Origin of the sequence: Nocardia sp. NPDC058633 (genome assembly GCF_042717045.1) — a bacterium.
Taxonomy (GTDB): Bacteria; Actinomycetota; Actinomycetes; order Mycobacteriales; family Mycobacteriaceae; genus Nocardia.
This window is the reverse complement of the sequence record NZ_JBHXRA010000019.1, coordinates 85,471-142,424: the sequence shown is the minus strand read 5'-3', so window position 1 is coordinate 142,424 and position 56,954 is coordinate 85,471. Positions and strand designations below refer to the sequence as shown.

Below are 56,954 nucleotides of genomic sequence, written 5' to 3'. Positions count from 1 at the left end.
ACGTCGGGGTCCACGGTTGCCTCGGGGAACATCGTGGCGAGCTGGTCGACATAGCGCCAGTGGGTGGTGCACTTGCGGTTGTCGAGCAGGCCTGCCGCGCCGGCCAGGAAAGCGCCCGAACAGACGGTGAGCACGGTGGCGCCCGCATCGGCGGCCTCGCGCACCGCCTCGAGCACTCGATCGTCGTACCGGCCGATCGGGGAGGCCGGGATGGCGACCAGGTCGGCGTCGACGAGCTGGTCGAGGCCGTAGTCGGGGGTCACCGAGATACCGGGGGTGGTGGAGCGCAGTGGCTTGCCCGGCTCGGCGCCGCAGACCCGGAAATCGAAACCGGGCAGGCCGTCGGCGGTGCGGTCGAGACCGAAAACCTCACAGACGACACCGAATTCGAACATGGCGAGCCGGTCGTTGAGTACCACGGCGACCTTCGAGAGCATGACTCATCGTAACTGGCTGGATCTTTGCGCACAATGACATAACTGCCACTTTCGGCTGAAAATCGTCGAGCGCAAAATTACTGCCATGCTTACTTCTCTGATCGTCCTCGCCGTCATCATCGGACTCGCCGTACTGATCGGTCGCGGCACCGCGGGCTCCACCGGAATCATCGACCGCGACGCCCAGCGCATGGACACCGAACTGAAGGCCATCGCGGGCTACTCGAACTACATCCGCCCCAACCATCACTGAGAACACGAATGCTCAGCCGCGCTCACAGCAACCACCCTCGCGAGTGAATCACCGCGGCGAGTGAGTCACCGCGCCAGGCGTGCACACCACCTACGGGCTCCCAACCCAACCACCACGTTTTCGGCCGCCCCGGATCCGAGGGGCGAGACGTAACGCCGAAGGCGCAGTATCGCCCCTCGGATCCGGGGTTACGAGGCCGAAAACCCGCGGCGCCAGCCGCCAAAAATACCGCAAATTACACGGCGTCGCCGGGGCCGACTCGCGGCTTCGGGGCCCGCATCTTGCGGATCTGGGACGCGCGGACGAAGGCGTACCAGCCGAGCTTGAAGCCGGTATCGGTGGTGTCGGGGAAACGTTCGATCACGCGGTTGTTGACGATCTTGCCGAGGACGAAGCCCTCGATGATCATGAAGACCATCATCACCAGCATCGCCAGGGTGACGATGGTCTGCAGCCCGGGGGCCACGAACATCGACATGATCAGCACCAGCGCCATCGGCATGAACAGGCCGACCAGATTGCGACGGGCGTCCACCAGATCACGCACGTACGCGCGGACCGGGCCCTGATCGCGCGGCAGCAGATATTTGTCCTCGCCGGCGAGCATGCGGGCGCGACGCTCCTGCACGGCGGCGCGGCGGTCGGCAGCGGCGGCCTTGCGGTCCTGTTTGGTGCCCTTGACGGCCTTGCGACGCGCGCGAGCTTCCTTGGCGGTGAGCGGAGCGGGTGCGACCGGGCCGCGCCGCCTGCCTTCCGCCTCACGCCTTTTCGGCGTCGGCCTGCCCTTACCGGGGGTGGACGAAGTGGTGGCGGCGGCCTGTTCGGAGCCCGACACCGACGGGTCGACGGACTCGTCGATGGTGCTGGACTCGTCGCGACGAAACAATTTCACGTTCACCAGGCTATTCGATGACGTCGAGCATCGGGAAATGCGGTCCGTTCAACGGTGGGCCCGGTCTCATCGGTGACGGGCTGCGACACGGATCACGCCGTCACAGGGCGTAGTGTGGGCACGAGCACCCAGGTCGGGTCTACTGGCTGCGCCGAGGGTGGCAAAATAGGAATAGCAGTTGCTGCGACAGCGTTGAAATCAGTCGTGCGCTGTGCACCTGAGGTCCGTTGACGGGCTGAGTCGAACTAGGAGTGTCCATGACTGTGCAGAACGAGACCGCCACCGAGACCCACGGTGCGACGCTGACCGACGCTGCCGCCATCAAGGCGAAGGCGCTGCTCGACCAGGAGGGTCGCGACGACCTGGCCCTGCGGATCGCCGTGCAGCCCGGTGGCTGCGCCGGCCTGCGCTACCAGCTGTTCTTCGACGATCGCATCCTCGACGGTGACATCGTCGTCGAGTTCTCCGGCGTGAAGCTGGCCGTCGACCGCATGAGCGCCCCGTACATCGACGGCGCCTCGATCGACTTCGTCGACACCATCGAGAAGCAGGGCTTCACCATCGACAACCCGAACGCCACCGGTTCCTGCGCCTGCGGCGACAGTTTCAATTAGCGGCCGGCGCCGCGGGTTTTCGGCCGCTGTGTTTTTTGGCGGCTGGCGCCGCGGGTTTTCGGCCTCGTAACCCCGAATCCGAGGGGCGATACTGCGCCTTCGGCGTTCCGTCTCGCCCCTCGGATTCGGGGCGGCCGAAAACTTGGTGGTTGGGTTGGGAGCCCGTAGGTGGTTGCCGAGGGTGCGGTGATTCACTCGCGAGGGTGGTCATCGAGTCGTGGGTGTGTTGCGGACGAGTAGCGATCGACTCGCGCCGGTTTTCGCTTTCGACGCGGTTGCGCTGAGGTGAACCGCAGGGGTGTGGCACTTGCTACCGTTGAAGTCCGGGATCTGGTGGTCCCGGGCTTTTCTGTTTCCCACCTCTAGCGTCGAAGGGGCCCTGCCTCGTGCCTGTTGCCGTGTCCGCATCCATCGCCACCGACCACCTCATGCGCTTTCCCGGCCGGTTCGCCGATGCGCTGCTCGCCGATCAACTCGATCATGTGTCCCTGAGCTTTCTCGTCGACGATCTGCAGATCCGCCGCGGCGGCGTGGCGGGCAACATCGCCTACGCGATGGGGCTGCTGAAGCAGCGTCCGGTGCTCGTCGGTGCCGTCGGCGCCGATTTCGCGGAGTACCGCCAATGGCTCGAGGCCAGCGGCGTCGATTGCTCGGCGGTGCACGTCTCCACGACCTCGCACACCGCGCGGTTCGTGTGCACCACCGATGAGACGATGGCTCAGATCGCGTCCTTCTACCCGGGGGCGATGAGCGAGGCGCGCGATATCGACATCGCCGCGATCGCCGCCGCGCACGATGTCGACCTGGTGCTGGTCGGGGCGAACGATCCCGACGCGATGGTCGCCCATACCCGCCAGGCCAAGGCGCAGGGCATCGCCTACGCCGCCGACCCGTCCCAGCAGCTGGCCCGCCTCGACGGCGAGCAGGCGGCCGAACTGGTCGACGGCGCGGCCTACCTGTTCACCAACAAGTACGAATGGGCCCTTCTACAGCAGAAGACCGGCCTGAGCGAAGCCGACATCACCGCCAAGGTCGGCATCCGGGTCACCACGCTCGGCTCCGAAGGTGTGCTCGTCGTCGACGCCGACGGCACCGAGGTCCGCGTCGGCGTGGTACCCGAGGTGGCCAAGGTCGACCCGACCGGCGTCGGTGACGGTTTCCGTGCAGGCTTCCTCACCGCCCACCGCGCGGGCCTGAGCCTGGAGCGCGCCGCCCAGCTCGGCTCCCTGATCGCGGTGCTCATCCTGGAGACCACCGGCACCCAGGAGTGGACGCTCAACACCGAAGACGCCCTCGAGCGCCTCACCAAGGCCTACGGCTCCGACGCCGCCGACGAACTGGCCGTGCTGCTCTGACCTACGCAACACCAACGCCCCCCGGCTCTTTCGAACCGGGGGGCGTTGGTGTGTGCTCTACAGCGAGACCGGGTAGGCCGGTTCCTGGATGTCGGGCTTGATGCGGTCTTCGACGAAGATGCCGTGCCAGACCATGAAGACCAGGACCGTCCAGAGGCGGCGGCTGTGGTCGGACACCCCCGCTTTGTGATCGCGGAGCATCTGGAGGACGGCCGGCTTGTTCAGCAGGTGGTCGGTCTGGGACTCGGAGATCTGGGTCTCGGCCCAGTCGTAGAGCTCGGTGCCGCGCAGCCAGTGGCGCAGGGGGACCGGGAAGCCGAGCTTGGCGCGGTGCAGGACATGGTCGGGGACGATGCCGTCCAGCGCCCGGCGCAGCGCGTACTTCGAGGTTTCCTTGGTGATCTTCTGATCGAAGGGGATGCCTTCGGCCACCCGCATCACCTCGTTGTCCAGGAACGGCACACGCAGTTCCAACGAGTTGGCCATCGTCATCTTGTCGGCCTTGACCAGGATGTCGCCGCGCAGCCAGGTGAACAGGTCCAGGTGCTGCATGCGCGCGACCGGGTCCCAGCCCGCGGACTGGGCGTAGATGGGGGCGGTGACGTCCTGGTGGGTCCACTCGGGGCGGAAGTCACGCAGGACCGCGCGCAGCTGGGCGTCGTTGAAGCTGCGGGCATTGCCGTAGTAGCGGTCCTCGAGGCTGAGCGAGCCGCGCTGCAGCAGGGACTTGCCGCGCTTGCCGTCGGGCATCTTGTCGCCGAGCTTGCCGAGCAGCTTGCGCGCACCGGCGGGCAGGTACTCGAAAGGCTTGAGCGACAACGGTTCCTTGTAGATCGTGTAGCCGCCGAACAGCTCGTCGGCGCCCTCGCCGGAGAGCACCACCTTGACGTGCTTGCGGGCTTCCTTGGCCACGAAGTACAGCGGGACAAGGGCCGGGTCGGCGACCGGGTCGTCGAGGTACCAGACGATCTCGGGGATCGCGGCGGCGAACTCGGCGGGCGAGACCACCTTCACGATGTGGCGGGCGCCGATCAGCTCGGCGCTCTCGGCGGCCACGTCGACCTCGGAGTAGCCCTCGCGCTCGAACCCGGTGGTGAACGTGATCAGCTTCGGGTTGTGGCGCATGGCCAGCGCCGCGATGGCGGTGGAGTCGATGCCGCCGGACAGGAACGAACCGACGGTGACATCGGCGCGCATGTGCTTGGCGACCGAGTCCTCCAGCGCGGCGGCGATCTCGGCGTAGCGGGCGTTCTCCGATCCCTCGGCGAACGGGCGAACCCGGAAGTCGGGGCGGAAGTAGCGGGTGGCGACGGGCTCCTGACCGAGCTTCACCGTGGCGTAGTTGCCGGATTCGAGGCGGCGGATGTTGCGGTGCAGCGATTCGGGCTCGGGCACGTACTGCAGCACCGTGTAGTGCTCGAGCGCGCGCGGGTCGAGCTCGTCGGACACTCCGAGCGGGCTCAGCAGTTCGAGCAGGCTCTTCTTCTCGCTGGCGAAGGCGGTGCCGCCGGGGCCGGTCGCGATGAACAGCGGCTTGATGCCGAACGGATCGCGCGCGAGGAACAGCTCCTCGGTCTCGGTGTCCCAGATCGCGAAGGCGAACATGCCGCGCAGCTTGCGCACGGCCTCGGGGCCCCAGAAGTGGAAAGCGGCCACGATGGACTCGCCGTCACCGTCGGTGGCGAAGATCTTGCCGTCCGGGAACTCGGCGGCGTGCTCGGCGGCCAACTGCTCGCGCAGCTCGAGGTAGTTGTAGATCTCACCGTTGAAGGTCATCGCGTAGCGCTGCGGGTTGTCCGCGGGGCCCCAGCGCAGCGGCTGGTGCGAGTGCTCGATGTCGATGATGGACAGGCGGTTGAAGCCGAAGATCATGTGATCGTCGTGCCAGGTGCCCTTCTCGTCCGGGCCACGATGCCGCTGGCAGTGCAGCGCGTCGTACACCTGATCGACCACCGCGGTCGTCGCGGTATCAGCTGTCAGGAATCCGAGCAGTCCGCACACGGTGTCGCCCAACCTTCTCTCGATCGATGATGGTGGCCACGAACGGGCCGAAACGCTGTGTCCGAGTATGCCGCACCCGTGCCCGACACGCCGCGCTCGCCCGCTCACCCGAGGTGCGCGACGATCGGACGAGAGCCAAACCGCAGGTCGCGGTGATCGGGGCGGTCACTGCGGAGTGTCGAAAGTGACCCCGCGACAAGACAGTGCCCGCTTTGGTCTACGCTGCGTAGTACTCAGGTCCTTCTCAGGTGTGCAGGCGTCACAGCGGCAATACTTCGGGACGGCCTGAAAATCTGTGAAGAGGTGTCGGTACGGGCGAATCGCCGCCCGGACGACGCAATGTGTCGGAATGTGTGGCGACCAGGAAGGCGTGAGCGTGGCGCACAAGGCGAGCGAAGAGATCGGGGCACGACCCGTCAAGGGTCGGCAGGGCCGGATCCTTCGGCGGGCCGGGCTGGCGGTGTCCCTGGGGATTACCGCGATGCTCGTCTCGGGCTGCTCGATCGACAATGTTTGGCTCCGATTCGGCTGGCCGTCGGGTATCACCCCGCAGGCCACCCGCATGCGTGAGCTGTGGACCTGGTCGGTGCTGGCCGCGCTGGCCATGGGCGTGCTGGTCTGGGGTCTGACCTTCTGGACGGTCATCTTCCACCGCAAGCGCAAGAACTCCCCGGAGTTCCCGCGCCAGACCGGGTACAACGTCTCGCTGGAGCTGACCTACACGGCGATCCCGTTCGTGATCATCGCGGTGCTGTTCTACTTCACCGTGGTCGTGCAGAACTACGTGCACGAGAAGGTCGACAACCCCGATGTGACCGTCGACGTGACCGCTTTCCAGTGGAACTGGAAGTTCGGCTACCGCAACATCAACAATGTCGGCGGTCTCACCTGGAACGGCATCGACACCGAGAAAGAGCTGCTGAACGAAGAGCAGCTCGCCGAATACCGTGAGCTGAAGAACGACAAGGGTCACCCGCAGCCGGGTCCGTTGCACGGCAAGCCGGCCAACGACATCCTCTCGTACCTGCACTACGACAAGGTCGAGACCTTCGGCTCCAGCGAAGAGATCCCGGTGCTGGTGCTGCCGACCGGCAAGCGCATCGAGTTCCAGCTCGCCGCCGCGGACGTGATCCACGCCTTCTGGGTGCCGGAGTTCATGTTCAAGCGCGACGTGATGCCGAACCCGAAGGAAAACCAGTCCGACAACGTCTTCCAGATCTCGGAGATCGAGAAGGAAGGCGCGTTCGTCGGCCGCTGCGCCGAGATGTGCGGCACCTACCACTCGATGATGAACTTCGAGGTCCGTGCGGTCTCGCCGGAGAAGTACGCCAAGTACATGCAGGCGCGCATCGACGGCTCGACCAACGCTGAGGCGCTGGCGTCGATCGGCGAGTCGCCGGTGGCCACCTCCACGTACCCCTTCAACACCAAGCGCGATGCCAAGAGCGCTTCGGTGAACGAGAGCAAGTGAGGATTCTGATATGAGGATCGAAGCGCGGATCTTCGAACTGCTCACGGCGTTCTTCGTCCTGGTGGGCATCGTCTACGGGTTCTTCACCGCTCAGTCGCGCACCGGCATCGAATGGGCGGGCACCACCGCGATCGTGCTGACCGCGGGCCTGTCGCTGATCATCGGCACCTACTTCCGGTTCGTCGCGCGTCGCATCGACCTGCGGCCCGAGGACTACGAAGAGGCCGAGATCGTCGACGGCGCCGGTGACCTGGGCTTCTTCTCGCCCGGTAGCTTCTGGCCCATCCTGCTGGCGGCCGCTGGTTCGGTCACCGCGCTGGGCTTGGCGTTCTTCCAGTTCTGGCTGATCGGTCTCGGCGTGGTGCTCGTGCTCGCCGCCTCCGCCGGCCTGGTCTTCGAGTACTACCTGGGTGCCGAAAAGCACTGAGTTCTTGGAGCGCTGGCGCGCTCGAGTCGCGGCCCTGAGGGCCCCGACGAAAAACGACCCGATACTCGCACCTGCGGTGCATTGTCTCGGGTCGTTTTTCGTCGGGGCGGCCGCGACGCTCGCTGCGCTCGCGATGCCTCCTCGAGGTCGGCCCCACGGGGTTGCGTTATGCCGAAAGGGAAGGCCCCCACCGAATCCTTGGGTGGGGGCCTTCGCCGTTCGGTGGCTCAGACGCTGTAGCGCAGGGCTTGTTCCGAGCGGCAGATGTCGTCGATGCCGGAGACGATCTCGCGCAGCTGCTCCGAGGGCAGGGCCGAGGGGCGCAGGCGGCAGGTGAAGGTGATCAGGCCGTAGTCGGCGGGGGTGAGGCCGCGGGCGGCGGCTTCGGCGCGCAGGTATTCCGAGCGCACGCCGTAGGTCATCGCGGAGATGACGGTGAAGCAGCCCGAGCGTTCGCGGTGGGCCGAGAACAGGTCGTGCAGGCCGTAGAAGACCGAACCGTAGTTGGACAGGGGGGCGAACACGCCGACGCGGTAGGCGGGGCCGCGCTCGGAGGAGTTGATCACGGTGTCGGCCAGGTACTCGGCGTCGCGCATGGTGAGCACCTTCGGCGCGAACATCAGCGCGCCCGCCGCCGCGTTGCGGACCGGCATGCCCGCGCGGCCGCCCGCGGCGGAGGCGATGGCGCCCAACGACTTCCGGGTGCGCGTGCCGACCTCTCGCCGGGCGCGCAGGCCGCGGGTGGGGGCCGTGGGGTACAGGCTCGACCACTGGCCGAAGCGGACGGCGCCGAGGGTCACCTGGCCGGTGCCGACGGGGCGTGCCATCTTCAGCGGGGCGGTGTCGACCCAGCGGCCGACCTGCAGCGCCGCGCTGCCGGGGTTGGTGATCTCGTTGGTGGCGTGCTCGACGAAGGAGTCGAAGTCGAGGAACCGGTCGGCGTCGGTGGTGAGCATGGTGTGGTCTTTGTCGACCTCGACCACATCCAGGGTGAGGGCGGTGATGATGCCCGCGCGCCCGCCCGCGCCGAGGATGCGGTGGAACCGCTCGGTGTGGTGACCGCGTCCGCAGGTGCCGATGCGGCCGTCGGGGTCGACGTACTCGAGGTCGACGATCTGGTCGATGAACATGCCGTAGCGGTGCGAGGCGGTGCTCACCCCGCCGACGGAGGCGAAGCCGCCCGCGGTGATGTCACGGTGATCGCCGACGACCGGAAGTCCGAGGCTGTGCGCGCCGAGGCGGCGGTCGATCTCGGACAGTTTCGCGCCCGCCTGCACGCGCACGGTGCGCCGACCCAGGTTGATGTCGAGCACCGAGTTCATCTTGCGCAGCGAGAGCACCCCGCGCTGATCGGTCAGACCGTAGGACTCTTCGGTCTGTTCACCGCCGCGCACCGTCAACCGTTCCGACCGGCCGCGTGAATCACGCACAGTACGAACGACATCCGCCGTGTCGGTGGGGAGATATTCTTCGGAGATGACGGTATGCGGCGTGCCCATGACCGCATAGCTAACCACAGGTGCGCGGTTCTTGCGCAGGGTACTTCGCACCTATTTTCGCGTAGGCGCGAGTTGCTTGGTGAACAGGACTTTTCCGGTCGCGTCGCACAAGTTGACCGTCATTTCTCCGGTGCGGCCGTCGATTTCGACCTCGCCGAAGTGCTGGTACTCCGGGTCCATCGGGGAGGTGTTGGGGGTGGGCGGCGCGTGGACGTAGACCGCCTCGGGTCCGAAGGTGGGATCGAGCGGGTTGGGACCGAACGCGCCGGCGTTGAGCGGACCCGACACGAACTCCCAGAACTCGTCGAAATCGGTGAACGCGGCGCGGGCCGGGGAGTAGTGGTGCGCGGCGGTGTAGTGCACATCGGCGGTGAGCCAGACGACGTCGCTGACCTTGTTCGCCTTGATCGCCGAGAGCACCTGGGCGATCTCGGTTTCGCGGCCGGAGGGTGCGCCGGGGGCGGCGTTGGCGGGGCCTTCGAAGGCGGTCTTGCCGTCGGGGACCACGACGCCGAGGGGTAGGTCCGCGGCGACGATCTTCCAGGTGGCCTTGGAATCCTTCAGGCCGTCGGTGAGCCATTTGATCTGTGCGGCGCCGAGGATCTGGCCCTCGGCTGCGGTGTTGGTGGAGTTGGCGTCCTTGTAGGCGCGCATGTCCAGGACGAACACGTCGAGCAGGGGGCCGTAGGGGATCTTGCGGTAGAGGCGACCGTCGACGGCTTCCTCGGGCTCCAACGGCATCCACTCGTGGAAGGCCTGCCACGAACGTACGGCGAGGGTGTCCATGCTGCGCTCGGTGTAACCCTTGTCGGCGGCGACCGTGCCGCCGGGGGACCAGTTGTTGGTGGTCTCGTGGTCGTCCCACTGCACGATCTGGGCGACGGCGGCGTTGAACCTGCGGTAGTGGTCGTCGGTGAGGTTGTAGGCGTAGTTGCCGCGGAACTGGTCGAGGGTCTCGGCCGGGGCGTTCTTCGCCTCGGCGGTGATGTTGCGCCAGATCCGGCCGTCGGGCAGCGTCACCGACTCGGTGAGGGCGTTGTCGGCGTAGATGCAGTCGCCGGAGTGCAGGAACAGGTGTGGGTCGCGGGCGGCCATGGTGGAGAACACCTTCATGCCGCCGAGGTCGGGGTTGATGCCGAAGCCCTGGCCCGCGACGTCACCGGACCACAGCAGCGAGATGTCGGCGGGTGCGGTCGGCGCCGTGCGAAAGACACCTGTGAGGGTCTCCGAGCTCGCACCGTCTTCGCCGTCGAGGCGCACCCGGTAGTGCACGAATTGCCCGGCGGGCAGGCCGTTCACCCGCACGCGCCCGGTGCCATCGGAAGCCGGGGTGAGCAGCGGCCCGGTGAATCGCTTGACGTCGGTGAACTTCTCGGTCGCCGACGTCTCCACCACCAGCGTCGCGGGTGTGTCCGACCGTGCCCAGATCAGCGCACCATCGCTGCGCGGATCACCGACAGCGATCCCGTGCGTGAGCGAGGGCCTGGCCCGCACCAGGGCGGGCCCGTCGTCACCGCAGGCCACCAGGGCGGGAGCGGTCACCACCCCGAGTGCGGTTGCGCGCAGCAGCGTGCGCCGAGACATCGCGAAATCCGAGACAGCCATGGGCCTACCGTGCGCCACCGGTGGGAACACGCGGTCGTCGGCAAGGCAACAGAGCATGAACGATGCCGTACGGCGGGCCGAACTCGGTGGACGGACCCTAGAGACCCGCGGCGGCCGCCGTTTCGGGGTACCAGCGGGTGCACTCGGCGCGCAGGGGGACGGCGGTGTGGAGTTGGCACAGGATCGCTACGCCGCCGAGGAAGGAACGGAGGAGGGGAGTGTGGACGGGAGGCATGGTCAGTTGACGCAGGATGTTGGTGAGGCGGAGATCGGTGGCCAGGCGGACTTGTTCGCGCAGCCAGGCGGCCGAGAGCGGGTAGGTGGGGGCGAGGAGGGCGTCGCGGACCGGTTGGAGGCGGGCGGCGATGGTGGTGATGTCGAGATCGCGGTCGGGGGCCACGAAGCCGTGGCGGCGGATGGCGGCTTCGAGATCGGCGGGTGAGTCGGCGATGACGGCGGCGCCCACGTCGCTCGCGACGTCGAGGAAGGCGGCGGGCCAGGGGGTGCAGGCGCCGAAGTCGACGACACCGAGGCGGCCGTCGGGCATGCGCAGGAAGTTGCCGGGGTGGGCGTCGCCGTAGACGAGGGCGGCGCGCGCGGGGGCGGAGAACAGGAAGCGCATGATCAGCACGCCGAGGCGGTCGAGTTCGTCGGCGTCGCCGCGAACGATCAACCGGGACAGGGGAACACCGTCGAGCCATTCGGTGACCAACACGTCGCCGCGCTGGGCGATCACCCGGCTCACCACCACGTCGGGGTCCTCGGCGAAGGCGGTGGCGAAAGCGCGCTGGTTGACCGCTTCCCGGGCGTAGTCGAGTTCGTCGCGGATCTCGTCGCACAGCGCCTCGACCACCGGGCGGGTGTCGGCGCCGGGTAGCAGCGCGGTGAACAGGGGGGTCGCGCGGCGCAGGGCTTGCAGGTCGGCCAGCACCGCGCGGCGGGAACCGGGGTACATCACCTTGACCGCGACCTGGGTGCCGTCGTGCCAGCGCGCGCGATGGACCTGGCCGACCGAGGCGGCCGCCGAGGCGCGGTCGTCGAATTCCAGGAACAGCGAGCGCCAGTGTGGGCCGAGATGGGTGGCGAGTTCGGCGTGCACCGCGCCGGGAAGCATCGCGGGCGCCGAATCGTGCAGTCGGGCAAGGGCTTGACGGTACGGCTCGGCCAGATCGGGAGCCAGGCCGAGCTCGAGCAGGCCGAGGAGCTGGCCCAGTTTCGCGACGCAGCCCTTGAGCTCGCCGAGTACCTGGAAGAGGTGTTCGGCGGTGCGGACGCGGATGTCGCGGTCGACGTCGGCGGGGTCGCGACCCGCGGCGCGCTTGCCGAAGCCCGCGATGCGGCGGCCCGCGTAGGCGACCGGCACCGCCGCCAGCCGGGCGCTGCGTGCTACCCGGCCGGTGGGTGGGTTGCCGTCGCGCGGGGCAGTGCGCCGGGCGAACGGCATGACGCGACCCTCGTCGGACTCGCCTGCGGCCATGTTCACCTCGCTGTCCGCCGACGCCGCCACCCGCGGTGGTCCACCCGCCCGTCGGCCTGTGCCCGGAAAAGGCTACCAATCGGGCGAGCGGGTGTCCGGGCAACGACAGTCGATGACGTCGGGTCGAGCGTGCCGGCGATGCGCGCGCCGACCAAGGGAGTCAGCTCATCGTGCGGCGCAACAGGTTTCGACTCAGCTCGCCTTGGTCTCGGGGATGCGGGTGGCGTCGAGCTGGTTGTCGGTCGCGGCGACGCCCTTCTTGAGGCTGTGGGCGTACACGTCGACGTATTCCTGGCCGGTGAGGCGCATCAGTTCGTACATCACCTCGTCGGTGACGGCGCGTTCGACGAAGCGGTTGCCGCTCATGCCCTCGTAGCGCGAGAAATCAAGGGGCGCGCCGAACTTGAGGGTGACCTTGTGGCGGCGCCACTTGAACGGTCCGGGCGGGCTCACCTTGTCGGTGCCGATCACCGCGACCGGGATCACCGGGACGCCGGTCTCGAGCGCGAGACGCGCCATGCCGGTCTTGCCCTTGTAGAGGCGGCCGTCGGGGGAGCGGGTGCCCTCGGGGTACAGGCCGACGAGCCGACCCTCGTCGAGGAGCTTGGTGGCCGCGTTGAGCGCGTCCTCGGCGGCCGAGGCGCCGCTGCGGTCGATCGGGTACTGGCCGGTGCCGCTGAAGAAGAACTTCTGCAGGCGGCCCTTGAAACCGGGGGTGGTGAAGTACTCGGCCTTGGCCAGGTAGTTGATCCGGCGCGGGCTCAGCAGGGGAGCGAACAGCCAGTCGGAGAAGGAGAGGTGATTACCCGCCATGATGGCCGGGCCGTCGGTCGGGATGTTCTCCACCCCTTCGACCTCGGGCCGGTTGTACATGTGCATGAACGGTCCCACGAGAACGAACTTGAGCAGCCAGTAGAACATGGCGTCCTTTCCCCAGGGACCGGGATAATTGTGTAGTGCCTCGTCGGACAACGACTTTACCGCTGGTCGCAGGTCACAACCAACCCAGGATGGTAGCTGGAGCACATGGCTGTGACCCTTATCTCGCCGCGCGACCGGCCACGGGCGCGTCGACCGCCGCCCTGGCCAATTCCGCGGCGCCGATCATGCCGGCGGCTTCTCCGAGCTGGGTGGTGCGCAGGCGGGCCAGCGGTCGATGTCCGGCGCCGGTGACCGCGGCGGCGTAGTGCTCGCGGGCCTCGTCGAGGAACAGCGGCGCCGAACTGCTCACCCCACCGGCGATCACCACCAGATCGGGATCGAACAGGTCGCTGACGAAGGCCAGACCGAGACCGAGCCAGCGGGCGAAGTCGGCCATCACCCGCACCGCGAGCGGATCGCCGTCCTGGGCCGCGCCCGCGACCCGGCGACCGGTGAGCGAGCCGGGGTCGCGGCGCACATCGCGGGCCAGCACCGACCGCACGGGATCGGTGGCCAGCATTTCGATGGCGGTGTCGGCCAGTGCCGTTCCGCTGCAGTAGCGCTCCCAGCAGCCGTGTTTGCCGCACGGGCAGGCGCGACCCTCGGGGACCACCTGGAGGTGGCCGAGCTCGGGAGCGATGCCGTGGCTGCCGCGATAGAGCTGACCGTCGATGAGCAGAGCGGCGCCGATGCCGGTACCGATCGCGACGAGCACCACCGTCTGCCCGCCCGCCGCCGCACCGAAGCGGTACTCGGCCCAGCCCGCGGCGTTGGCGTCGTGTTCCAGGATCACGGGCAGTCCGAGGCGGGCGGTGAGCCGTTGGGCGACGGGGGCGTTCTGCCACGGCAGGTGCGGGGCGAACAGGACCGTCGACTGATCGGTCGAGATGAAACCGGCGACGGCCAACCCCACCGCCGCGATCGGATGGCGTCGGGCCAGCTCGCGCACCGAGCGGTCGATCGCGTCCTCGAGCGCGCGCGCCGAATGCGGCGTCGGTGCCTGCACGGTGTCGAGCACCTCACCCTCGGCGTCGACCACCGAAGCGCGAATGTTCGTGCCACCCACGTCGATGCCGACGGTGAGCAGGTGTTGAGGGTCGATCCGCCTGGTCATCCCCGGATCGTCACCGGGATGTCGACATATTGCGAGCGTGGCGCGCGGGTGGTCGCGAAGCTGTCTGTGCCGTGGCCCGGTTCGGGCGTGACAGCGGGAGGGGTCGTCCGCGGCGTCGTGCTCTGCTGCTGCGTCTCGGTGAATTCGTCGACTCTGCGGGGGCGCGGTGTGCCCGGCTGGCGCCGGCGAGCCGTGTCCCAGCTCGCGCTACCGGTGGCATCGGAGGTGCCCGTGGACGCGTGCGGCGCGGTGCGCTGTTCGGTCGCCTCCGGGTGGCCCTCGGCGTGATCGGCCCATTCCGGGGGGAGCACCGGTTCCACGGGGATGCCGGCGAGGGCTTCGCGCAGGACCGTCACCATCGAGGTGCCGTGTTCGGCGAGGGCGGCGACGACGTCGTGGTGGTCGCCGCGCACCAGGGCCGCGGCCGCGCAGACCGGGCACCAGGCGCAACCCCCGAGATCGGCCTGGCCGTCGGCGGCGGTACGGCGCAGCACCGGTTCGACACGGGCGAGCAGCACTTCGGCGAGTAGGCGTAGCTCCTCGGTGAACTCGGCGAAGCCGTCGTGGCCGTGGCGCTCGGACTGGGTGTCAGTGCTCATCTGCGGTGGCCTTCGTGTAGTTCGGATCGGCGGGCCACACCCGTGGATCGGGCCGGAAGCGGACCACGAGGTGACCGGTGTCGAGTTCGGCGCCCGACACCGTGCAACGGCGCAGCACCGGCGCGAGACGTACGCGAGTGCGTACCCCGTCGGCTCCCACGATCAGATCGTCCTCCACTCGGCCCAGCCGCAAGGTGCCGGGATCGACCACCGGTAGCCGCATCCGCATCGCGTACACGGAGTCGACACCGGAGCCGGACTCCCATCGAACCACCGGTTCACCCGATTCTGCGCCCTGAGCGTGCGGGGCGGTCAGCGTGTCGACCGAATGCGAGAACGCCGACAGCGCGTGCACCCCCACCGGTTCGGCCCCGGCGTGCTGGGCGATCAGGATCGGGACATCGGTGAGTTGTTCGTGTAACCGGGCCACCACCTCGAGTTGCTCGGCGCGGCGGTTGAGGTACCAGTACACGGCCGGATGGGCGTTGTCGCCGGGCGGCGGCACCGGGGCCAGCACCTTGTTCACCACCACCGCGTCCATCCGCAGGCCGAGCAGCGCGGCCGCCGAACGTACCCGCCGGGCCTCGGCGACGGCGACCTGTTCGGGGCCGGTCACCAGCCGGGCGCTGGTTCGGGTGGGGTCGGCGAGCAGATCACGGACCTGGGTCACCGCGACCACGATCCGTTCGACCGCGGCCGCGAGCACCGCCTTGCGCAGGTCGAGGCCGATCGCGCTCATCGTGCGGGCATGCTGGGGCCAGAGGCGTTCGAGGTAGTTGAGCATCGTGTCGGGGGCGGTGACGATGCGCAGCATGTCGGCCGAGGGCGGGCAGTCGACGACGATGACGTCCCAGTCGTTCTCTTCGGCGTACTGGGTGATCTCGACCAGCATCAGCAGTTCCTGCACGCCGGGCAGCCCGGTGAGCTCCGCGGGATCCAGCGCGGCCAGGTCGAATCCGTGATCGTGGCCGCCCCCCTTGGCCAGCATCGCCGCCACATCGCGGAATCGGTCCTCGAGCAGGGCGAGGGAGTCGATCTCGATCACCTCGATACCGGGTGCCACCCTGGCCACTCCGGCGACGGTGCCCGGATCGTGCGGGAAGCGGAAACCGAGCGCGTCGCCGAGTGAATGCGCCTGGTCCAGCGAGGCGATCAGCACACGCTGACCCGAGCGGGCATAGGTCATGCTCGTCGCGCAGGCCAGGGTCGTCTTCCCGACACCGCCCTTGCCGACGAACAGTTCGACGCGGGTACCGCCCGGGGCGCTCAGCCTTCGACCCGTTTCTTCAGCTCGTTGAGTGCCGTGTCGGTGATGACCTTCTCGGCTTTGCGTTTGAACATGCCGATCATCGGGATGTTGAGATCGACGGTGAGCTCGTAGACCACCTCGGTGCCGCCGCCGGGCCGGTCGAGCAGTTCGTAGCTGCCGTCCTGGGCCTTCTGCAGGTCGCCGCTGAGCAGCCGCCAGTTCACCGCCCTGCCGTCCTCGCGCCAGGAGTACGACAGCACGTAGGTGTCCTTGACGACGCCGGCGTCGAGGACGAATCGGGCAGTGGCAGCCCGTCCTTCGGCGTCGCGATCGATGACCTCCACCGACTTCGCGGCGGCCACCCATTCCGGGTAGGACTCCAGATCAGCGATGACGGCCATCACCTGCTGCGACGGTGCGTCGATGAGGATCGATCTCTGAGTCCGGTCGGCCATGGCAGACAAGCCCTCTCTCTGTGTTTGTTCGCGGCTGGTGCCGCGGTGCTCGGCGCTCGACTCCGCCTCTTCCCACCCTGGGAGTACCCCTTTGTCGCGATGACAACGGTCCGGCAGCGCCGAGAACGTGCGTCAGGGGGCGGCGGCGACCGCGGGTGCGACGCCCGCGGGCCGGCCGGCCTCGAGTCGTGCCTTGAGCTCGAACGCCATCTTGCGGCCCGCGACTCGGCGGGCCCGATTGGCCGCGGCCAGCGCGCGCGCCGACTTCGACGCGGCCGCGGCGGGTTCGGCGTGCAGGAAGTAGTGCAGGATCGCCCCGTCGGGCACGGACTCGAGCCACACCTCCATGGTGCCGGTCAGCGCGCCTGCCACCGTCCAGCGGATGCCCTTGTCGCCGCGATCCTCGCGCACGTCCAGGCGCAGATCGGGCCACCAGCGGCGCCAGTTGTTCGGGGCGCTCAGCACCTCGGCGATCGCGGCGCCCGGTGCGGCGAGGAAGGTCTGATCAGCGACCTGGATACTGCTCACCAGCCTGAGCGTAGTGGACGCCACACCGGACCCGGCCGGGGTGTCACCGCAGCAGTTCCCGCAACCGGCTGCCCTGACGGTCCCAAAGCCAGTTCTGTTCCACCCACGCCCGCCCCGCGGCGCCCATCTCGGCCGCTTTGTCCCGGTCGGTGAGCAGTTCGACGATGGCGTCGCGGATGTGCGGTACCGACCGGCCGTGTACCACCGTGCCGGTCTCGCCCTCGCGCACGGTCTCCGGGGCGCCGCCGGAATCACCCGCCACCACCGGTACCCCGGTCGCCGACGCCTCGAGGAACACGATCCCGAGGCCCTCCACGTCCAGACCGGCCCCGCGGGTGCGACACGGCATCGCGAACACGTCGGCGATCGTGTGATGAGCGGCGAGCTCGCCGGAGGGCACCCGCCCGGTGAACACGACACTGTCCTGCACGCCCAAGGCCTCGGACAACGCCCGCAGTCGCGCCTCGTAGGGACCGCCGCCGGCGATCACCAGCACCGCGCCGTCGACACGCTCGCGGATCTCGCTCATCGCCACGATCAGCATGTCCTGGCCTTTGCGGGGGACCAGTCGCGACAGGCACAGCACGGTCGGGCGCTCGCCCAGGCCGTAGCGGGCGCGCAGCTCAGCCCTGGCGGCCGGGTCGGGCCGGAACTCGGTGGGGTCGACCCCCGGCGGCAGGTGTTCCAGTGCCGCGTGCGGACCGAACGCCGAGGCGAAGCGGCCACGGGTGTACTTGCTGACATAGGTCACCACATCGGTGTGCTCGCCGATCGAACGCAGCACCTGGCGCGAACCGGGCAGCATCGACCAGCCGACTTCGTGACCGTGAGTGCTGGCCAGGATGCGCTCGGCGCCCGCGCGCCGCAGCATCGGTGCCATCACCGCCAGCGGAGCGGCGGCGCCGAACCACACGGTGTCGCATTCGCGTTCGCGCAGCAGCGCGCCGGCACGCTTGATGACCGCGGGGGTCGGCAGCATCAGTGTCGTCGGATGACGCACCACCTGGAACTTCTGCGCGGCGTCGAACTTCTCGTGGCTGTCACCCCGCCAGCGCGGCGCGTACACCACCAGGTCCTCGGGCGGCAGCTGATTCGACAGTGCCTGCAGATACGACTGGATTCCGCCCGGCCGAGGCGGGAAATCGTTGGTAACCAGCAGAGTTCGGGCCATAGGAGAACAACCTAATCGGTCGGCTGACAGGTGGGCAGACGTGGTCGGGCGTACCCGCGCCGTCGCTGCGGCCGTGCGTGTGCGAGGGGCGCCGCGTGCCTGCGCCCATCATGCAGCGTGACCGCGCAACCAGGCCCGCCAGCCGTCGAGCAACTCGCCGCGCGAAGCTCCGAGCACGGTGGCGAAGGCGGCATCCTGGGCGGCGGGGGACTGGGGGCCGGTCGCCAGCCGCTTGTACAACGTGGTGAGGGCGGTGGTGCCGTAGCGGTCGGCGAGGAACGCGCAGGTGCTCCACGCGCTTTCGTAGGCGTAGGCCGCGTCGACACCGGTGAAGTCGGCGTCGCCGACGAGTTCGGTGGGCATGGTGCCCGCGCGCAACCGGGTGGTCAGCGTGGGGGCGATCTGGGAGAAGGTGGTGGCCTGATCGCGCTGGGCGACGTACTCGGCGAAGCCCTCCAGCATCCACAGCGGTGCGCCGTCGGTGGTGTCGGCTCTGGTGGCGATATGGGTGAGCTCGTGGCGCAGCAGGGTGGCCAAGCCCTCGTTGCCGACTCGTCGGCGCGCGTCGGGGTTGAACACGATGCGCTGGTCGGTGGGCTGCGTACCCGGGGCGTAGGACCCGGTGAGCGACACGGCGGCCACGTCGGTGCCGGTGCCGCCCGCGGACCTGGTCAGCGCGGTGAATTCGGCCGGTGTACTCGCCACGACCACGACGGGGCTGCGATTCCACTCGGTGCCCCACACCGCGCTCACATCCGAAATGGCCTGGCCCAGTTGATGTTCGAGGACGTCGAGGTCGGCGCGATGGCTGGGATGGGCCACCAGCAGCGCCTCGGACGCGGCGCCGTCGCTGACTTCACGCACCAGGATCGGTCCGTAGGGCTGTAGCTCGCGGCGCACCGGACTCAGGCGCGGATTGTCGATGCCCTCGGAGGTGTCGAGCACCTCGGCTTCGTCGGTGGCCAGCTGCAACGGACCCACGTTGCGCGGCACCAGGATGAGTGCGACGCACGCGCCGGTCAACAGCGTGACCGAGGCGAGGGTGATACAGAATTCCAGGCGGCCGTTCGACGAGAACCACGAACGCAGGCCCGAGCGGGGGAACGGATCGGTCACCGGTCTGGCTCAGTATCGCCGGGCCGAGTGGTACGGGGTGGTGTTGATCGGCGCGACGGCGACGGGCACACCGAAGGTGGAGGCGTGCACCATCATTCCGTTGCCCGCGTAGATGCCGACATGGGTGATGTCGGGATAGAACAGGATCACGTCGCCGGGCAGCAGTTCGTCCTTGGCCACCGGTGTGCCGTAGCCCGCCTGCTGGGAACTGGTGCGCGGCACGTTCTTGCCGACCTGCTTGAACGCCCACTGGACCAGGCCGGAGCAGTCGAACTGATCGGGTCCGGTGGCGCCCCAGACATACGGATCGCCGACGCGGGTGAGGGCGGCGGCCAGCGCGCTGGTGCCGCTGCCGGGAACCAGTCCCGCCAGTAGCGAATCGCGGTCGAAGCCGGGCGGGAACGGTGAACCGGCCAGCGTCGACTTGTCGCGGGCCGAGAGCTGGCTCCACGCCTCGACCACGGAGGTGGTGGAGGCTGCGAGATCCTGGCGTTTGCGTTCGACGTCGGCGCGCACCGCATCGGCGGCGGTGGTCGCGGCATGCGCGGCCTCGGCGGCGGTGCGGGCGATGGTGTCGGCCGCGGCGGCGGCATCGGCGGCCTGCTTGAACTGGCGCACCGTGTCGGCGGTCTGCTGGGCGAGCACGTCCAGCGTCGACATCTTGTCCAGCAACTGCTGCGGGGAACCGCTCGACAGCACGGCGAACATGCTGTTGGTACGTACGCCGGTATAGGCGGCCACGGCGGTGCGGTCGATCATCGGCTGGAATTTGCGCACTTCGGCGCGGGCGGCCTCGACGACCGCGGAGGTGGCGGCGACCTTGTCGTCGGCCTCGCGTTGCACCGCGAGCTTGGCGTCGAGATCGATCTGCGCGGTGAGCGCTTGTTGGTTGAGCTGTTCGGACTGGCGCGAGAGGTCGACCATCCGGGAGATCGCGTCGGAGGCGGTGGTCGGCAGGGCGACGGGGTCGGCACCGGAGGGACCGGCGGTGTAGATCGCGCACACCAGGATCGCGGCGGAAAGGGCTCCGGCGAAACCACGCGTAGCGTGCGAATTCCGGTGGTGTGCAGTCACAGTGGCCCGTGCCCCGTTCTCTCGTTGTCCGCCTGTACAGCGCAATACCTGAGCGCGATCTCCTCGTCAGGCGAGAAGGTCTCGATCAGGTTACGGAACTGTATGCATTCGTGTCCAGTATAAAGGTACGTGCGCCGTCCAACCCAGTGGACGGCGCATATACCCGGATGATGACCGCGGCTTCGGTGCGCCCTTCCCCGTGAACGACGCACCGTGCCCGGCGGATCAGAAGCGGCGAGCGCCCGCGAACGGCATCGACGACAGCGACGCGATCTGGACCGGGGTGCCCGCGGTGGAGGCGTGCACGACATTGCCGTCGCCGGCATACAGGCCGGAGTGGCCGCCGCCGTAGAACGAGACCATGTCGCCGGGCTGCAGCGCGTCGATCGAGACCGGGCTGCCCGCACCGAGCTGGGCGTCGCTGGTGCGCGGGATGTTCATGCCCGCCTGGGAGTAGGCCCACTGGACCAGACCCGAGCAGTCGAAGGCGTTCGGACCGGCGGCGCCGTAGACGTAGGGCGAGCCGATCTTGCTCAGCGCGGCATCGAGGGCGATGTCGGCGGCGGTGGCGCGCGGCGCGGTGAAAACCTGCGGCGCGGCCGGGACCTCGATACCGGGCACGCCCTGGGGCAGCGGAATCTCGTTCGGAACCTCGAAAGTGCCGATACCGGGCACGGTCACCGGCGTCGCCGATGCCGGGGCGGCCGGCAGGAGGAACGCGCCGATGGTGGCAGCGCCGACGGCTCCGACGGCAACGGCACGCTGCGCCTGACGCTTGACGGTGTTGTTCGCCATGATGCGGAACTTCCAATCTGCCCCACGACGCCGTGTCCGAATGACGCGGCGGGCTTCGTCTCGTCGGCCGTTTCCGGTTGGCGGGACTCCGTGAGGTCTCGAAAAGGTTACGAAGACATCACGGGGGTTTGTAAAGTCGGACATCGGTCCAAGGGGGGTTTCGGGCGATATCGCCGAAGAATGCTTGCGAGCTGAGTCACACCCGATCACGAAACGATAACGCCAGGTCACGTCGGCCGAGATTTTCCAGTGCTACCGGCGCGTCGCCAATAGGGGGCGCACGGCATTTTCCAACGCTGAATCAGCGAATCCGCAGGTGGCACCTGCCCGTGGCGGGCATGAGCGGTCTGTCCGGCTGCCCGCCTCGCGGGCGGCGCGCCGTAAGTCGCGGCGCGCGGAGATCGGTAAGGCCGATTGCCCATTGAAATCTGAGTAATTCATGTGAATTCCGAAAACGTGTGAGCCCGGTCACGAAGTAGTTTGATCTCGGTCATTTTGTTCGCATCGGAACGAGAGTCTCGCGCCGAATGATCGGCTCCGAAGATCACGGGCAGGGGCGATCCCGGGTGTTCGGACGAGATGTCGAGGGGGGCCGACCGCTCGTCCGACTCTGCCGTCGGGTGGCCGGGTCCGGTCCGGCGAGCTTGTCGGACCCTCGTCCTACGCTGCTGGCCGTGCCCGACCCCCGTGCTGTCCCGGCTGCCGCTCGGCAGTTGGCCTTCGACGAACTCGATACTCCGCTGTACGCCACCACTTTCGTCGTCGTCGACCTCGAAACGACCGGGACCAGCGCTGATCGGGACGCGATCACCGAGATCGGGGCGGTGAAGGTGCGTGGCGGAGAGGTGCTGGGGGAGTTCGCGACACTGGTGAATCCGGGGTACGCCATCCCGCCCGCCATCGTGCAGATCACCGGGATCACCACGGCGATGGTGTACGAGGCGCCGGGGATCGAGGGGGTGTTGCCGGGGTTCTTCGAATTCGCGGCGGGGGCGGTGCTGGTGGCGCACAACGCGCGATTCGATATCGCTTTCCTCAAGGCCGCCGCGGCGAGTCAGGACATCGCGTGGCCCAATCCGCAGGTGCTGTGCACGGTGAAACTCGCGCGGCGGGTGCTCACGCGCGACGAGGCGCCCTCGGCGCGGCTCGGGGTGCTGGCACAGATCCTCGGTGCGTCGACGACACCGACACACCGCGCGCTCGACGACGCCCGCGCCACCGTCGACGTGTTGCACGCGCTGATCGGGCGGGTCGGCAATCAGGGTGTACACAGCCTGACCGAGCTCCTCGACTATCTGCCCGGCGTCACCGGAACCCAGCGCGCCAAACGCACTTTCGCGACCGACCTGCCCGCCGTGCCCGGGGTCTATCTCTTCCGTGGTCCGTCGGAGGAAGTCCTCTATATAGGGACGGCGGTGAATCTGCGCCGACGCGTACGCAACTACTTCACCGGTTCGGAAACCCGTGGCCGCATGAAAGAGATGGTGGCACTGGCGATTCGGGTCGACCATGTGGTGTGCGCACACGGTCTCGAAGCGGGGGTCCGTGAATTGCGGTTGCTCGCCGCGCACGCGCCGCCGTACAACCGCCGCTCGAAGTTCCCCCGGCGTGGGTGGTGGCTCACGCTCAGCGACGAGGCTTTCCCCCGGCTGGTAGCAGTGCGCACCCCGAGTCGAACAGCGTTGGGGCCGTTCAATTCTCGGATCGATGCGGTCGATGTGGCCTCGACGATCGCAGAATTCGCCGGGACGCGAACCTGCGCCACCCGCCTCACCCGCACGGCGAAACACACCTGCCCACCCGCCGCCGTCGGCGGCTGCCCCGCCGCACGCCTGGACGGTGACCTCGACGCGGCGAGTTATGCCCCAGCCGTGGCCGCGGTCCGCGACCTGTTCACCGGGCGCGCCGACACCCTGCTGCGCGCGATGATCGATCGCATCGAAACATATTCGGCCGCCCAGCATTTCGAAGCCGCTGCCCGCCTTCGCGACCGCACCGCCACTGTCGTCACCAAGCTGCACCGCACCCAGCGCCTGGCCGCCATGGCCCGCCTCGCCGAACTGATCGTCGCGCTGCCCGACGGTGCGGGCGGCTGGGAGTTCTCCGTCATCCGCTACGGCCGCCTCGCCGCCGCGGGAACCGCCCCGCGCGGCACCCCGCCGATGGCTGTCGTCGACCAGATCGTCGCCGCCGCCGAAACCGTGATCCCGGATTCGGGCGCCGCGACCTCGCGCGGCCGGGTCGCCCGTGAGGACACCACCACCGTCGCGGTCCTCGCCACGGCGCCTACCGGGTGCGCGACATCCGACACCGCGCCCGGTGCACGCACCGACACCGATCCGCAGGCGCCTGCCACCGACGGCGCGATTGTCGCGTCCGACGACGACATCCCGCCGCTGCGTGGTGCACCCCCGGAAGAAGTCGGGGTCATCGCCCGGTGGCTCGCCAAACCAGGGGCCCGGATCGTGCGAACCAGCGACGGCTACTGCGAACCGCTGCACGGTGCCGCGCGTTGGGTGGGCTGGGCGCAGCTCGCGCGGGCCGCCGCGACCACCAGGAGCGAACAGGAGCAGTACCTCGCCGAACGATGATGTGGCCGGAGCCGGGCGGTGGACGCTCGACCCTGGTCGAGGCACTACCCGGCAGAGCGACGTCGGCATCCTGGATCATGGACACCGATCCGTGCACGGTGGCGGGCCATGAGGAGAAGGAGCCGCGGCGAATGTTCGTGAAGGTGTGTGGGCTGACCACCGAGGAGCAGATCGACTGGGCGGTCGAGCTCGGGTACTCCGCGATCGGGGTCATGGTGACCACGAAGAGCAAGCGGTACCGCACTCCCGATCAGGCACGCGCGCTCGCCGACTACGCGCGCGGACGCATCACCACCTTCGCCGTCGCACTCGAGGTGAGCGAGGTCGCCGAGGTGGCCGACGCGTTCGACGTCGTCCAGCTCTACCGGTGGGTCGACCTGCCCAACCTGGCCTACTGCTCGGCGACCCCGCCGAAACCCGAGCAGACCAGCGAATACTTCTTCTACGACGCCAGTGCGGGTTCCGGCGTCTTCGAAGAGTTCCCGGATTGGGTGCGCGCACAGCGGGGCCGCGTCGTCCTGGCAGGCGGGCTCGACGCGGACAATGTGGCCGCGGTGATCGCCCGGCACCACCCGTTCGGCGTCGACGTGTCCAGTTCGGTGGAATCGGCGCCCGGCGTGAAGAGCTATGAGCTGATGCGACGGTTCAAAGCGGCCACCGAGCGGCTCGAAGTTCTAGAGTGATCCCATGATTACCGCGATCGTGATGATCCAGGCGCAGAACTCGCGCATCCCCGAGACCGCGCAGGCCCTCGCCGATACCGAAGGAGTTGCCGAGGTGTACTCCTGCGCCGGCGACGTGGACCTGATCGCGATCGTGCGCGTGCGCGACCACGCGCGCATCGCCGAAGTGGTCACCGCGGGCATCGACAAGGTGGACGGCGTGGTCCGCACCACCACCCACATCGCCTTCAAGTCCTATTCCAGCGCCGACGTGGAAGCCGGATTCTCGCTGGGGGAGTAGCCCTTTCGGGTTCAGCGCTCGTCGAGCACCTGGGTGAGTTCGGCCCAGCTCTGCAGCAGTTTCGCCGCCGCCCCGCTGTCCACCGCGGCGGCGGCGCGCTCGAGCCCGCCCGCCAGCGCCGCGTCCAGATCGGAATCCACGTCACCGGCCCCGCGCGAGAGGTCGTAGGCCACGATCGCCGCGGCCGAGTTCAGCAGCACCGCGTCACGAACGGGCCCGGCCGTTCCCGCGAAGACATCGCGCGCCACGCGGGCGTTGACCTCGGCATCCCCGCCGCGCAGCTCGTCCAGGTCCACCCGGACGATGCCGAGCCGCGTCGGATCGAGCACCGTCTGCCGAATCCGTCCACCACTGACCACCCATATATCGGTGAGGTCGGAGGTGGTGATCTCGTCGAGCCCGTCACGCCCACGCACCACCAGCGCGCTCGACCCGCGCGCCGCGAACACCCCCGCGATCACGGGAGCCAGGTCGGCGAACGCGCACCCGATCAGCCCGGCGCGCGGCTGCGCCGGATTGGTCAGCGGCCCCAACACGTTGAACACGGTCGGAATGCCGATCTCCTTGCGTGCCGCACCGGCGAACCGCAGCCCGGAGTGGAACAGCGGCGCGAAGCAGAAACCGATCCCCACCTCGCGCACCGACCGCGCCACCGACTCGGGCCCCAGCGCGAGCTTCACTCCCAACGCTTCGAGCACATCGGCACCGCCGGACTTCGACGACGCCGCCCGATTGCCGTGCTTGACCACGGGCACCCCGGCCGCGGCCACCACCACCGAGGACATGGTCGAGATGTTCACCGACCCCGAACGGTCGCCGCCGGTGCCGACGACATCGACCGCGTCGCCGTCGATGCGGACCAGCCGCGCGTGCCCCAGCATCCCGGCCACCATGCCGGCCAGTTCGGTCGGCGTCGGGCCCTTGATCTTCATGGCGACCCCGAACGCCGCGATCTGGGCCGCGGTGGCGCCATCGGTGAAGATCTCGTCGATCACCCAGGTGGTGTCGTCCGCGGCCAGGTCGCCTCCGTCGGCGAGGGTTCCGAGCACCTGGGGCCAGCTGCGCACGCTCATCTGCTCTGTTTCTCCTTCGACGACACCGTTGCGCCACTGTAGATCGGGCGCACGGAGAGAGCGCAAGGTCATGTGCGCCGCCGGGCAAGTTTACGGGGCGATGCGCGGGGGCTGCAGCGCGTCCCAGCCGTCGGCGACGCCGTCGTGGCGCTGTGCGAGCCCGGCCATCCGCGAGCGCTCCTGCGAACAGCTCAGCGGGTCGAGCCGTTGCACCCGCTGCAAGATGATCGGCACCAACTCCTGCGCGGTCGCGGCGGCCTCGGCGCGTTCGTAGCCGTCGTACCCGGCGATCTCGCACGCGGACTCGAGCTGCTCGGCGGGTAGCCGCAGATGATGGCGCAACACCGCGTCGGCCTCCCGATCCAGCGCCTTCGCCCGATCCAGCGCGGTCGAACACGCCTCGGCGTCGTCGAAACTCGATGCGACCACGACAAGGTCGTCGCGCAAGGGGTCCAACTCCTGCGCCGACCCGCCGAACAGCCGCCGCCACATCCGCACCACGACCATCGCTGCCTCCTCGTCTCAGCCTATCCACATCCAACGCTGTCACAATGTGTTGTCGCGCGATCGTCGCCAACACGCCGACGGAGGTCTTGGACCCCCTCTGTGCGTGGGTTTTCCGACTTGCGCCACAAACTTTCGTACCCGGGTACATGTGTCGTACTACGAAGAGTCATACTTACCCCGTGACGACCGCAGTAGGCACCCCAGGATCGGCCATTACTCAGCGTGTGCATTCGCTGAACCGGCCCAACATGGTCAGCGTCGGAACCATCATCTGGCTGTCGAGCGAGCTGATGTTCTTCGCGGGCCTGTTCGCCATGTACTTCGTTGCGCGCGCGCAAGCGCCGGAAGGCTTCTGGCCCCCGGCGCCGACTCATCTGAACATGTCGCTCGCGATTCCGGTGACAGCCGTGTTGATCGCATCCTCGTTCACGTGCCAGATGGGTGTTTTCGCCGCCGAGAAGGGTGACGTGTTCGGCCTGCGCCGCTGGTACACGATCACTCTGCTGATGGGCGCGTTCTTCGTCGCCGGCCAGGGGTACGAGTACTACAGCCTGGTGCAGGAGGGAACCACGATCGCCGGTAGCTCCTACGGCTCGGTTTTCTACATCACCACCGGCTTCCACGGTCTGCACGTGATCGGAGGTCTGATCGCGTTCGTGTTCCTGCTCGTCCGCACCACGCTGAGCAAGTTCACGCCCGCCCAGGCCACCGCCGCGATCGTGGTGTCGTACTACTGGCACTTTGTCGACATCGTCTGGATCGGGCTGTTCGCCACGATCTACTTCGTCCGTTAGCGCGCCGCGCACTCCTAAGCATTTGCACAAGTCGGTTCCGTCTACTCCAAAGGGACACAGATGAGTTCATCTCCCCCGTCGGCCCCAGAGCCCGCCGGCCCCGGCAGCGGGCAGGCCGCTCAGGCCGCACAGCAGGCGCGTAAACAGCGTCGCGCGCGTCGTCGTATCGCGGGTGCTCTCGCGCTGATGATCGGCTTGGTCGGAGCCGGCTTCCTGGCTACCGCGCTCACCCCGCAGGCGCAGGTCGCCACCGCGAACGAGGACCAGTCCGCGCTCATCCGCGAGGGCAAGCAGCTCTACGACACCTCCTGTGTCACGTGCCACGGCGCGAACCTGCAAGGTGTCGCCGATCGCGGTCCGAGCCTGATCGGTGTCGGTGAGGCCGCGGTCTACTTCCAGGTTTCCTCCGGGCGCATGCCGATGGCCGTCAACGGCGCCCAGGCAGTGCGCAAGCCGGTGAAGTTCGACGCGCACCAGACCGACGCGCTCGGCGCCTACGTCGCCGCCAACGGTGGCGGTCCCTCGGTGATCCGCGATGCCAATGGCGAGATCGCCCAGGAATCGCTGCGCGGTGACGACCTCGGCCGTGGTTCGGAGCTGTTCCGCATGAACTGCGCCTCCTGCCACAACTTCACCGGTCGTGGTGGTGCGCTCTCCGGCGGCAAGTTCGCGCCGCCGCTGGCCGAGGCCAACGAGCAGCAGATCTACCAGGCGATGGTCACCGGCCCGCAGAACATGCCCAAGTTCTCCGACCGGCAGCTGACGCCGGAGGAGAAGCGCGACATCGTCGCCTACGTGAAGAACTCCGCCGAGGAGAAGGCCCCCGGCGGCTGGGATCTCGGCGGATTCGGTCCGGCCACGGAAGGCCTCGCCATCTGGGTCATCGGCATCACCGCCGTCGTCGGCGCCGCGATGTGGATCGGATCCCGGTCATGAACCGTCAGCGCCCGGAGGCGGCAGCTCGCGTAACCACGCAGGGCGCCGGTTCATGGCCGATGGACACAGCCATGAACCGTCAGCGCCCGGAGGCGGCAGCTCGCGTAACCACGCAGGGCGCCGGGGCATGGCCGATTGGATACAGCTCATGAGTGGACAGGAGCACAGCGACATGGGTCGCGAACCCACCGAAGACGAACTGGACGCGATGTCGCGTGACGAGCTGGTCGAGCTCGGCACCAATCGCGACGACGTCGATGTCGTCTACCGCAACGAGCGGTGGCCGGTGCCGGGCACCAAGGCCGAGAAGCGCGCCGAACGTGAGGTCACGTTCTGGTTCGCGATCTCGGGCCTGGCCGCCGCCGCGCTCATCGGTGTCTTCCTGTTCTGGCCGTGGGAGTGGAAGGGCTACGGCGACGAAGGCCATGCCGCCTACTCGCTGTTCACCCCGCTCATCGGCCTGACCTTCGGCATCTCGGTGCTGGTCATCGGTGTCGCAGTGGTGCTGATCCGCAAGAAGTTCATTCCCGCCGAGATCTCGATCCAGCAGCGCCACGACGGCCCGTCCGACGAGGTCGAGCGTCGCACCCTGGCCGCGGAGCTGCAGGACGCCCTCGACACCTCCACCCTCGGTCGCCGCAAGATGATGCTCGGTACCGCGGGCGCCGGTGTCGGCGTGCTCGGTATCGGTGCCGCGCTGGTGTTCATCGGCGGCATGGTGAAGAACCCGTGGGCCAAGGGCGACAAGTCGCCGCTGTGGGTCTCGGGCTGGACCCCGGACTACCCGGGCGAGACCATCTACATCCGCCGCGACACCGGTCGCCCGGAAGACATCGTGCTGGTGCGTCCGGAAGACCTCGACGCCGGCTCGATGGAGACCGTGTTCCCGTGGAAAGAGAAGTGGCGCGGGGATTCGCACGAGACCCTGCAGTCGCTGCGCGGCATCCGTAACGCCGTGATGCTGATCCGCCTGCGCACCGAAGACGCCGAGAAGGCGATCAAGCGCAAGGGCCAGGAGAGCTTCAACTTCGGCGACTACTTCGCCTACTCGAAGATCTGCACCCATCTCGGCTGCCCCACCTCGCTGTTCGAGCAGCAGACCAACCGGATCCTGTGCCCCTGCCACCAGTCGCAGTTCCTCGCGACCGAGTGGGGTAAGCCGGTCTTCGGTCCTGCCGCCCGCGCACTGCCTCAGCTGCCGATCACCGTCAACTCCGAGGGCTTCCTGGTCGCCGCGGGCGACTTCATCGAGCCGCTCGGCCCGGCCTTCTGGGAGCGTCGTTCATGAGCGTTGTGGCCAATCAGGCAAATGAGATGGACGAGCGGTATCGCGCCGCCGCGTTCATGAAGCGATCGATCAACAAGGTCTTCCCGACCCACTGGTCGTTCCTGCTGGGTGAGATCGCGCTCTACGCGTTCATCATCCTGCTGCTGTCGGGTGTGTACCTGACGTTGTTCTTCGACCCGTCGATGGCCCATGTGGTCTACGACGGCGCCTACCAGCCGCTGCGCGGCGTGGGTATGTCGCGGGCCTACGAGACCACGCTCAACATCTCCTTCGAGGTGCGCGGCGGTCTGTTCGTCCGGCAGATCCACCACTGGGCGGCCCTGCTGTTCGCGGCGTCGATCATCATCCACCTGTTCCGCATCTTCTTCACCGGCGCGTTCCGCAAGCCGCGTGAGGCGAACTGGGTGATCGGCTCGCTGCTGCTGATCCTGGCGATGTTCGAAGGCTTCTTCGGCTACTCGCTGCCCGACGATCTGCTCTCCGGTACCGGTCTGCGGGCCGCGTTCTCGGGCATCACCATCGGTGTCCCGGTCGTCGGTACCTGGATGCACTGGCTGATGTTCGGCGGCGACTTCCCCGGCGACATCATCATCCCGCGCCTCTACATCGCGCACGTGCTGCTGCTGCCCGGCATCATCCTGGCGCTGATCGGTGCGCACGTTGCCCTGGTCTGGTACCAGAAGCACACCCAGTTCCCCGGCCCGGCCCGCACCGAGCACAACGTGGTCGGCGCGCGCATCATCCCGGTGTTCGCCGCCGATCAGGGCGCGTTCTTCGCGTTCACCCTCGGCATCGTCGGCATCATGGGCGGTGTCCTGCAGATCAATCCGGTGTGGAACCTCGGTCCGTACAACCCGTCGCAGGTGTCAGCGGGTTCGCAGCCCGACTTCTACATGATGTGGACCGACGGCATGGCTCGCCTGATGCCTGCCTGGGAGCTCTACCTGGGTCGGTACACGATTCCGGCGGCGTTCTGGGTGGCGTTGGTCATGGGCCTGGTGTTCACCCTGCTGATCGCCTACCCGTGGATCGAGAAGCGCCTCACCAACGATTACACCGCGCATCACAACCTGCTGCAGCGTCCGCGCGACGTGCCTGTCCGTACCGCGATCGGCGCCATGGCCATCACGTTCTACGTGATCCTGACGCTGTCGTGTGTCAACGACATCATCGCGCTGAAGTTCGACATCTCGCTGAACGCGACCACCTGGATCGGTCGTATCGGCCTGCTGCTGTTGCCGCCGCTGGCGTACTTCATCACCTACCGGTTCTGCATCGGCCTGCAGCGCAGTGACCGGGCGGTGCTCGAGCACGGCATCGAGACCGGTGTGATCAAGCGCCTGCCGCACGGTGAGTACATCGAGATCCACCAGCCGCTGGGTGGGGTCGACGCACACGGCCACGCCATCCCGCTGGAGTACCAGGGCGCCCCGGTGCCCAAGAAGATGAACAAGCTGGGTTCGGCGGGCAAGCCGGGTACCGGCAGCTTCCTCAGGGCCGATCCCAAGGCCGAGGGCGAGGCCTGGGTCGAGATCGAGGAGAACGAAGAGCACCGGATGCTCGCCGTTCTCGCCGAACAGCAGGCGATCGCCAACGACAACGACGAGCGGTCCGGTCACTGACCGCACAGCACGAAGCACGAAGGCCCCGAGTCGAATTCGACTCGGGGCCTTCGTGCTATAGGCGCGGGGTGCGCCGGTAGGTCTCGATGGCCTCGAACTTGGCCAGGTTGTGGCGAGCGTCGGCGAGCGCGTCGTGGGCGTCGTCGGGGATGGGCGGTAGGGCAGGGCTGCCGTTGACCGCCCAGTGCTGGCGCAGTTCGTTGGTGTAGCGCGGCATGCCCTTGGGCAGGGCGGTCATGTCACCCCACAGCTGGCACAGCGCGACGTGGTCGTAGGCGCCGACCCAGGCCCACAGTTCCGGCTGCACACTCGGTCGCGGCAGGAAGAACTTGAACAGGTCGTCGCGGATCTGTTCCCTCGTGCGATACAGCGGCGATCCGGCCTGCGGCAGCTTCGGCAGCACGTGCTTGCGCACCCACGGCCCGGCCCGCTTCGCATCGAATTCGGTGGAGACCGCGTAGTATTCGCGGCCGTCCTCGCAGACGACGCCGATCGAGATCAGGTCGATCGTCGAGCCGTCCTCGATGAATTCCGAATCATAGAAATATCGCAGGGAGATCGCCTCTTCGTGCCGGTGGGGTGCTGGTCGATCGAAACCCTATGTCGACAGCCGACCTGCTGGACGCACGGGTCCGGGTACCGCGAACATTCGCCCTCACAGCGAACCAACAGCTTCGCCGGGCAGGATGACCCGGGTGCGGGTGCTGGTGGTCGAAGACGAGATGGTACTGGCCGACGCGATCGGCACGGGATTGCGCCGCTACGCCATGGCGGTGGATGTCGTCTATGACGGTGATGCCGCACTGGAACGGGTGCCGGTGCACGACTACGACGTCGTCGTACTCGATCGCGACCTGCCGGGCGCTACCGGTGACGAGGTGTGCGCCTGGATGATCGAGCACGGGGTGGACAGCCGGGTGCTGATGTTGACCGCGGCGACCGCGGTTCGCGAGCGGGTCACCGGGCTCGGCCTCGGTGCCGACGACTACCTCACCAAACCGTTCGCGTTCGCCGAACTGGTCGCGCGCGTACAGGCGCTCGGGCGTCGTGCTCGGCCCGCGATTCCGCCCACCCTCACGCGCGCCGGTCTGCGCCTGGACGTGCACCGGTGCGCGCTCACCCGTGATGGTGTGCCGATCGCCTTGTCGCGCAAGGAGTTCGCGGTGCTCGGTGAGCTCATGCGCGCCGACGGGGGAGTGGTGTCGACCGAACAGCTGTTGGAGAAGGCATGGGACGAGAACATCGACCCCTTCACCGGCGTGGTCAGGTACGCGATCATGATGTTGCGTCGCAAACTCGGGGAACCGGCGTTGATCGAGACCGAGCCGGGTATCGGCTATCGGATCCGATGAGCAACTCGCGCTCGACCATTCGCCTGCGGTTGACGCTGTTGTACGCGGGGTCGTTCTTCGTGGCCGGCGCGGTGCTGATCGCGCTGATGTACCTCTCGCTCGAGCAATGGCTCGAGGCGCGGCCCGTGGCGGCCACGCACATGATCATCAGCAAGCATCTGGCGCTGGGCGATCGGATGCCGGCCGCTGATCAATTGGCCCAGGCCATCGCCGCGCAGGCCGAACAGGAGCGTCGCGAAGTCCTGCGGGCGATGCTGGTCTCGTCGTTGACCGCACTCGCGGTGGTCGGAATCGCGGCGGCGGGCTTCGGTTGGCTGCTTGCCGGGCGGGCACTCGCGCCGCTGCAGCGGGTCACCGCGACGGCGCGCCGGGTCGCCGACCGCAGCCTGCACGAGCGGATCGCGCTGGAAGGGCCTCCCGACGAGATCAAGGATCTCGCCGACACCTTCGACGCCATGCTGGAGCGGCTCGATCGCGCTTTCGACGGCCAGCGGCGCTTCGTCGCCAACGCTTCCCATGAACTGCGCACGCCGTTGGCGATCAATCGCACCTTGATCGAGGTGGCGCTGGACCGGCCCGATCCGCCCGCGTCGCTGCGTCAGCTCGGCCAGACCCTGCTCGAGGTCAACGGACGGCACGAACGCCTCATCGAGGGGCTGTTGCTGCTGGTTTCGAGCGAGCAACTGCTCACCGAGCACCGGCGCTGCGATCTCGCCGATCTCGCTCGCCACGTTGCCGGTTCGAGCGCCGGTGCGGCTGCCGCGGTCGGCGTCACCCTGGATTGCTCGGTGGACCCAGCGCCGGTCGACGGCGACCCGATCCTGCTGGAACGGCTGGTGCACAACCTCGTCGACAACGCGGTGCGTTACAACGTGCCCGACGGCCGGGTGCGCATCCGCTGCGAGAGTGCGGACGGATTCGCCCGGCTGATTGTCGTGAACACCGGGCCGGTGGTGCCGGTGTTCGAGCTCGACGGCTTGTTCGAGCCGTTCCGCCGCGCGTCCGCGATCACTCGTCGCGCCGACGACCCGGCCGCGCGACGGGGTGCAGGTCTGGGGCTGTCTATCGTTCGGTCGGTGGCACACGCGCACGGTGGCTCCGTGCACGCGGCCGCGGATCCCGCCGGCGGACTGATCATCACGGTGTCACTGCCCGCCGGCGGAACCTCGAAGACCGGCCTCAGCCGATAGTTCGCGGGCTGCTCACTACCGATACGCGGTCACCGACCCACCGTGGGATCAGTAGCTGCCGCAGACCGCGAATACTTCGACCATCCCGGTGTGCAGTCCCGCGCGCTCGCCGCCGTGATGTCCGGCATGCTCGCCGTGTCGCTGCTCGACGGCGGCGCGTCGCTGCTCGGGCGTCTTCGCCAGCAGTTCCGCGAGTTTCTCCCGATGCTCTGGGTGCTGAGCCATCCTCGCGGCGAGGGCGGGCGCGTGGACGAGGGCGGCGGCTTCGATCTGTTCCACCGAACAGGTTGTGTCGAGTATCGGATGGGATCGTTCGGCCGGTGCGGCGGCCGCCACGCCGATGGTGCTCGCGGCGGCGAGTGCGGTGAAGCCGGTCACCAGGCCGATACGGACAGGCGTGCGTTGGGGCATTTTCCAGTTCATGTTCGACAGACCTTCTCTGATGGTGTGGTCGCGGTGTCGTGACCCATACGCCAGTCCACCAACCTGCCCGTTTGCCCGGTGTGAGGAAGCGCGGCGGCGACCGGATGGAGCGGCCCGGGGGTAGGTGCCCGCACGCCGGGTACGTATTCTTGACTGGTGACCTGGACCGTCGACGTACCCATTGACCGCCTGCCGGAACTGCCGCCGCTGCCCGCCGAACTGCGTGGCCGCCTAGACGCCGCGCTGGCCCGGCCCGCCCTGCAGCAACCGTCCTGGGACGCCGACGAGGCCGCCACCATGCGCACCGTGCTGGAGAGCGTGCCACCGATCTGCCTGCCCGCCGAGGTCGAAGACCTCAAGGGGCAGCTGGCCGCCGTCGCCCGCGGTGAAGCTTTCCTCATGCAGGGAGGTGACTGCGCGGAGACCTTCGCCGACAACACCGAACCCCACATCCGCGGCAATATCCGCACGCTGCTGCAGATGGCCGTGGTGCTCACCTACGGCGCGAGCATGCCGGTGGTGAAGGTGGCGCGGATCGCGGGCCAGTACGCCAAGCCGCGCTCGTCCGACACCGACGCGCTCGGACTCACGTCCTACCGCGGCGACATGGTCAACTCCCTTGTCGCCGATCAGGCGCTGCGCCGCCACGACCCCTCCCGCCTGGTCCGCGCCTACGCCAACGCGAGCGCCGCGATGAACCTGGTACGCGCCCTGACCAGCGCGGGCACCGCCGACCTGCACCGCCTGCACGACTGGAACCGCGATTTCGTCGCCCAGTCGCCCGCGGGCGCGCGCTACGAGACCCTCGCCGAGGAGATCGACCGCGGGCTCCGTTTCATGGCCGCCTGCCAGGTCAACGATCCGAGCCTGAAGACCGCGCGCATCTACGCCTCGCACGAAGCGCTGGTCCTCGACTACGAGCGCGCGATGCTGCGGCTGAGCGAGAGCGAAACCGGTGAACCGCTGCTCTACGACCTGTCCGCGCACTTCCTGTGGATCGGTGAGCGCACCCGCCAGCTCGATGGCGCCCACATCGCGCTGGCCGAGTTGCTGGCCAACCCGATCGGCCTCAAGATCGGGCCGACCACCACGCCGGAGCAGGCCGTGGAATACGTCGAGCGGCTCGACCCGAACAACGAGCCCGGCCGACTCACCCTGGTCGCCCGCATGGGCAACGGCAAGGTGCGCGACGTGCTGCCCCCGATCATCGAGAAGGTGCAGTCCACCGGCCATCAGGTCATCTGGCAGTGCGACCCGATGCACGGCAACACCCACGAGTCGTCCACCGGCTTCAAGACCCGCCACTTCGACCGCATCGTCGACGAGGTCCAGGGTTTCTTCGAGGTGCACCACGCCCTGGGCACCCATCCCGGTGGCCTGCACATCGAGCTGACCGGGGAGAACGTCACCGAATGCCTCGGTGGTGCCCAGGACATCTCCGATCTGGATCTGGGTGGCCGCTACGAAACCGCCTGCGACCCCCGCCTGAACACTCAGCAGTCGCTGGAACTGTCGTTCCTGGTCGCGGAGATGCTGCGCTGAGTTGGTGGAGCGCTGGCACGCTCGCGTTCGCGGCCCTGGCGGTCCCGTCGATCAGGCACCGTTGCTTGCTCCTTCGTCGCCTACGCAACGGCGCCTGATCGTCGGGACGGCCGCGAACCGCCGCTGCGCGGCGGCCCCTCCTCGAGGTCGGGGCGTGGGGGCGGTCAGCGTGGGCCGCGTCCGGGCTTTTCCTTCTCTTTTTCTTTTTCCTTCTCGGGATCCTTGCCCCTTCAAGGCAGGGCGGTGAGCGTCACGACGCTGCCCGCCTCCACGTTCGAGTTGATGCCCGGCACCTGGCCGATGACCAGCGAACTGTCGGAGCCGGTGAGGGATTTGACCTCCACCTGTAAGCCGAGCTGTTGCAGTTTCGAGCGGGCACTGCCGACGCTCTGACCCATCACATTGGGCACGTTCACCGCGTTCGACACGATCAGCGTCACGGTGTCGCCCGATTGCAGGGTGGTGCCCACGGCGGGTTCGGTGGCGATCGCCTTGTCGCCCTCGACGTTCTTGTCGAACTGCACGCGCGTCTCGCGAACGACCAGGCCGGCGGTGGTCAACGCCTCAGCCGCCTGTTCGGTGGTCTTGCCACGCACATCGGGCACGTTCACCGGCTGAGATCCCTTGCTGCGGTACACCTTCACCTGCGCGCCCATCGGCAGGACCGTGCCCGGTGCCGGTTCCACCTTCGCCAGCGAACCCTTCGGCGCGGTACTCGCCGCCTCGCCACTGTCGATCGGCTGCAGCCCCGCATCGCGGATGGCCTGATTGGTCGCGCTGATCTGGTCGCCCGGCTTGATGTCGGGCACCCGCGGTTTGCCGTTGGAGATCAGCACCGCGATCGTGGAACTCTTGGTCACCCGCGACCCGGCCGACGGATCGGTGCCGACGACCCCGCCCACCGGAATCGTGTCGGAAGCCCGCTGCCGCAACGTCGTCTCGAAACCGGCTTCCTGCAGCACCGCGACGGCCCGGTCGGAGTCCATACCCGCGATCGGCGGTACCGCGGTGTAGCGGCCGACACCGAGCCACCAGCCGCCGATCCCGACCAGCAGGGTCAGCGCGGTGACGATGCCCACCCACACCAAACTCGTTCGGCGAGCGTGACTGTCGCCGAACGCGGTGGCCGCGGGCACGGGGGAGTACACCTCCGGGCGGGGGCGTTGCGCCGTCACCACCCTGGTGTGGTGCGGTTCCGGTGCGGGCGCATGATGCGCGGCAACGGGATGCGGTGTCGCCGGCCGCTCGCCGGGATGATGGGCGGCGCCGGTCTGATAGCTCTCGCTGAGATGTTCGGCCGAGTCACGGGGTGCGGGCACCCGATACGGCGGCAGGTTCAGCTCCATCGCGATCGACTGCAGTGCCGCCGCCATCTCGTTGGCATCGGCGAAGCGCTGCGCGGGGTCGCGGGAGGTGGCTTTGGCGACGAGCGCGTCGAATTCGGGCGGCACGCCACCGATGAAATTGCTCGGCGCCGGCACATCGTTCTCGACCCGCTGGTAGGCCACCGACAGCGAGTTGTCGCCGCTGAACGGCACCCGCCCGGTGAGGAGTTCGAAGATCAGGACGCCGAAGGCGTACACGTCACTGCGGGCGTCGGCGGTGCCGGTGGTGACCTGCTCGGGGGCGAGGTAGGCGGCCGTGCCGAGGATCACGCTGGCGGAGGTGGTGTTGGCCGCGGCCACGGCACGGACCAGACCGAAGTCGGCGATCTTCACCTCGCCCACATCGGAGATCAGCACGTTCTCCGGCTTCACATCACGGTGGACCAGGCCGGCGTCGTGGGCGGTGCCGATCGCGCGCAGCACCGGTTCGGCCACGGCGCGCACGGCGTGGGGCGGCATCGGTCCGCGCTCGCGCAACAGTTCACGCAGCGTGCCGCCCTCGACCAATTCCATGATCAGGAACGGGTGTTCGCCGTCGATGCCCTGGTCGTACACCGCGACCAGCGACGGATGCTTGAGCTTGGCCACCGCGCGCGCCTCGAACTCGAAGCGGCTCAGGAACTGCGGGTCGCCGGCGAACTTGGGGTCCATCACCTTGATCGCCACGGGGCGATCGAGCCGGGTGTCGGTCCCGCGGAAGACCATCGACATCCCGCCGCGAGCGATCGGCGCATCGATGCGATAGCGCCCTTCCAGCATCTGGCCGATCAAGTGATGTCCTCCGGCATTCAACCGGCCGCCGGGTGCGGCCACCACGATGGTAACCGGGCGGTGTCGGCATGCCAGACGATGCGTGCGTGCCGACACGTACTACCGTTGTGTAGGTGAGTGCCTTTCCTTGCAGCGATGACGTGCTGCCCGACACCGAAACCATCGTCTCGCTCCCCGAGGCGGCCGACATGCTCGGCGTCCCCGTCACCTCGGTGCACCAACTGCTGCGTGACCACCAGATCCTCGCGATCCGCCGCAACGGCGTGCCCGGCATTCCCTCCCGCTTCTTCGATTCCGAAGACGAGATCGTGCGCATGCTGCCCGGCGTGATCACGGTCATGCGCGACGGCAAGTACAGCAACGAGGACATCCTCGAGTGGCTCTACACCGAGGATCCCTCCCTCCCCGGCCGCCCGGTCGACGCCCTGCACGGCCAGTTGGCCCGCGAAGTGGTCCGCCGCGCCCACGCCGAACCTTTCTGAGCGTGGCGGCTCAGCCGTCGTAATCAGGGCTCACCTCCCAGAGCGCACTGACGGGTACCGCCCGCAGCTTGTGTCCGAACGGCAGAGTTCGGTGCCGGTGTACAGGACGATGCCCGCCTGGAAGTCGTCTCCGAGCTGCCGCTCCAGGTGTTGCAATCCGCGGAAGTCTTCCGACCTGATCGTGATCGCTTGCGACGGCTCGGCTGACGATCCGCGCCGCGTCTGTCCTGCAGAAGAGCGCCGGTGCTCTGGAAGTGCTCGGTGGCGCCTATCGCGACGCCGTGCCCCGCCGCCGAGCTGTCGAGGATTACCGACGGAAGTTGGCTGAGCCTGTGGCGGCAACCAGGATTCGGCGGCGGTGGGGGACCGTGGCACGGGTGGTGAAGACCTGGTAGTCGGCGGCTTCGATGCGGTCGAGGATCTCGGCGTAGAGGGTGGCGGCGGTGGTGATCGCGGGGCGCACGCGGGGGGCGAGCAGGGCGATACCGGGGACGGCCTGCCGGTAGATGTCACGGTTGACGGCGATCAGGTGGGCCAAGGCGCGCCGAAGGGGAGCGTCGGTCCGGCCGCGATGGTGGCAGGCGCGCAAATGGGCTTCGTCGACGCCGAAGGCTTCCAGCTCGTCGGTGGGCAGGTAGATGCGGTCGCGGTCGAGGTCTTCGGCGACATCGCGCAGGAAATTGGTGAGCTGGAAGGCCTCGCCGAGGGCGGCGGCCGCCGGTTCGGCATCGGCCACCGGGACCACCGTGCCGAGGACCGGGAGGAGTTGCAGGCCGATGGCGGCAGCGGACCCACGCATGTACTCACGGAGCTCGCTCATCGTGGCGTAGCGGGTGCGATGGGTGGCCGTGCCGGGGATGTCCATGCGCATTGCGTCGAGGAACGTCCAGAGGTGGGTGTGGGCGATGTCGTAGCGGGCGATGGTGTCGGCGGCCGCGGTGACGATCTGGCGGCGGCGTAGGTCGGTGGTGTCGACGTCGCCGTGCTCCAGGACCGAACGCAGCTGTCTCTCGACCAGGTCGACGTGCTGGGCGGGGCCGTCCCCGACGAGCACGAGTGCCGGTGCATTGTCGACGGATCGGGCAATACTGGCCCGAGTCGCCGAGATCTGGGCGTCTTCTCGCGGGTCGACGACATGGTCGGAGCGGGCCGCACCGGCTGCACCGCCATCGACGGCTCGCTCATCACGGCGCGGCCGTGGATTCGCGTCGATGCCGGTGGCGTCGCGCGGGTCGAGGACACGGGCCGGGCTGTGGGCGTGATCGACGATGTCGTCGACCATCCGCGCGAACGCGTACAGCGCGTGCACGGCCCGCCGACGCTCCGGGGAGAGCAGTGCGGTGGCCAGGTAATACGTGCGCCCGTGCTCGGCGGCGATCCGCCGGCAACTGGCGTAGGCGGCGGCGAGATCGCCGGTCAGCGGTCGGGCCTCAGCATCGCCGGCGACATTCACGGTCCCGCCCCGAAGCCCCCGCGTGCGACCGCTCATGGTCGAAGTGGCGGCGCCGATTCCGTGGCAGCGACCTTCGCGTTGGCCGAGCGCAGATGCAGTGGGTCGACGGTGCGCAGCGACACCGCCGCGACCACGGCGGCGAATATCGCCAGTGCCACATGCCAGAAGTTGTAGAGCCCGATCGACCCGTCCGGCTGGAACACCAGCATCAGCCAGGTACACACCCCGACCAGCCACATCAACGTCCGGGTGGACAGGGCGAAGCCCGCGGCCAGCGCCAGCGGCCACGAGTAGTACCAGGGCAGCGCGGCGGGCGAGAGCAGCACGATCGCGACGAACGCGATGATGATGCCCATCACGGCCTCGCGTTCACTGTGGCGGAACCGCCACCACGTCGCGACGAGGAGCGCCACCAGGGCGACCTGGCACAGTCTGCGAGTCACTCCCAGGACCGAGTCGAAATCCAGTGGGGTCACCCAGGTGACCATGTGCGCGAGGATCGTCGGCAGCGAAAGCCACTGGATGATCTTGTTCGAGCCCTGCAGCGCGGTGACCCAGCCGAAACCGACCCCCGCGATGACCGACGCGGCGCCGAAGACGAGCGCGAACACACCGATACCGATGCCGGTGATCTTGGCGAACACGAACAGCGGATGCGGCATATCGGCGGACGGGCGGGCCGCGTCGGGGTGTTTCTGGTCGTCGGGCGGGCCGCCCTCGGAGTCGGCGACGCCGCGACGCTCGGCGGCGCGCCGTTCCTTCTCGTGCAGAATCCAGATCCACACCAGGAACGGCAGCGCGACACCGGCGGTCGCCTTGATCGCCACGCCGATGGCAACGACGACGATGCCCGCCACGTGGTGGCGTTCGAGTACCAGGGCGATGCCCGCGCACATCAGCCCGACCATCAGCATTTCGTTGTGCACCCCGCCGATCAGGTGCACCAGCACCAGCGGGTTGAGCACCGCCAACCACAGCGCGACCGTCGGCTTACCGCCGAGGTGCTTGGTCAGGTAGGGCACTGCCCACATCATCAGCGCCAGTCCGGGCAGCATGACGATGCGCAAGGCAATGGTCCCGGCGATCAAATTGTCGCCGGTGATCGAGGTGATCGCATGGCCGATCAGCAAGAACATCGGACCGTACGGTGCGGTGGTGGTGGTCCAGACGGTGCTCACGTTGTCCAGCAGCACACCGGGATTGGCGACGGGACCCACCTGATAGGGGTCGAAACCGTCGCGCAACAGCGCGCCCTGCGCGAGATAGGAGTAGACATCGCGGCTGAACATCGGCGCCGCGAACAGCAGGGGCGTGATCCAGATGCCGACGATCGCGCGCAATTCGTTGAGCGTGACCGTCGAATGGCCCTTACCGAGGGTGGTGCGGCCGAGTCGAACCCACGCGGTGATCATCATCAGCACGCCGATCCAGATCAGGATCGTCGACAGGGCGTACCCGTGACCGAATCGCAGCCAGGACAGGTGCAGCGCTTCGAGCAGCGGATCGCGTTTGCGCACAGCGCCCGCGCCGAAGCCACCGAAGGTGATCATCATGGCGCCGAAGAATCCCATGAGGGCCGCGTGGCCTTCGGGACTCCTGACGAAGTCGCCCGCGGTGCGTAGCCGGGTCCGGACGCCGGGATCAGTTCCGGTGGGTAGGTGACGCCGGCGCTCGAGTGTGCGCGTGTTGTCCATGGTGCCTACGGTCGTCTCGGAGGGCGGCATGTTCGGTCGGTCCCCCCGGATGGTCGGCGGTCGCAACCGCGAGCTGATAAGTCGGCCGTCAGTTTACGGCTTCAAGTGGGAACACTAACCCGGTGGTCGGTACCGGTGTGTGTCCGGCTGCCGGTGATTCGTGCCGCCGCCAGCTTGCCCGACAGCAGTGTGGTGGGCACACCCACCCCCGGAGTGGTGCCGCAACCTGCGAGAACGACGTTGTCCACGCCCCTTGGCAGATTGCGTGGCCGGAAGGGGCCGGTCTGGCGGAACACGTGCGCGAGGGAGAACGGTGTGCCCGCGATCATCCCCTCGGCGGCCCAGGTGGCGGGAGTGTCGAGGTGGTCGACGTGGAAATGCTCGGCGATGCCGAGGTAGCCGCGCTGTTCCAGGATCGCGAGCAGCTCGCGCAGGTAGGCCGGGCCGAGCCGGTCCCAGTCCAGCGGCGCGGCGGTCAGGTTGGGGCAGGGTGCCAGCACCGACAGCGGTTCGAAGCGGCCGGTCACGCGGTCGATGACCTGGTCGACGTCGGTCAGCGCGGGCCGGGTGAGCAGCAGCGACGGGTCGCTCATGAGCCGTCCGCGGCCCTTGCGCGCGGCGATCTCGGCGAACGTCTGCGCCCAGGCGGCGCCGAACTCGATGGTGTGATGGGCCTGCACGGGCCAGCGGGCGGCGATCTCGGCGGGGACGGTGCCGTGGGCCACGACGGCCGACGGCGAGGCGCGCAGGCCGCGACGGTGACGTAGACCGAATCGGGGCAGCGAACCGATGTCGGCGGTGAGCACCACCGCGTCGCAGGGGTAGGTGCCGCCGTCGACCGTGCGAACGGCTTCCGCGCGGCGGCCGGTGGTATCCGCGTCGACGTCGACAGCGGACCTGCCTGTGACAGTCGAGGCGGCAGCCCTGCGGCCGAGGGCATTCGGAATCCGGCCTGCGCGTGGTCCGGTCCGGAAGTCGATGCCGTCGACCTCGGCGTTCAGGACGAGCCGACCACCCGCGGCGGTGAATGCCCTCGCGAGCGCGGCCGTGATCGCGCGCATCCCGCCTTCGGGGAAATAGACCCCGAGGCAGGTGTCCATGTTCGGAATCGCGCCGTAGACGGCGAGGGCGTCATCGGGCGACATGCCCGCGTACAGCGACTGGAAGGTGAACAACCTGGTCAGCCGCTCGTCGCGCAGATAGGACCGCACGCGAGGCCCGAGTTTTCCGAAGCCGCCGAGCCCGGCGAGCGCGAGGAGCGCGGCCCGGGCGCGCGGAGTGCGCACCATATCGAGGGGCGAATCGAAATCCGCGTTCATGAACTCGTCGAACTCGGCGTCGTAGACGCGACCGAGCCAGTCGCGCAGGCGCCGATAATTGCGTGCTTCGGCAGGCCCGCAAGCACGGTCGACCTCGGCCGCCATCTGATCGGCGTCGTCGAAGACCCGGATGTCGCTTCCGTCGGCGAAGCGCGCGTGATAGGCGGGGGTGAGGCGGTGGATGCGCAGGTCGACGCTGTCGCGCGTGTGCCCGACGGCGGCCAGCGCGTCGTCGATCAGTTCGGGCAACGTGAGTACTGTCGCGCCGCTGTCGATCTCGTAGTCGTCGAACTCGTAGCGTCCGACCCGCCCGCCCGGATGGTCGGCCCGTTCCAGCACCGTCACCTCGTGGCCTGCCCCGCGCAGGTGTAGCGCGGCCGCCAGGCCCGCGAGTCCGGCTCCGACTACGACAATTTGATTCGCTTGTCCCACTGAACTTTTCCTATCAGGCCGCACGACGGGTGGCGGCCAGCGCCATGGCGTGCAGCATCCGCTTGGCCTTCGGCGTCGCGGAACTGGTCGCCACAGCGGCGAGTCCGGAGTCGGTGAGCTCGGTGATCCGCCGCTCCACCTCGTCGACCGCGCCCAGATCGGTGAGCACCGCGCGCAGCTCGTCGACGGAGGCGTCGTCGAGGTCGGTGCCGAGACCCGTGCGGATCAGGGCGGCCGATGCCGTATCGGCCCGGCGCAGCGCCTCGGCGATCAACACGGTCCGCTTGCCTTCTCGCAGGTCGTCGCCCGACGGTTTCCCGGTCACCGCCGGGTCACCGAACACGCCGAGCAGGTCGTCGCGCAGCTGGAACGCGATCCCCACGTCGGTCCCGTAGATCCGCAGCGCCGCCACCAGCGCTTCGTCGGCGCCCGCCAGTGCCGCACCCAGGTGCAACGGCCGTTCGATCGTGTACGCGGCGGTCTTGTATCGGTTGATCCGCAACGCGGCCTCGACCGACTCGTCGCCGCCGGCCTCGCCGTTGATGTCGAGGAGTTGCCCGCCGAGCACCTCGGTTCGCATCCGTGCCCACACCGGCGCGAACCGGGCCAGCGCCCGCGGGCTCAATCCGGCGTCGTGGACCAGGTCGTCGGCCCAGGCCAGCGCGAGATCGCCGATCAGGATCGCGACGGCCGAGCCGTAGGCGGCGCCGTCGCCGGGCCAGCCCGCCGCCCCGTGCCGATCCTCGAAGTCGATGTGCACCGTCGCGAACCCGCGCCGTGTCCGTGAGGAGTCGATGATGTCGTCGTGCACGAGCGCGCACGCCTGCACCAGTTCCAGCGCCGAACAGGCGGTGAGTACCGCGGCGGCGTCGGGCCCGGCGGGGTCGCCCCCGGCACCGAGCCACCCCGTCCACGCGAATCCCGGTCGTGTTCGCTTGCCGCCGCGCACAACGAACTGTTCCAACGCCTCGACAGCCTCGATGAAGACCGGCCCCAGCGGCTCGACGATCTCCCGCCGGGTCGCGAAGAAACTGGTCAGCACCTGTTCGACAGCACCGACGAAAGCCGGTGTGCCCGGAGTCAGCGCGACGAGATCGACCGAGGTCAGAGCGTCGGCGGCGGACCGGGCTAGCGGGGTACCGATTCCGGCGGACAGGGCGGCCTCCAGGGGCGAAGTGGGCGAGCAGCGGGACCGGTTGGGCACTCGACGGTGCGGTCACCAGCGTTGTCTCGACGATACGCGGGTGAGCTGGGAGCTCTCTCGGCGCACGCGGCCGCTGCGACAAAGCCCACACCCGGCGTTTCGGCGGATTCCGGGCCCACACTCGCGTCCAGCGGACTTGACGTCTGTTCGGTGTGTCGGTGGCCGGATTCCCAGTCGGTGCCGAGGCGTCATCGCCTCCCACTAGACTGAGCCGGTGGATTTCGACAATGGACGGGGAAGTTCGACCCCAGATCGACCCGCCCAGCGGCCGTCGATCGTCTCGAACACCCCCTCGGTGGTGCAGAGTCTGCGCACCCACTCGGGCAACGGCGTGCCGTTCTCCGTGGAGTTCAATCCTCCGCGTGACGAGGCAGGCGAGGCCCGGTTGTGGCGCGCGGTCCGCGAGTTCGAGCGCATGCACCCGGCCTTCGTGTCGATGACCTACGGCGCCGGCGGCTCCACCCGCGACCGCACCGTGCGCATCACCGGCGCCCTCGCGCAGGAAACCACCCTGCTCCCGGTCGCCCACCTCACCGCCGTCGGCCACAGCATCGCCGAACTGCGCTCGCTGATCGGCTCCTACGCCGACTCCGGCATCTGCAATGTCCTGGTCCTGCGCGGCGATCCGCCCGGCGACCCGCTGGGGGAATGGGCCAAGCACCCCGGCGGCGTCGAGTATGCCGAAGAACTGGTTCGCATCGTGCGCGACCTCGGCGACTTCCACGTGGGCGTCGCCTCGTTCCCCCAGGGCCACCACCGCTCACCCGATCTCGACCACGACACCCACCATCTGGCCGCGAAACTCCGTGCGGGAGCGGAGTATTCGATCACCCAGATGTTCTTCGACGTCGAGCACTACCTGCGCCTGCGCGACCGCGTGATCGCCATGGACCCCATCGAGGGCGCCAAGCCGATCATCCCCGAGCTGATGCCCATCACCTCGCTGCGCACAGTCGCCCGCGCCGAGGAACTCAGCGGTCGCCCCGTCCCGCCCGACGTCGTAGCCCGCCTCACCCGCGCGGCAGGCACCGGCCCGGAAGAAGACCGCGCGGCCGTCCGCGCCGAAGGCATCAAGATCGCCACCGAAATGGCCCAGCGCCTCACCGACGAAGGCGCCCCCTGCTTGCACTTCATCACCCTGAACTTCGCCAAAGCCACCAGTGAAGTCCTCACCAACCTCGGCTACGGAGTAACCGCCGCTCCGCTCAGCGCGTAGAACTGCCCTTCGTCAGACGTCGTCGCGCGCTGCGCGCAGTAGCCGCAGCTGCCCGATCTCGGTGACGTTCTTCATCAGCTCGGCGTTCAGCCACGCGAAGGTGTGGGCGACGGACTTGTCCGAGTCGCCCTGCCACGGAAAGGTCGCTGGGGCGGCAAGATCGGCCGCTGTGACTTGATCCAGAATCGGCAACCATTGCTCGCGCAACCCGCGAAGCCAGTCCACGGCCGCGGGCCCGGGTCCCGGCCACCGGATCTCGGTTCGCTCTCGTGGAGTGCGTGCCCGCAGGTGGTCGATGGCGACGCTCCACCACCACCCGATATGCCAGCTGATCCAACCGATGGTCGGGACCGGGATCGGCTCGGGCTCGGAGTCCGCCCAGTCCGGCTCCCAGGCGCCGCGTGCGTCGAGGTGCAGGGTCCAGCACAAATCCGCGGGCTCCCACAGGAAGTCGTCTTCCTCCAGCCGATCGAGATGGAACTCGAACAGGGACCAGATCAGATCGAACTGCCAACGCAGCACGGTAGAACACGATGCATCCACGCGCCACATCTTGCTCGGTACCGCCGACCTCGACCACTGGTTTTGTCGACCAGAAGCTACCGGCCCGGGAACCTTCCGGCGCCCGGCTGGATCGCTTCGGCTACCCAGCGACGGCGAGGTCGTTCCAGTGTGGGGCCACGGCACGAGTCCGCGGCCCCGGTCCCGTGGGGCTACTCGTTTCGTGCGGGGGCGACGAACGCGGTGGTGGCCAACGCGAGCACGAGCAAGCCCGCGCACAGGTAGCTCGACACCTCGATGCCCGCGGCCATGGCCTCGCGGGCCGCTTCCGCGAGGGGCAGTGTGTGCGGATCCTCGGCGAGAGTTCCGATCACCGCACCGGCGCTGTCGGTGACGCTCGACTCCAGTTGCCGCACCTCGGATTCGGGCAGTCCGGCATCGGTCAAGCGGTCGCGCAGGCCGGTGCCGACCGTGCTGAAATAGACGGTGGTGAGCACGGCGATGCCCAGTGCCGATCCGAGTTCGCGAGCGGCGCTTTGAATTCCGGAACCCTGGCCCGCGCTCTCGCCCGGCACGTCGGCGAGCACGATATTGGTGACCTGCGCGGTAGCGAAGCCCACGCCGATGCCGTAGACGAACAGCGCGATCGCGATCGACCACCAGCTGCTGTCCGCCGCGGCGAACAGGCCGAGCAAGGCCAGCCCGGCCGCTTCGAGAACCAAACCGATCCGCACCTGCCCCACGGCCGAGACCGAGGCCGTCAGCGAGAAGCTCGCGCCACTGGCGACGAAACTGCCGACCGCGAGTGGTACCAGGGCCAGTCCGGCCTGCAGTGCGGTGTAGTCGAGGGTGAATTGCATCCACAGTGGTAGGACCGCGATGATGCCGAACTCGCCGAGACCGACGATCAGCGTCACCACATTGCCCTTGCGGAACGAATCGATCGAGAACAGTCGCACATCGATCAGCGGCTGCCCCTCGGTGCGGCTGAGCATCGCCTGCCTGCGCCAGAAGAGCCCGAGGACGAGCGCCGCGCCGACCAAGGTCACGAGAACCGGTGAAGGCCCACTGCGCCAGACGAATCCACCGATACCGAGCGGCTCGGTGACGGCGATCCACCCGTAGTGGCGCCCCTCGATCATGGTGAAGGCGAGCAGGCCGAGGCCGAGTGCGGACAGGACCGCCCCGAGCCAATCGACGCGACCGACCTTCTTCGGTGCGGCGGGCAGGTAGATCAGCACCGCCACCATGATCAGCGCGACCGCCGGGATATTGATGCCGAAGGCCCATCGCCAGGAGAAGTCGGCGAGCCAGCCACCGAGCAGCGGGCCGACCGCCGCGGCCGCCCCGATCGTCGACCCCCAGATCGCGAAGGCCTGCCCGCGGGCCTTTCCGGTGAAGGCCGCGTTCACCAGGGCCAGCGAGGTCGGCAGGATCATCGCCCCGCCGATGCCCTGCAGGAAACGGGCCGCGATGAGCAGGCCACCACTGGGCGCGAGCGCGGCGAGCAGGCTGGTGACGCCGAAGACCACCAACCCGATCAGGAACAGCTTGCGTGCGCCGTGGAGATCGCTGAGCCGACCGGCGACCAGCAGCAACGCGGCGAAAACGATCGCGTAGGACTCCTGGATCCATTGCGCCTGGATCGAGGAGATCGCCAGATCGTCGACGATCGGCGCGAGGATCACGTTCACGATCGTCAGATCCACCACGATCAACGCGACACCGAGCGAGACGGCGATCAGCCCCAGCCACAAGCGCAGCGGTGGAGTCTCGGTTTCTGTCAGCACTATACCTCCGCCATAAAGTTACTTTACGATGAAGGTAAATGGTGGGCGGTAAGTTGTCAATCGAGCGGTCGACGAGAGGACGAGATGGTGGAGCAGACATCCGGCGATGTCGCGATGCGACGGCAGCGGCTCGCCGCCGGGCTCATCGACTACGGCGCGAGCTTCACCGAACTGGGCCGTCGATTCGCCGACACTCTCGGCGTGCACTCCACCGACGCGTTCGCGCTGATGGAGATCGCGGCCGCCGAACAGGCCGCCGCGCCGCTGTCTCCCGCCCTGCTGGGCAAGCGGATCACCCTCACCTCCGGGGCGATGACGACCCTGCTCAATCGGCTGGAGCAGGCGGGATACATCATCCGCAGCCGCGAGCACACCGATCGGCGGGTCGTGACACTGCGCTGCAGCGCGAACGCCCGGCGACTGGCCGACGAGTTCTTCCGCCCGATCAACGCCGAGCAGGACGCGATCCTGGCCGAATACGACGCGGCCCAGCTCGCGCAGTTCGAAGAATTGCTCGGGCGCCTACGAAGGGCGATGGCCGTCGAACAATCCGAGGGCACCCCGTCGTCGCGGTGACGTTGCGGGGGCATGGATGCTCGCGCGATCGATGACAGATCGAGGACCGACTGCGGTGCCCTACAGTTTCGGATCCTGTTCTCCCGCTTCGACAGCGACGCGCAGTCTGTTCTCGCGGGGGGCGACCGGGCAGGTGGCGAAGTCGGTGAAAGCGCACGGGGGGTTCACGGACCGGTTGAAGTCGAGGGTGACGGTGCCGTCGGCCTCGACTGCTCCGACGGCGAGGGAGCGGCCGGCCGGGTAGGTGGTGAAGCCGCTGGTGGCGTCGGTGAACAGTACTTTCAGGTCGTCGGGGGTGCCGAAGGCGAGCAGGGTTTCGTGGCTGTCGCCGATCCGGAAGTCGATGATTCCCGCCGCGCTGTGGTGCTGCTCGAGCCCGTCGACCACCGCACCCGTGGTGACGGTGCGTGCTTGTTCGAAGGCGGTGAAACGCCCGGTCGCGACCCAGCCCGGGTCGGCGGGGAAGGCCGCGACCCCGGTGAACTCGGTCAGCGCCGGTGTAGCCGGATCGTGCACGCGCACCGCGTACTGCCCGGAGCGCCGGATCACTTCGAGAAGCCTCGTCTCGTTGAGCACGCGCACCCCCGGCGCGCCCTCCACCGGCCTGACGATCTGGACGCCGCCGATCCGCTCGCCGTCCACATCGAGCCGATCGGCGGGCTGCGCGGTGATGAACACCTTCTCGTCGGTGACCCACCAGGTACCGGGGACGCCGTCGAGCCGCGTCGGGCTGTCGGTGAGCCAGTGCAGGGCGGCCAGGCTGAGCCAGCCGAGCGGATCGCGCAGGCCATCCTCGCGGGCCTGGTGCCAGCGCGACCAGTCGTCAGCGAATGTCGTTGTGCTGTCGAGGTTCTCGAGGGTGAGTGTCATGACGCGCGCTCCTTCGGCGATGGTGTCGTCGACCCGTCCGGCGACGGGTTCGTGATCCGGCAGCGCTCATGCCCGACACGCCGTCACCGTCACCCGGCGCCGATCGATATGTCGCCTGCGGTATCCCGGTGTCAGCACGAGCATCTCCTCCATCGAACCCGGCGAAAGCACCCACATCTGCGAACAGGGCGGGTCGCTGCGACGTCGTCGAGGCCAGGGCTCCCGGTCGCTCTGGTTGTGCTCCGGCTTCGGTGGCCCGAGCTGAATCAGCATGTGGCACAGGCGCGAGTGCGCGCAACGGTAGGAATCATCGTGAGCGCAGAGGTTGGCATCGGCCGCGGGCACCGGCACAGTTGCCCCTGTTCGGCGTGGTCGATGCCGCGCGGGCCTTCGCTGTCGGGGGTCTGCGTTGTCGCGGATCAGGGTGAGCGGTGGTCCAGTCGGGTGGGGGCCAGGTGCGTCGGTCGTCGCGTCGGACAGCGAGCTGCGAGCGGACGCCGCGCCGCGCGAGGGGTTCGCTGCGAGATCGCGACGCGCCGAACGGCCGGTCACTTTCGCCTGCCCTGTTTCGTCCACCTCACGCGGTAGCGTCGGCCTTCTCTGCGTCGATGAGGAGTTCGCCGTGATCATGCCGCGTCGTTCCACCACGATGACCGCGCTGATGGCCTGCGCCGCCGCGCTACTGCTGGTCGCGCCACCGGCCGCCGCTGAACCGACCGCACCGGTGACGCCGGCTGTCACCAGGGACGCGCCGAACACCACGCCCGCCGCGGGCCCCGGCGATCTTCTCGGCGCCTACCACACCGTCGTCGAGACGCTGAAAGCCCTGGGTATACAACCTTTCCTCTACCCCACGGTCGCCGCGAACTGCGCCGGTGACGGTGCGGGTCTTGTCCCGGCCGTCGCGGGTGCGGTCCCGGGCCCGTGGCCGACGAACACCCTGCCGATCCCCGGCCTCGACCTCGCTGCCGTGAAATCGGGCCAGACCCTGTTCACCTTCCTGCCCTACGGTCTCGCGCCCGACACCGCCGCCACGAAGACCTCCGGTATGCAGGTGGCCTGGCTCAATATCAGCACCGGCCGCGGCGGCATGGCCTCGATGGGACCGATCGCCGACATCGTCGGCGCCATGGTCCCGCCCGAGGTCCCCGCGGAACTGCGTCCCCTCGCCGAAACGGCCATCCGCGACTTCTTCTTCGCCGCCGTCCCCGTCGGCGGTGTCCGCGCCGTCCCCGTCGACACCGGCCGCGGCACCGTCCTGGCCGCCGTCTTCGGCACCACCGACAATGCCGGGCGCTCCTGTTTCTTCTTCCCGACGATCGGCATCACCGAGGTCGACTGAGCTGTTGGAGCGCCGGCGCGCGCGAGTTCGCGGCTGCGCCGGTCCCGCAGTTGCCTCGCGCCCGCGGCGTATGCGCCTCGAGGCCGCAACTGCGGGACGGCCGCGAACCGCCGATTCGCGGCGGCCCTTCCCTCTGGGTCGGGGTAACAGGTCGGGCGCACGGCGGAAACCGAGGGTAGGTGGCCGGTAGTGCTCGGTCGCTCGATGCGACGGTGCGTTCAGGCGTGGCGGGCGATCGCTTCGTCGGGGGAGACCAGAGGCCGCTGTTTCCACTGCAGTCGGCCGGTGCGGTGGCGGTGGTGGGAGCGGATCCACAAGCCGAGGTACTGGGCCACCGACACGGGATGAGCCAGGGCCGAGGTGAGATCGGTCCCCGTCGGCGCCCGGCGGGTTTCGATGGCGCGGGCGGTGAGGCGGCCGGAGATCGCGGCCAGGTAGCCGAGCAGGCCCGCGCGACGGGTTCGGCCGCGACCGAACACCGCTGCCAGTGGGGGGACCCAATAGGCAAGGGCGGCAAGGACTCCGATGGCCGCGCCGGTGTCCAGGCGACCGCCGTACGCCGACCACAACCACCGGGTGTAACCGTCGGTCAGCTCGGTCGCGCCGGTGTACATTCGGGTGCTCGCGGCCGGACCGGCGGTGACCAGGGCGGTGCGGTGGCCTGCTCGGCGCACCGCACGGGCGAGGTCGAGATCCTCTGTGGCGCTGGCGGCGACGGCCGCGTGGCCACCACCCGCGCGGTAGGCCTCGGCGTCGACGGCGAGAAACTGACCGCACGCGACGGCGGTGGACGGTCGCAGGCTGTGGTTGGCGGGGCCGACCGGCAGGGTCGAGGCCCACGACCAGGCGAGCAGCGGCTGGACCAGGTGCTCGGTGGGCGAACCTGATTTCTGTATCGGCCAGGCCGAAACCAAACCCGCCGCGCGCCTGCGCAATTCGGTGACCGACGCGGCGATCGCGTGCGGGGCCAGGCGCACGTCGGCGTCGACGAACACCAGCGCGGCCGCGTCGGTGCGGGCGGCCAGGCGGGCGCAGGCGGCGGCCTTGCCGGTCCAGCCGGGAGCGGGGTGGGCAGCCGAGCGCAGCACGGTGAAGCGTGTGTCGTCGTCGATCGCGGCCAGTGCGGCTTCGTAGGTGCCGTCGGTGGAAGCGTCGTCGAGAATCAGCACGTGCAGGCGGGGTACGCCGGTCTGGGCGCGAAGGTCGGCGATGAGCGCGGGCAGGCGCGCGGCCTCGTCGCGGGCGGGTACACAGACCGTGACCGGTTCGATCACGCCCGAGCCTGCGCGCGCCAGGGTGCGCAGGGTGGCCAGGTTGTAGGCGGCGGTGGTCGCGCCGAGCGCGGCCAGGCCGGTGCCCGCCCAGGTCAGGTAGCGGGCCGCCGTGCCCACCTCAGCGGCCCAGTCTGCGGCTGGAGATCTCGCGCCACATCTCCGACGGGGAGAAACCACCGCGCGGCGCGTTCGGCGGGCCCGGGTTGCGGTCACGGAACGCCAGTCCCGCGACCAGCGCGGCCACCGCGAGGGTGATGCCGCCGACGATGCCCGCCCAGCCCGCGAACGAGCGGGTGTTCGGGTCGGCGTACTTCACCTCGGCCCGCAGGGTCGACACCTCACCGGCGGGCAGCTTCCACGACACGGTGTTCTCACTGTTGGAGGTTTCGCGGGTGCCGTTGGTCTTGGCGACACGGGCGGGGAACGCGATGGAGAACTGCACGTCCGAGCCTTGCGGTGGCACCGATTCCAGATCGACACGTCCGGTGAGACTCACCAGATCGCCGCTGCGCTGGAAAGCCAGGGTGAACATGCCCTGCGTCTGATCCGACAACCCACCGAGCTGGCCGACCTCGCCGAAGGACAGATCGTCGAAGAACACCTGCGAGCCGACGTATCCGTCCTGGTTGTAGTTCTCCACCCGAACCTTGGCCGCCAACTGCTCCGGGGCCTTCAGCTGAGGTCCTTTGTCCTCGGGCCCGGTCGGCACCACCGCGGCGACGATCCGTCCCGACACCCGGTCGTTCGACGAGACCCCCATCGACACCTGCACCCGCAGGCATCCGGTCAGCGCGGGCACGAGCAGTGCCAGCAGGACGGCGACGGCCGCGACGCGCCGCGCGGGCACGGAACGACGCGGCGAAGGGGCGGGCATGTCGGCGACGGGACTCGGCTGCACGGTTGACATCGTGCCAGGCTCGAGCCCCAGAGCCCACACGACGGGCCAACCGGTCCTCACTCATCCGTGCCGATCAGGCATTTTCGCCCCGAATCGGGGTGTGTCGCGGCGGGGTCAGCCGGTCAGAACGCGCGCCGTCTCGGCCCGCGCCCGCAGGAACAACGGGATTCCGAGCAACCCCAGACCGGCGAAACCCCAGATCGCCGACGCCGGGAGTCCGAGGAACACCGCGTGCGCGAGGGTCGAGCCGAGCCAGGTCCACCCGAACACCGCGACCGGGATCGCCACCGAGGGGTCGTGCGGTGGCGCGAGGAGTCGATCGAGCAGGGTGAGCAGCACCGCCATGATCACGGCGACCAGCGCCCAACCCAGGTAGTTCGTGTAGGGGATCTCGGGCAGACCGGGGAGCCCGGCGTCGGTGACCGACCAGGTCCACTGGCCGTCGGTGACCATCTGCGGATCGAGGAACAGATCCCAGCCGACCGCGCCGACAGCGAACAGTCCGATGCGCCGGACATTCGAGCCGATGGGCGGGTCGGCCCTGTCGGACCCGAGCATCCCCGCGACCACCCAGATCGGGTACAGCCCGCCGGTCCACGCCAACGGCACCGCCAGGGGAACGTCGGCGAACGCGGGCCCGAGTCGATCGACGGCGTAGGCGTAGCTGCCGAACGGGAAGCCGGTCACGGTGCCGACGATCTCGGCGGTGAGGCCCAGGCCGGACACGACGACGAAAAAGCCGACCGCCCATCGCACTCCGCGAGTCGTCGCCGCGTGCGACAGCGCGGTCGCGGCGGACAGCACCACGACGGCGACCGTGATCCGGTCGCGCGCCACCCCGGCGCTCAACGGGTAGGCGATCTGGACGAGTACCAGTGCCAGCGCGGTGACGGCAGGGATCGCGCGGCGCGGATCGGCGCCGAACCAGCCGCGGGCCGCGGCGACGGTGCGTCGTGCCGCGTCGGTCACCGATGCCGCCGACCGCTCGACGCGAGGGGGCGCGTCGAGTGGATCCCGGCGGTCCAGCGGACAGATCTTCATCGCTTGCGGGCCGGCATGAATCGGCGCCTGCGACCGTCGCTGAGGACCAGCCCGGCCGCGCTGCGTCCGCTGGCCCCGGACACACCGCCGCCGGGATGGGTGGACGCGCCGGTCAGGTACAACCCGGGAGCGCCGGGGACGCGCTGGTCCGACAACTCGGGCAGCGGACGCCACAGCATCATCTGATCCAGCGACATCTCCACGTGCATCACGTTGCCGCCGCGCAGACCCATCTCCCGTTCGAGATCGACCGGCGTCTGCACGAATCGTCGACGCACCGTCGAGGCGAAACCCGGTGCGTACCTGTCGACCTCGGCGATGATCCGATCCGCCTCGTGTTCGGCGTGCGCGGCCCAGTCGCTGCCGTCGGCGAGCTCGTAGGGATGCCATTGCGCCCAGAGCGACAACTGGTGTTCCCCTGGCGGGGCGATGGAGGGGTCGAGGGCGCTGAAGCTCATCGCCAGCACCACCGGGCGGGGCGGCAGTTCGCCGGCCAGAGCGGCGCCGTGGGCCAGCCGGAGCTGGCGGCGGTCCGAAACGAGAAACTGCAGACCACGGGCGGATTCAGTGGGGGAGACGCCGGGATATTCGGGTAACCGATCGGTAGCCAGGCGCACCACCATGCCGATGCCGGGACCCACTCGGATGCGGCGCTGCCAGTCGTCGAGAACCGCGGGGTCGAACTCGCCCGCGCGCAACAGGTCCAGCGTCGACAGGATGTGGGAGCCCGCGATCACCGTGTCGGCGCGCAGCGTCCGACCCGACTCGGTCCGCACCAGCCAACCGCTGCCGGATCGGCGCAGCGAGACCACGGCGTCGCCGGTGTGCAGTTCACCGCCGTCGCAACGCAGCCGCGCGATCAGTGCCGCGCTGAGCGCCCCGCTTCCGCCCACCGCGCGCCCGGGCGGCAACGTGTGCATGAGCGCGGCGAACCCGGCCATCGACGCCGTTCCCGGTTCCGACATCGGCGGACCCGACTGCGCGCCGAACCACGCGAGCGAGGCCTTGAGTCGCTCGTCGTCGAACCAGTGGTCCAGCAGCGCGTCACCGGACTGCAAGAATTCGCGCGACAACGCGGATCCGCCTGCCCGCGCGTCCAGCCCCCAGAACGAACGGACGAGTCGTCCCGGCGTCGGCGGCCCGCCGAACGAGCGCATCACCCGCGCGCTGCGCTCACCCCACACCCCCACGAACCGGCGATATGCGTCAGCGTCCTCGACACCGCAAGCTGCCGCGATCGACGCGCACGTCGCGTCGAGATCACGGTGGAACACGATCGGCGGGCGGGTGCCGTCGGACGGCGTGAACCCCCACGGATCACAGTCGAGATACCGCAACCCGAACCGGGCGAGCTCGAGTTCCTCGATGATCCCGGTGTGCCGGATCATGATGTGGGCGGAGGAACCGCGATCCACGAGGTGGCCCGGGAACCGCTCCACCGTCGACACCGCGCCGCCGGCCACCTCGTCGCGCTCTAGCACCTGTACCCGGTGCCCGGCCCGCGCCAGGTAACAGGCCGCGACCAGTGCGTTGTGGCCGGATCCGACCACCACCGTCGTCATCGGTTCGCCGGGGGCATCGGCAGCCTGCGCCCGAGGATGGCGAACGGCCGTGTGTCGCCCGCGAAGACGAAATCGCGGATCACATCGGTGAATCCGGCCCGGCGGTACAGCTTCCAGGCTCGGTTCGCCTCCTCCGGGACTTCCGGCGTCGACAGCAGGACGGCCGCCTCGGACCGGTCGGCCAGCAAACGCTCGAGCAGCCGCGCGCCGATCCCGCGCCCCTGCGCGGCCGGGTGCACGTGCAGCTCGGTGAGCTCGAAATAGTCGGCGAGCAGGTCGCGGGCGGCGGTATCGGGCCACCCGCAGCGGCGCATCCCGGTCTGGACCTGCTGATGCCACCACTGTCGCGGCGCGCCGCTGTAGCCGTAGGCGATCGCCAGGATCGGCGCGGTACGCAGGTCGACGCCGCCCGAATCGTCGGGCAGCACTGCGGCCACCGCCCGCCAGCCGGTCCTGGTGGTGTGTTCGGTCCACATCGGAGCGCGGTGGTGTTCGGTGCCACGGGGGTAGTCCATGGCGGCGACATAGACCGACAGGGCGTCGTGCAGGCGTGCGCGCAGGGCAGCGACGCTGAGGTCGACGACGACGGGTGCGGGGGTGTGATTCGGCTTGACGGCTGTCATGGCTCTCGTCGGTGGCGCGCGGACGCGGAAAGTTGTCGGTGGGTGTCCCTATATTCAATCTCAATTCAAACGTTCGAATGTCAGTTCGATCAGTGCGAGGGGCGAAAGGGGCAGCAGATGGCTGGTCACAACGATGGTCGACAGCACGCGGGCCACGAAGGGCGCGCGGGCGGACTGCTACGCCAGGCCGATGCACTGCTCACCGATTCCGCCTGGGAACACGAGCCGGGGGAGCGCTTCCGTACCGCGTACCTGGCCGCGTTGCGAGGGGCGGGCTCGATGATCGCGCTCACCGGCGCCGATCGGGCGCCGCGGGCACGCTCGCGCAGCGCGTGGGTGTTACTGAGACGCGCCAGCCCGGAGTTCGTGATGTGGGCCGACTACTTCGAGGCGCACTCGCAACTTCGGGCCGCTTTGGAGGCCGGATTGGACCGCGCGATCACCGACACACAAGCCGATGAGTTCTGCTCACGGGTGGGCGCATTCCTCTATGACGTCGACGATGCGCTGGTAGCCGCGGCCAAGACGCGCCCGCAGCCGAGTCGCGACCGCGACATGACCGCTTAGTTATGACCGAGTAGGTGGTACGCCTTCGATCGACCTCGTATCATGGGGAGCAGATAGCCGCCAAGGTCGGCTACCCGTCGCCTACCCGGAGGCGACCAGCCACGCCTAGTGCCGGGGGAGGTACCGTGCCACTCTCCGAGCACGAGCAGCGCATGCTCGAACAGATCGAGAGCGCTCTCTATGCTGAGGACCCGAAGTTCGCCTCGTCCGTCCGCGGCGGACGTCTTCGCTCCACGTCGAGTCGACGCAGACTCCAGGCTGCGGCGTTGTTCGCCGTCGGCCTTTTTCTGCTCGTCGCCGGCATCGCCGCCCCGTTCAAGCCGGGCGGTTTCCCGATCATCAGTCTCGTCGGATTCATCGCCATGTTCGGCGCTGGTGTCCTGCTGATGATCGGCAACTCGCGTCACGCCGCCAAGCCGGATGCGACCGAGCCTCCCGCGGCGGGCAGCGGCCCGACGGCGGGACCCACGGCCCGAGGCGGTCGCCAGCGCAAGTCCGGCGGCTTCTCCGAGCGAATGGAAGACCGATTCCGACGACGGTTCGAGCAGGAATAGCTCAGGCCTAGCCGGTACCGAGGCGGCGCCACACCCACCCACAGGGGGGGGCCGCCAGAGTTTGGG

The 56,954-nt window shown here is 68.7% G+C and carries 54 protein-coding genes (1 of these 54 running past the window's edge); 21 read left to right on the top strand and 33 right to left on the bottom strand.

Annotated features, from left to right (window positions below; genetic code table 11):
* Positions 1-437 carry the 5' end (the start) of a helix-turn-helix domain-containing protein gene (locus ACFWUR_RS24315; RefSeq protein ID WP_378909795.1) on the bottom strand. It extends 517 nt beyond the left edge of the window, so 437 of the gene's 954 nt are visible here — the first part of the coding sequence; it begins with the start codon at positions 435-437; the stop codon falls past the left edge of the window.
* Between the two features lie 85 nt (positions 438-522).
* On the opposite strand from ACFWUR_RS24315, the gene ACFWUR_RS24310 reads away from it, so the two are divergent.
* Positions 523-690 (top strand): hypothetical protein, encoded by a 168-nt coding sequence (locus ACFWUR_RS24310; RefSeq protein WP_378909794.1) that lies wholly within the window; start codon positions 523-525, stop codon positions 688-690.
* Between the two features lie 235 nt (positions 691-925).
* Here ACFWUR_RS24310 and ACFWUR_RS24305 read toward each other — a convergent pair whose 3' ends face one another.
* Complete coding sequence (locus ACFWUR_RS24305; RefSeq protein WP_378909792.1) at positions 926-1,582, bottom strand: DUF3043 domain-containing protein; 657 nt, start codon at positions 1,580-1,582, stop codon at positions 926-928.
* A 257-nt stretch (positions 1,583-1,839) separates the two neighbouring features.
* On the opposite strand from ACFWUR_RS24305, the gene ACFWUR_RS24300 reads away from it, so the two are divergent.
* The gene (locus ACFWUR_RS24300) at positions 1,840-2,196 is read left to right on the top strand and encodes an iron-sulfur cluster assembly accessory protein (RefSeq protein WP_067459056.1); all 357 of its coding nucleotides are present in this window, start codon (positions 1,840-1,842) and stop codon (positions 2,194-2,196) included.
* Positions 2,197-2,624: 428 nt separating this feature from the next.
* A complete protein-coding gene (locus ACFWUR_RS24295; RefSeq protein ID WP_378909829.1) occupies positions 2,625-3,551 on the top strand; it encodes a carbohydrate kinase family protein in 927 nt (308 codons plus the stop codon).
* A gap of 57 nt (positions 3,552-3,608) precedes the next feature.
* Here the strand turns inward: ACFWUR_RS24295 and asnB are convergent, their stop codons facing one another.
* Positions 3,609-5,552, bottom strand: coding sequence for an asparagine synthase (glutamine-hydrolyzing) (gene asnB, locus ACFWUR_RS24290; RefSeq protein ID WP_378909827.1), 1,944 nt, complete (start codon positions 5,550-5,552; stop codon positions 3,609-3,611).
* 349 nt (positions 5,553-5,901) lie between these two features.
* On the opposite strand from asnB, the gene ACFWUR_RS24285 reads away from it, so the two are divergent.
* Together ACFWUR_RS24285 and ACFWUR_RS24280 are read left to right on the top strand one after the other, a co-directional pair.
* Entirely contained in the window at positions 5,902-7,023 is a 1,122-nt protein-coding gene (locus tag ACFWUR_RS24285; protein ID WP_378909791.1) for a cytochrome c oxidase subunit II, read from the top strand.
* A gap of 10 nt (positions 7,024-7,033) precedes the next feature.
* Complete coding sequence (locus ACFWUR_RS24280; RefSeq protein WP_378909789.1) at positions 7,034-7,450, top strand: cytochrome c oxidase subunit 4; 417 nt, start codon at positions 7,034-7,036, stop codon at positions 7,448-7,450.
* Between the two features lie 227 nt (positions 7,451-7,677).
* On the opposite strand, the gene ACFWUR_RS24275 is transcribed toward ACFWUR_RS24280, so the two are convergent.
* From ACFWUR_RS24275 to ACFWUR_RS24215, 13 genes are all read right to left on the bottom strand, one after another.
* The gene (locus ACFWUR_RS24275) at positions 7,678-8,949 is read right to left on the bottom strand and encodes an FAD-binding oxidoreductase (RefSeq protein ID WP_378909788.1); all 1,272 of its coding nucleotides are present in this window, start codon (positions 8,947-8,949) and stop codon (positions 7,678-7,680) included.
* 51 nt (positions 8,950-9,000) lie between these two features.
* Positions 9,001-10,554, bottom strand: coding sequence for an alkaline phosphatase D family protein (locus ACFWUR_RS24270; protein WP_378909786.1), 1,554 nt, complete (start codon positions 10,552-10,554; stop codon positions 9,001-9,003).
* A 97-nt stretch (positions 10,555-10,651) separates the two neighbouring features.
* A complete protein-coding gene (locus ACFWUR_RS24265) occupies positions 10,652-12,031 on the bottom strand; it encodes an ABC1 kinase family protein (RefSeq protein ID WP_378909785.1) in 1,380 nt (459 codons plus the stop codon).
* Between the two features lie 192 nt (positions 12,032-12,223).
* Positions 12,224-12,952 (bottom strand): lysophospholipid acyltransferase family protein, encoded by a 729-nt coding sequence (locus ACFWUR_RS24260; protein WP_378909783.1) that lies wholly within the window; start codon positions 12,950-12,952, stop codon positions 12,224-12,226.
* A 118-nt stretch (positions 12,953-13,070) separates the two neighbouring features.
* Entirely contained in the window at positions 13,071-14,066 is a 996-nt protein-coding gene (locus ACFWUR_RS24255) for an ROK family protein (protein WP_378909782.1), read from the bottom strand.
* Positions 14,063-14,665, bottom strand: a complete 603-nt coding sequence (locus ACFWUR_RS24250) for a hypothetical protein (protein ID WP_378909781.1) — start codon at positions 14,663-14,665, stop codon at positions 14,063-14,065. The genes ACFWUR_RS24255 and ACFWUR_RS24250 overlap by 4 nt, the downstream gene beginning before the upstream one ends.
* Positions 14,655-15,905: an ArsA family ATPase gene (locus tag ACFWUR_RS24245; RefSeq protein ID WP_378909825.1), complete on the bottom strand. Its 1,251-nt coding sequence runs from the start codon at positions 15,903-15,905 to the stop codon at positions 14,655-14,657. The genes ACFWUR_RS24250 and ACFWUR_RS24245 overlap by 11 nt, the downstream gene beginning before the upstream one ends.
* Before the next feature lie 26 nt (positions 15,906-15,931).
* Positions 15,932-16,369, bottom strand: coding sequence for an SRPBCC family protein (locus ACFWUR_RS24240; RefSeq protein ID WP_378909780.1), 438 nt, complete (start codon positions 16,367-16,369; stop codon positions 15,932-15,934).
* Positions 16,370-16,501: 132 nt separating this feature from the next.
* Positions 16,502-16,897 carry a polyketide cyclase / dehydrase and lipid transport gene (locus tag ACFWUR_RS24235; protein WP_378909779.1) on the bottom strand — a complete coding sequence of 132 codons (396 nt, stop codon included), beginning with the start codon at positions 16,895-16,897 and terminating at the stop codon, positions 16,502-16,504.
* A gap of 43 nt (positions 16,898-16,940) precedes the next feature.
* Entirely contained in the window at positions 16,941-18,068 is a 1,128-nt protein-coding gene (locus ACFWUR_RS24230) for a glycosyltransferase family 4 protein (RefSeq protein ID WP_378909778.1), read from the bottom strand.
* Between the two features lie 108 nt (positions 18,069-18,176).
* Positions 18,177-19,184: a hypothetical protein gene (locus ACFWUR_RS24225; RefSeq protein WP_378909776.1), complete on the bottom strand. Its 1,008-nt coding sequence runs from the start codon at positions 19,182-19,184 to the stop codon at positions 18,177-18,179.
* Between the two features lie 9 nt (positions 19,185-19,193).
* A complete protein-coding gene (locus ACFWUR_RS24220; protein ID WP_378909775.1) occupies positions 19,194-20,258 on the bottom strand; it encodes an NlpC/P60 family protein in 1,065 nt (354 codons plus the stop codon).
* A 225-nt stretch (positions 20,259-20,483) separates the two neighbouring features.
* Entirely contained in the window at positions 20,484-21,053 is a 570-nt protein-coding gene (locus tag ACFWUR_RS24215; protein WP_378909774.1) for a C40 family peptidase, read from the bottom strand.
* 674 nt (positions 21,054-21,727) lie between these two features.
* Here ACFWUR_RS24215 and ACFWUR_RS24210 point away from each other — a divergent pair.
* From ACFWUR_RS24210 to ACFWUR_RS24200, 3 genes are all read left to right on the top strand, one after another.
* The gene (locus ACFWUR_RS24210) at positions 21,728-23,644 is read left to right on the top strand and encodes a DEDD exonuclease domain-containing protein (RefSeq protein ID WP_378909773.1); all 1,917 of its coding nucleotides are present in this window, start codon (positions 21,728-21,730) and stop codon (positions 23,642-23,644) included.
* Positions 23,645-23,721: 77 nt separating this feature from the next.
* Positions 23,722-24,327, top strand: coding sequence for a hypothetical protein (locus tag ACFWUR_RS24205; RefSeq protein WP_378909771.1), 606 nt, complete (start codon positions 23,722-23,724; stop codon positions 24,325-24,327).
* A 4-nt stretch (positions 24,328-24,331) separates the two neighbouring features.
* Positions 24,332-24,607 carry an Lrp/AsnC family transcriptional regulator gene (locus ACFWUR_RS24200; protein WP_101463603.1) on the top strand — a complete coding sequence of 92 codons (276 nt, stop codon included), beginning with the start codon at positions 24,332-24,334 and terminating at the stop codon, positions 24,605-24,607.
* 11 nt (positions 24,608-24,618) lie between these two features.
* Here the strand turns inward: ACFWUR_RS24200 and trpD are convergent, their stop codons facing one another.
* Entirely contained in the window at positions 24,619-25,680 is a 1,062-nt protein-coding gene (gene trpD / locus ACFWUR_RS24195; protein ID WP_378909770.1) for an anthranilate phosphoribosyltransferase, read from the bottom strand.
* A gap of 90 nt (positions 25,681-25,770) precedes the next feature.
* On the bottom strand, positions 25,771-26,187 hold the full coding sequence (locus ACFWUR_RS24190) for a hypothetical protein (protein ID WP_378909769.1): 417 nt from the start codon (positions 26,185-26,187) through the stop codon (positions 25,771-25,773).
* A 179-nt stretch (positions 26,188-26,366) separates the two neighbouring features.
* Between ACFWUR_RS24190 and ACFWUR_RS24185 the strand changes: the two genes are divergently transcribed.
* The 4 genes from ACFWUR_RS24185 to ACFWUR_RS24170 all read left to right on the top strand — a co-directional run bounded on the left by ACFWUR_RS24185 (position 26,367) and on the right by ACFWUR_RS24170 (position 30,827).
* A complete protein-coding gene (locus ACFWUR_RS24185) occupies positions 26,367-26,981 on the top strand; it encodes a heme-copper oxidase subunit III (RefSeq protein ID WP_378909768.1) in 615 nt (204 codons plus the stop codon).
* Positions 26,982-27,041: 60 nt separating this feature from the next.
* Positions 27,042-27,917, top strand: coding sequence for a c-type cytochrome (locus tag ACFWUR_RS24180; protein ID WP_378909766.1), 876 nt, complete (start codon positions 27,042-27,044; stop codon positions 27,915-27,917).
* A gap of 148 nt (positions 27,918-28,065) precedes the next feature.
* Positions 28,066-29,205 carry a ubiquinol-cytochrome c reductase iron-sulfur subunit gene (locus tag ACFWUR_RS24175; protein ID WP_378909765.1) on the top strand — a complete coding sequence of 380 codons (1,140 nt, stop codon included), beginning with the start codon at positions 28,066-28,068 and terminating at the stop codon, positions 29,203-29,205.
* Positions 29,202-30,827, top strand: coding sequence for a cytochrome bc complex cytochrome b subunit (locus tag ACFWUR_RS24170; RefSeq protein WP_378909763.1), 1,626 nt, complete (start codon positions 29,202-29,204; stop codon positions 30,825-30,827). The genes ACFWUR_RS24175 and ACFWUR_RS24170 overlap by 4 nt, the downstream gene beginning before the upstream one ends.
* 55 nt (positions 30,828-30,882) lie before the next feature.
* Here the strand turns inward: ACFWUR_RS24170 and ACFWUR_RS24165 are convergent, their stop codons facing one another.
* Entirely contained in the window at positions 30,883-31,380 is a 498-nt protein-coding gene (locus tag ACFWUR_RS24165) for a polyadenylate-specific 3'-exoribonuclease AS (RefSeq protein ID WP_378909823.1), read from the bottom strand.
* A 142-nt stretch (positions 31,381-31,522) separates the two neighbouring features.
* Between ACFWUR_RS24165 and ACFWUR_RS24160 the strand changes: the two genes are divergently transcribed.
* Positions 31,523-32,179 (top strand): response regulator transcription factor, encoded by a 657-nt coding sequence (locus ACFWUR_RS24160; RefSeq protein ID WP_378909822.1) that lies wholly within the window; start codon positions 31,523-31,525, stop codon positions 32,177-32,179.
* Entirely contained in the window at positions 32,176-33,369 is a 1,194-nt protein-coding gene (locus ACFWUR_RS24155; RefSeq protein ID WP_378909762.1) for a sensor histidine kinase, read from the top strand. The genes ACFWUR_RS24160 and ACFWUR_RS24155 overlap by 4 nt, the downstream gene beginning before the upstream one ends.
* Before the next feature lie 48 nt (positions 33,370-33,417).
* Here ACFWUR_RS24155 and ACFWUR_RS24150 read toward each other — a convergent pair whose 3' ends face one another.
* The gene (locus ACFWUR_RS24150) at positions 33,418-33,792 is read right to left on the bottom strand and encodes a hemophore-related protein (RefSeq protein WP_378909760.1); all 375 of its coding nucleotides are present in this window, start codon (positions 33,790-33,792) and stop codon (positions 33,418-33,420) included.
* 156 nt (positions 33,793-33,948) lie between these two features.
* Here ACFWUR_RS24150 and ACFWUR_RS24145 point away from each other — a divergent pair, with 156 nt between their 5' ends.
* Positions 33,949-35,334, top strand: a complete 1,386-nt coding sequence (locus tag ACFWUR_RS24145; RefSeq protein ID WP_378909759.1) for a class II 3-deoxy-7-phosphoheptulonate synthase — start codon at positions 33,949-33,951, stop codon at positions 35,332-35,334.
* A gap of 230 nt (positions 35,335-35,564) precedes the next feature.
* On the opposite strand, the gene pknB is transcribed toward ACFWUR_RS24145, so the two are convergent.
* The gene (gene pknB, locus ACFWUR_RS24140; protein ID WP_378909820.1) at positions 35,565-37,478 is read right to left on the bottom strand and encodes a Stk1 family PASTA domain-containing Ser/Thr kinase; all 1,914 of its coding nucleotides are present in this window, start codon (positions 37,476-37,478) and stop codon (positions 35,565-35,567) included.
* Between the two features lie 125 nt (positions 37,479-37,603).
* Between pknB and ACFWUR_RS24135 the strand changes: the two genes are divergently transcribed.
* The gene (locus ACFWUR_RS24135; RefSeq protein ID WP_378909758.1) at positions 37,604-37,972 is read left to right on the top strand and encodes an Rv2175c family DNA-binding protein; all 369 of its coding nucleotides are present in this window, start codon (positions 37,604-37,606) and stop codon (positions 37,970-37,972) included.
* Positions 37,973-38,279: 307 nt separating this feature from the next.
* On the opposite strand, the gene ACFWUR_RS24130 is transcribed toward ACFWUR_RS24135, so the two are convergent.
* The 4 genes from ACFWUR_RS24130 to ACFWUR_RS24115 form a co-directional block, all read right to left on the bottom strand.
* A complete protein-coding gene (locus ACFWUR_RS24130) occupies positions 38,280-39,425 on the bottom strand; it encodes a phytoene/squalene synthase family protein (protein WP_378909757.1) in 1,146 nt (381 codons plus the stop codon).
* 32 nt (positions 39,426-39,457) lie between these two features.
* A complete protein-coding gene (locus ACFWUR_RS24125) occupies positions 39,458-41,119 on the bottom strand; it encodes an alpha-(1->6)-mannopyranosyltransferase A (protein WP_378909756.1) in 1,662 nt (553 codons plus the stop codon).
* 101 nt (positions 41,120-41,220) lie between these two features.
* Positions 41,221-42,870, bottom strand: coding sequence for a phytoene desaturase family protein (gene crtI / locus ACFWUR_RS24120; RefSeq protein WP_378909755.1), 1,650 nt, complete (start codon positions 42,868-42,870; stop codon positions 41,221-41,223).
* Positions 42,871-42,883: 13 nt separating this feature from the next.
* Positions 42,884-44,038 carry a polyprenyl synthetase family protein gene (locus ACFWUR_RS24115; protein WP_378909819.1) on the bottom strand — a complete coding sequence of 385 codons (1,155 nt, stop codon included), beginning with the start codon at positions 44,036-44,038 and terminating at the stop codon, positions 42,884-42,886.
* Positions 44,039-44,288: 250 nt separating this feature from the next.
* Between ACFWUR_RS24115 and ACFWUR_RS24110 the strand changes: the two genes are divergently transcribed.
* Entirely contained in the window at positions 44,289-45,290 is a 1,002-nt protein-coding gene (locus ACFWUR_RS24110) for a methylenetetrahydrofolate reductase (protein WP_378909754.1), read from the top strand.
* 12 nt (positions 45,291-45,302) lie between these two features.
* Here the strand turns inward: ACFWUR_RS24110 and ACFWUR_RS24105 are convergent, their stop codons facing one another.
* The gene (locus ACFWUR_RS24105; protein WP_378909753.1) at positions 45,303-45,842 is read right to left on the bottom strand and encodes a DinB family protein; all 540 of its coding nucleotides are present in this window, start codon (positions 45,840-45,842) and stop codon (positions 45,303-45,305) included.
* Positions 45,843-46,003: 161 nt separating this feature from the next.
* The gene (locus ACFWUR_RS24100) at positions 46,004-47,581 is read right to left on the bottom strand and encodes a DHA2 family efflux MFS transporter permease subunit (protein WP_378909752.1); all 1,578 of its coding nucleotides are present in this window, start codon (positions 47,579-47,581) and stop codon (positions 46,004-46,006) included.
* Between the two features lie 84 nt (positions 47,582-47,665).
* On the opposite strand from ACFWUR_RS24100, the gene ACFWUR_RS24095 reads away from it, so the two are divergent.
* The gene (locus ACFWUR_RS24095; protein WP_378909751.1) at positions 47,666-48,157 is read left to right on the top strand and encodes a MarR family winged helix-turn-helix transcriptional regulator; all 492 of its coding nucleotides are present in this window, start codon (positions 47,666-47,668) and stop codon (positions 48,155-48,157) included.
* 60 nt (positions 48,158-48,217) lie between these two features.
* Here the strand turns inward: ACFWUR_RS24095 and ACFWUR_RS24090 are convergent, their stop codons facing one another.
* Positions 48,218-49,027: a DUF1684 domain-containing protein gene (locus ACFWUR_RS24090; protein WP_378909750.1), complete on the bottom strand. Its 810-nt coding sequence runs from the start codon at positions 49,025-49,027 to the stop codon at positions 48,218-48,220.
* 628 nt (positions 49,028-49,655) lie between these two features.
* Here ACFWUR_RS24090 and ACFWUR_RS24085 point away from each other — a divergent pair.
* A complete protein-coding gene (locus ACFWUR_RS24085; RefSeq protein WP_378909817.1) occupies positions 49,656-50,369 on the top strand; it encodes a hypothetical protein in 714 nt (237 codons plus the stop codon).
* 218 nt (positions 50,370-50,587) lie between these two features.
* Here ACFWUR_RS24085 and ACFWUR_RS24080 read toward each other — a convergent pair whose 3' ends face one another.
* The 5 genes from ACFWUR_RS24080 to ACFWUR_RS24060 form a co-directional block, all read right to left on the bottom strand.
* Positions 50,588-51,760, bottom strand: a complete 1,173-nt coding sequence (locus ACFWUR_RS24080) for a glycosyltransferase family 2 protein (protein ID WP_378909749.1) — start codon at positions 51,758-51,760, stop codon at positions 50,588-50,590.
* A gap of 1 nt (position 51,761) precedes the next feature.
* Positions 51,762-52,517: an LppM family (lipo)protein gene (locus ACFWUR_RS24075; protein ID WP_378909814.1), complete on the bottom strand. Its 756-nt coding sequence runs from the start codon at positions 52,515-52,517 to the stop codon at positions 51,762-51,764.
* Between the two features lie 138 nt (positions 52,518-52,655).
* Positions 52,656-53,441 carry a carotenoid biosynthesis protein gene (locus ACFWUR_RS24070; protein ID WP_378909813.1) on the bottom strand — a complete coding sequence of 262 codons (786 nt, stop codon included), beginning with the start codon at positions 53,439-53,441 and terminating at the stop codon, positions 52,656-52,658.
* Between the two features lie 137 nt (positions 53,442-53,578).
* Positions 53,579-55,144 (bottom strand): phytoene desaturase family protein, encoded by a 1,566-nt coding sequence (locus tag ACFWUR_RS24065; RefSeq protein ID WP_378909748.1) that lies wholly within the window; start codon positions 55,142-55,144, stop codon positions 53,579-53,581.
* Positions 55,141-55,767 (bottom strand): GNAT family N-acetyltransferase, encoded by a 627-nt coding sequence (locus ACFWUR_RS24060; RefSeq protein ID WP_378909747.1) that lies wholly within the window; start codon positions 55,765-55,767, stop codon positions 55,141-55,143. The genes ACFWUR_RS24065 and ACFWUR_RS24060 overlap by 4 nt, the downstream gene beginning before the upstream one ends.
* Before the next feature lie 117 nt (positions 55,768-55,884).
* Here ACFWUR_RS24060 and ACFWUR_RS24055 point away from each other — a divergent pair, with 117 nt between their 5' ends.
* Together ACFWUR_RS24055 and ACFWUR_RS24050 are read left to right on the top strand one after the other, a co-directional pair.
* The gene (locus tag ACFWUR_RS24055) at positions 55,885-56,334 is read left to right on the top strand and encodes an SAV_6107 family HEPN domain-containing protein (protein WP_378909746.1); all 450 of its coding nucleotides are present in this window, start codon (positions 55,885-55,887) and stop codon (positions 56,332-56,334) included.
* 125 nt (positions 56,335-56,459) lie between these two features.
* On the top strand, positions 56,460-56,888 hold the full coding sequence (locus tag ACFWUR_RS24050; protein ID WP_378909745.1) for a DUF3040 domain-containing protein: 429 nt from the start codon (positions 56,460-56,462) through the stop codon (positions 56,886-56,888).
* Positions 56,889-56,954: the final 66 nt, after the last annotated feature.

Bases quoted from the DNA above. Each gene is read 5' to 3' on its own strand.
- ACFWUR_RS24105 (WP_378909753.1), bottom strand. From the start codon at position 45,842: ATGTGGCGCGTGGATGCATCGTGTTCTACCGTGCTGCGTTGGCAGTTC.
- ACFWUR_RS24200 (WP_101463603.1), top strand. From the start codon at position 24,332: ATGATTACCGCGATCGTGATGATCCAGGCGCAGAACTCGCGCATCCCC.
- ACFWUR_RS24085 (WP_378909817.1), top strand. From the start codon at position 49,656: ATGCCGCGTCGTTCCACCACGATGACCGCGCTGATGGCCTGCGCCGCC.
- ACFWUR_RS24255 (WP_378909782.1), bottom strand. From the start codon at position 14,066: ATGACCAGGCGGATCGACCCTCAACACCTGCTCACCGTCGGCATCGAC.
- ACFWUR_RS24075 (WP_378909814.1), bottom strand. From the start codon at position 52,517: ATGCCCGCCCCTTCGCCGCGTCGTTCCGTGCCCGCGCGGCGCGTCGCG.
- ACFWUR_RS24180 (WP_378909766.1), top strand. From the start codon at position 27,042: ATGAGTTCATCTCCCCCGTCGGCCCCAGAGCCCGCCGGCCCCGGCAGC.
- ACFWUR_RS24215 (WP_378909774.1), bottom strand. From the start codon at position 21,053: ATGGCGAACAACACCGTCAAGCGTCAGGCGCAGCGTGCCGTTGCCGTC.
- ACFWUR_RS24285 (WP_378909791.1), top strand. From the start codon at position 5,902: ATGTGTGGCGACCAGGAAGGCGTGAGCGTGGCGCACAAGGCGAGCGAA.
- ACFWUR_RS24295 (WP_378909829.1), top strand. From the start codon at position 2,625: ATGCGCTTTCCCGGCCGGTTCGCCGATGCGCTGCTCGCCGATCAACTC.
- ACFWUR_RS24240 (WP_378909780.1), bottom strand. From the start codon at position 16,369: ATGGCCGACCGGACTCAGAGATCGATCCTCATCGACGCACCGTCGCAG.
- ACFWUR_RS24095 (WP_378909751.1), top strand. From the start codon at position 47,666: ATGGTGGAGCAGACATCCGGCGATGTCGCGATGCGACGGCAGCGGCTC.
- ACFWUR_RS24230 (WP_378909778.1), bottom strand. From the start codon at position 18,068: ATGGCCCGAACTCTGCTGGTTACCAACGATTTCCCGCCTCGGCCGGGC.
- ACFWUR_RS24155 (WP_378909762.1), top strand. From the start codon at position 32,176: ATGAGCAACTCGCGCTCGACCATTCGCCTGCGGTTGACGCTGTTGTAC.
- ACFWUR_RS24270 (WP_378909786.1), bottom strand. From the start codon at position 10,554: ATGGCTGTCTCGGATTTCGCGATGTCTCGGCGCACGCTGCTGCGCGCA.
- ACFWUR_RS24280 (WP_378909789.1), top strand. From the start codon at position 7,034: ATGAGGATCGAAGCGCGGATCTTCGAACTGCTCACGGCGTTCTTCGTC.
- pknB (WP_378909820.1), bottom strand. From the start codon at position 37,478: ATGCTGGAAGGGCGCTATCGCATCGATGCGCCGATCGCTCGCGGCGGG.
- ACFWUR_RS24310 (WP_378909794.1), top strand. From the start codon at position 523: ATGCTTACTTCTCTGATCGTCCTCGCCGTCATCATCGGACTCGCCGTA.
- ACFWUR_RS24055 (WP_378909746.1), top strand. From the start codon at position 55,885: ATGGCTGGTCACAACGATGGTCGACAGCACGCGGGCCACGAAGGGCGC.
- ACFWUR_RS24065 (WP_378909748.1), bottom strand. From the start codon at position 55,144: ATGACGACGGTGGTGGTCGGATCCGGCCACAACGCACTGGTCGCGGCC.
- ACFWUR_RS24190 (WP_378909769.1), bottom strand. From the start codon at position 26,187: ATGGTCGTGGTGCGGATGTGGCGGCGGCTGTTCGGCGGGTCGGCGCAG.
- ACFWUR_RS24205 (WP_378909771.1), top strand. From the start codon at position 23,722: ATGGACACCGATCCGTGCACGGTGGCGGGCCATGAGGAGAAGGAGCCG.
- ACFWUR_RS24060 (WP_378909747.1), bottom strand. From the start codon at position 55,767: ATGACAGCCGTCAAGCCGAATCACACCCCCGCACCCGTCGTCGTCGAC.
- ACFWUR_RS24170 (WP_378909763.1), top strand. From the start codon at position 29,202: ATGAGCGTTGTGGCCAATCAGGCAAATGAGATGGACGAGCGGTATCGC.
- ACFWUR_RS24090 (WP_378909750.1), bottom strand. From the start codon at position 49,027: ATGACACTCACCCTCGAGAACCTCGACAGCACAACGACATTCGCTGAC.
- ACFWUR_RS24300 (WP_067459056.1), top strand. From the start codon at position 1,840: ATGACTGTGCAGAACGAGACCGCCACCGAGACCCACGGTGCGACGCTG.
- ACFWUR_RS24275 (WP_378909788.1), bottom strand. From the start codon at position 8,949: ATGGGCACGCCGCATACCGTCATCTCCGAAGAATATCTCCCCACCGAC.
- ACFWUR_RS24125 (WP_378909756.1), bottom strand. From the start codon at position 41,119: ATGGACAACACGCGCACACTCGAGCGCCGGCGTCACCTACCCACCGGA.
- ACFWUR_RS24150 (WP_378909760.1), bottom strand. From the start codon at position 33,792: ATGAACTGGAAAATGCCCCAACGCACGCCTGTCCGTATCGGCCTGGTG.
- trpD (WP_378909770.1), bottom strand. From the start codon at position 25,680: ATGAGCGTGCGCAGCTGGCCCCAGGTGCTCGGAACCCTCGCCGACGGA.
- ACFWUR_RS24260 (WP_378909783.1), bottom strand. From the start codon at position 12,952: ATGTTCTACTGGCTGCTCAAGTTCGTTCTCGTGGGACCGTTCATGCAC.
- ACFWUR_RS24265 (WP_378909785.1), bottom strand. From the start codon at position 12,031: ATGGCCGCAGGCGAGTCCGACGAGGGTCGCGTCATGCCGTTCGCCCGG.
- ACFWUR_RS24250 (WP_378909781.1), bottom strand. From the start codon at position 14,665: ATGAGCACTGACACCCAGTCCGAGCGCCACGGCCACGACGGCTTCGCC.
- ACFWUR_RS24175 (WP_378909765.1), top strand. From the start codon at position 28,066: ATGAGTGGACAGGAGCACAGCGACATGGGTCGCGAACCCACCGAAGAC.